This window comes from Shewanella sp. SP2S2-6 (assembly GCF_031931965.1).
GTDB lineage: Bacteria > Pseudomonadota > Gammaproteobacteria > Enterobacterales > Shewanellaceae > Shewanella > Shewanella baltica.
Genome location: NZ_JAUOEQ010000034.1, coordinates 1 through 51,929, shown reverse-complemented (window position 1 = coordinate 51,929; position 51,929 = coordinate 1). Strand labels below are relative to the sequence as shown.

Sequence of the window (51,929 nt, the reverse complement as noted above, 5' to 3'; positions counted from 1 at the left end):
CCAGTTCCACCACCTGTGCCTGTTCCACCGCCTGTGCCTGTTCCGCCGCCAGAACCGGTAGTGCCACCATTATTGCTGCCTGTATTAGGCGTATAAGTATCGACAACTGACTTCCAGCTTTGTTTCTCGGCAATGACTGAGGTCGTGAATAAACCCGCGGTATGCAAGTCTGTGATTAGCTGCAGATTGACGCCTTGCACAACCGAGCGCCCATCTTGCGACAGCGTAACAGCCTGATAGGTTTCATCGGCATAGGAGGCTTCTAAGGTATCGCTTTGATTATGATAGCCAAAGCCACGTAGGGTGAAAGTGTCATCAAATTGATGCGCTAACCCCAGTTGGAAAGTATGCGCGTCATAATCATCGGTACGTTCGAATTTCAACTTGCCGCTGCCAGTACCGTCACGGGCAGGTTTTCCCCATTCGCCACTGCGCAGCGCCATATTGGCAATCAATTGGGTCTTGTCGGATAACCAGTAACTGCCTTGGGCATAAACGTTAGTGACTTCTTTATCCGAGTTAACGCGCAGCTCACCATCTTGGTATTGCGTTGGCTCAAAGTCATTCGACATAGGGAAACCGTCGGTTTGCTGCCGACTGACACTGACCAAACCTTGCCAATCGTCACCCGAACCTGCGGCGCTGATATCGCCATTAAATGTATTGTCTTTGCCCGCTTCTAGGCGCCCCGCCAGTGCTGGCGCCGTGCTGCCCTGCTTGGTAATAATGTTGATCACGCCGCCTGCACCACTTGGACCGTAAAGCACAGATGTCGGGCCGACAGACACTTCTACCGAAGCGATTTGGCTTGTAGGAATGATACTCGGGTCGAACTGACCATCGTCGGCACTGCTCATAGGCACACCATTGACCAACAAGGTCACATGGCGAGTTTTAAAACCACGAATATCGACCCTTGGTGTTCCGTCACCACCAACACGAATGTACACACCCGGCACATTCTTTAAGACTTGATCTAGACTTTGCGCTCCGGTTGCGCGGATCTCTTCTTCACTAATGCTCCAATGGGTCGTCGCCATTTCACTGGCTTCTCCGCCGTCACCATGCACGACGATCACTTCATTGATATTGAGTCGCGGATCACGGGCGATTTCATCGGCTTGAACAGTAAAACTAAGACCAATAGCTAAGGCTAAAGATGACACTCTAAAAAGGGTATTCGTGGTAATCATATTATTGTTGTCACGTCGAAAATTTAAGATGTGCCCGCTATTGTGGACCGCGATTATTCTGTCTCAACCGAAAAACGTTTAAAAACCAACCTAGATCGACTAATTACGACAAAGGGAAAGTACATTTAACGACTAAGAGACAAAATGTCCACCGAGGGTGACTTGCCCGACAAAAAGACCCACTCAAGTCACATTTTTTATCAGCGCAAAATGAGACTATGGCGAAAGTCACACGCTGGGGGCTTACATCTTGACACTCTCGACCTTGGCCTTTAATTTGAGCGAAAGATTCTTATTTACAGACTGAATCAACTAAAGGTAAATGACTTGAAAAAGAGTACATTAACCTGAGTCGAATTTATTAACGCTGACAGAGTGACCTTCAGCTTTCGCCTTTATCCCTTATCTTTACTTTGGAGTTCTATTTGCCCGCTCATGCCCTGTCTGAAGACCTTAAGTCTCTCATCGACAAACTCATTCAATTAAAGCAAGTTCCGCCGACGGAACCGATAGCGCAGTTGTCGCTTACAACTGTCGCTATGCCTTTAATTTCATGGTTGGCATCGCAGACACAATTTCCACGTATTTACTGGCATGGGCGTGACAGAATCGAAGAAGTCGCGGCGATTGGGGTATGTAAAGACTTCAAATTTGAAACCGGAATCAATGATCAGCAACTGGCCATGGCCTACCAAGAGCAGCGAGCCTTATCGACGAATCAGAATATTCGCTACTATGGCGGTGTTGCCTTCGATCGCACTATAGAGTCTTGGCCTGAGTTCGGTAATAGCCGCTTTATCCTGCCGCGCATTGAATTTAGACGCAGCGGTAGCAAGTTTAGTCTGTTAGTAAATCTTAATTTTGCCGAGAATGATCACCATAGCGAAATCGACAAGGCCATCGCCGCCATCGAAGCTGTGATGCCCGCTAAACCACTCTCACCACCGAAGAAAATCGTTCCTCTTGGCCGCAGTGACAAGCCCAATTTTGAACGCTGGAAAACCTTAGTCGAGCAAGTGGTGGATCCTAAGTTCAATCAAGATACCCCAAAAGTCGTGTTATCCCGCTTAACGCAACTTGAAGTCAACGAACCTATCGATCCTTGGATGGTGCTGGCTTGCTGGCAGGGACGTAATCCCAACAGCTTCCAATTTGGCTTCCAATTCAGTCCAGAACGCACCTTTATCTCTTGCTCACCAGAGCGTTTATTCCGCCGCCGTCAGCAGGAATTATTCACTGAGGCACTCGCAGGTACGACAGTTCGCGGCCTCAATCAAGAAGAAGATATTGCGCTGGCGAATGCCTTGCTAGAAGACAACAAAAATAGCGTTGAGAACCAACTCGTTCGCAGTCACATAGTGAATATGCTCACACCGCTGAGTAATTATGTTGGCGCCGATGAATTAGCGACCATCTTTAAACTGAATCATATTCAACATTTACATCGCGCAATTCGAGCCGAATTAAAACCGGGCGTGAATGATTTCCAACTGTTGCAAGCGCTGCATCCAACCCCTGCAGTGGGTGGCTTACCGCGGCATTCGGCATTGAACTTTATTCGTCAGCGTGAAGGTTATATTCGTGGCTGGTACGCTGGTGCCTGCGGTTATTTCAATAAATACGAGAGTGAGTTTTCAGTGGCAATCCGCAGTGCGTTGATTGAACCCGGTCGGATTAACCTATTTGCGGGGGCGGGAATTATTGCGGGTTCAGAGCCCGAAGCTGAGTGGCAAGAGCTTGAAAATAAACTCGCGACTATCATGTCGATTCTGTTCGAAATGTAATAAACCGAATAAATTTAAGGCCTATTCATCATCAGCCTTTCTTTTTTCAAGTATTTCAAGGTAAAGCCTGTCCTGCTCTCCCGAATCGATTAAACGCTTATGTGCAAGGTCAAAATGTTGTTTCAGCATCTGGCCTTTTTCAGTGTTTGCAAAGGCGAAATAGGTTTCAGCCTTGAGTACACCTTGAATAATCACAAAATTTTGTGGCGCCTTCAGCTTAGGCACATACATAAGCAAATTAGGCTTGTAATCCAACACGGCATCTATGCGTCCTGCGTTTAAGCTATTGAGCATAGTCAACATATCGCTGCTTTCTTCGTAGTACATAGGTACAGGTGTCAACATGTTGTATCGATAGGCCAAAATGGCCTGAACCCTCTTATGGGATAGACTCTCAAGTCCTGTCCAAGTCGCCGCTAACTCGGGGGTGACCGCTACATCGATAGAATCTACTTCAACCGTATTCTCAGTTAGCAGCGCCTTTTTAGTATCTCCCTTATAAACACTGAGGGTGATATCGGTACGATTGTGCTCAACAAGATATAAACTGCGGGCAAAGGGCATAAACTGCACCTTGAGTTGCCATTCTGGCTCGGGGAAAATCCGTTGGAGTAACTCGAAGTAGTAACCCGTTTCATCACGATTGGCAAAATCCTCCCACGAAGCCGTCGCCACATTGACAACTATCGGCTGGGCGGCATAGATGGATACAGGTAACATGGCTAAAAGTAAGCAAAAAATAGCAAAGAATCGTCTCATGGCTATCCTCCTTCGACGTACACAAAGTGTAGAAGAGTTTTCATTCTATGCGTACATTTAAACAGCAGGCTTGCATCTTAAAACTCGGCCACTATAATGGCGACCCGATTTCGCCTCGCTGCGATCGGTAATGTTCGGTGATATTGTCGTAAACATAATAAATTGAAAATTAGCGGGTTCCCTCACCCCGCCCTACACAACTAAAAAGGCCACATATGTTAATGTTAACCACAGCGCAGCTTCGCCGCGCCTTATTCCTATTAGTAGGATTCCACATACTGATTATTTGCGTCAGCAACTACTTAGTACAATTGCCATTTCAGCTATTTGGTTACCACACAACCTGGGGCGCATTTAGCTTTCCATTCGTGTACTTAGCCACTGATCTCACTGTACGTATTTTTGGCCAACAAGCCGCACGTAGCATCATACTCAAAGCTATGATTCCCGCTTTGATGATTTCCTACGTGATGGGAGTTGTGTTCCATCAAGGTAGCTTCCAAGGCGCTGACTCACTTGCAGAGTGGAATACCTTTGTGTTCCGAATCGCTTTCGCCAGCTTTGCCGCTTATTTGATTGGCCAGTTAATGGATATTAAGGTTTTTGCCCGTCTGCGAATGAGCCGCTCTTGGTGGGTCGCGCCTGCGGCATCGACCTTAGTGGGTAATCTGGTCGATACCTTAGTGTTTTTCAGCATCGCCTTTTACGCCTCTTCCGATAGCTTTATGGCGGCCAATTGGCCCGAAATCGCTACTGTCGATTACGGTTTTAAGCTGATCGTGAGCTTAGGTCTTTTCCTGCCTGCCTACGGGGTTTTGCTAAAAGTCTTACAAGACAAGATTTTGCGCACCAATCCGCAAGAGTCAATTTCCTGATTAACTCAACTGGCCAGACCTGTTATAATTTGACCAGTTAATAGCTCAGCCCTGCTCCTGTTAACGCGCGAGTGGGGCTGATTTTTTATGAGAGCAAGCAATGTATTCTATCGAAATAAAAGCAGAGTCAGGTTTGACTCCCGAGTTAACCACTCAGCTTATCCAACTTAGTCAACAAATCCCTGAACTCGATCGCCCCCTCACCAACGAAGTGCTAAATCAGCGCTTACAGGGCAAAAAGTGTTTGATCTTAGTTGCGTATGTGGAAGGTGAATTGGCAGGGTTTAAACTGGGTTACGAGCAAGAAGAGGCCATATTTTATAGTTGGTTAGGTGGCGTTGCCTCTGACTTTAGACGTTTAGGCTTAGCGCAGAGTCTACTCGAATATCAAGAAACCTGGGCATGCCGTCAAGGCTATAACCATATTCAGGTGAAAACGATGAACCGTTTCCCTGCGATGCTTAATTTGTTGATCAGTAATCAATATTTAATCACCGAGCTCAACGCCGATCCTAAAAGCTTAGTCAACTATAAACTGCATCTACGTAAATCGATCTAACCCGTTAATGGATGAGAGCGAAACGATTTTTGTAAAGATGTGCACTTTTTTTAATAAATAGCTTGCAAACACAATTGAGAATGATTATCGTTAACGTGCGTTCCAAAACTCATCTTTAACAACGATGACTGGTAATCGACGTTGTTATGGAGCTCCTGAGTTTGCAAGCACGACATTGCTCACACACACTCTTTGTGGCCGGATTCATCATCCGGCTTTTTTTTTACCTAAAATTCGGTAATGCAAAGCCACATAAAGTAGAACCAACAACTGCAGCCATATTTTAATGACAGGTAATCAATCGAACACAGCAAGCTGCCATATCTCACTATCTAACTATCTCACTTGGCAAAATTCATCGATAAGCTAATCGGCAGCCGTGTCGCTGCAATTGCCCGCAAAATGTAAGCCCTCGTAGGGATTATTCTGCTGATCTTCCTTCGCCTCATGGTACAAGCCTATGGTAAATAACGTACCTTTACCTAAGGTTGAGCTGACTTCTATCGTGCCACCAATCCGCTTAATAATGCCGTAACTGAGCGAAAGCCCTAAACCAGTGCCATCCTTACGCGTGGTGTAAAAGGGGTCGAAAATCCGCCCTAGCTGCTCTGGTGCAATTCCAGAACCTTCATCTTCCACTTCGATTTTAACGCCAATCGGCATATCTTGCTGCACCCAATCATAGGTTCGCACCCAGATACGTCCTTTACCGTCCATCGCATGCGCCGCGTTTACCACCAGATTAATCAAGACTTGCAGCAGCTGCGGTCGATTAACCTGCACTGGACAGCTGGCGTTTAACTCAGTGATCAAAACCACTTCTTGTTTCTGAATCGAATGCCGCACTAACACCAACATTTCTTCAATAATGGGGGTAATCGGATGCATTTCTAGCGGGGCGTTAAATTCGCCCGGACGACTGTACTGCAACAGGCTGCGGATAATGGTGCTGATCCGTCCCACCTGTTGAATCACGAGATCAATTTCTTCTTTTACCACTTCGGCGTTATCGCCAAGCTCGTAGCGCAGTAACTCCATGTTGCCGAGGATAACGGCGGTCGGATTATTGATTTCATGGGCAATACCTGCGGTCAATTCACCGAGTGCGGTGAGCTTCTCGTTGGTGACGAGCTGTTGACGTGTTTCATTCAGTAACGCCACGTTACGTTGCAGCTCTAAGGTTTTGTCCTGCAAGCTGCGGGTACGCTCTTCGACCTTCATTTCAAGCTGCTCTGCTGCCGCTTGGATCTGGGCATTTCGGCGCTGCAGCAGATCGAGCATACTGTCGAACTGCTCGGCCAAGTTCGATAACTCGTTATCCCTATCTAACCCTAAGGCGCCAATACGAATATTGCGCCCCGACTGTACTGCTTGCACCACGTGATGGATACGCTCAATCGGCTGCAACAAGCTATAGGCGCCGCGATAAACCAGCAAGCCCGACACCAACAGCACCAACATTAGAATCGTGCCCAGCTCTATGATATTTAATAAATAATTATGGATAAAAGGTGACTCAGAAAACCCCGTATAGATCATGCCAACACGCTGGCCACGAATATCTTCCAAGGGAGCATAAGCGGATATAAACCAATCGTTAAACACAAAAGCGCGGTCGACCCATTGCTCGCCTTGGGTTAACACTTTTTCTTTCACTTCCTCCGACACTAAACTGCCCAGCGCGCGACCTTGCGTCTCGTTGCCCGTGGGATAAAAGTGCAGTGGCACGTTAGTGGAAATACGGATGTTATCTAAGAAGATGGTCACTGTGCCAATGGAGCGCTCGGGCAAAGTGCCCTTGTCGTACACCAGATCACGAATGTGGTCGACAATCCGAATGTCACGATTGAACAGAATGCCGCCATCCAGATACCACGCCACTTTACCTTGCATATCAGGCACGGGCAGTAGACTACGGCTCAATAAACCGCGTTCTTCAACGGTTTTCGTCGGGCTCTGCGCTCGCAAAGTCGCGACTATCGGGATGCTCGCTGTGACCGCTAATTCGGGGTCGATGCGAGATAAACGTTCGGGCGGCAACACCATCAGGCCGGAATAAGGTAATAAACCGTTTATCTTTGGGAGGATCTGCCGTAAATCAGGGTCAGCGGCCGCTTCGGCGACAGTGACGAGACGCAGATAATCGAGGTTAAGTTGTTTTTTCTGTTCCAGGAGAAATGCGTCGAGACTGGCTCTGTGGATGACTTCACCAGTTAATTCTTTACCACTGAAAAGTGGCCTAAAATCATTTTGAAAGGTCCAAGACGTTACCACACGTTCGAGTTGTTTTTCTTGGCGAACTTGCACTTGCTGCAAGGTATTTTCGGCAACAGACAAGTCAGCTTTAACCTTCATAAACAGCTGCTTACCTGTGTAACTGATATTCCAGTAAATAGTGATAAACACTAAACTCACCAGTGTCAGCAGAATAGGCAGTAATGTCAGGATTAATATGCGATAGCGCACCTTGGCCTGCATTTGCTGCCAACTGACACCAAAAAAGTGAGTGAAGAATGACACCCTATGACTCCTGATTGCCGCTAAAATCAAACCACTCTTTATACTTACGATCTAAGGTCTTACGCGAAACGCCTAAATCCCTCGCCGCGGCAGACTTATTGCCAGAATGTAAGTCCACAACGCTAGTCACATGGTGTTTTTCGACTTCTTTTAACGGCCAATCCAATGGATAACCCGATGTCGATAAAGACTCACTCTTTAGCTGTTGTTTCCAATATTCCGCCGGCGGTTTGCCCAGCAAAATACAGCGCTCAATCATATTGCGCAGCTCACGAATATTGCCCGGCCACTCGTGTTGTTGCAACTTCACCATGTCCTCATGGCTCCACACGACTTCTCTAACCCCTAATTCGGCGGCGAGTTGACGGGTGAAGTGATGGGTTAACTCGACCACATCTTCGGGTCTGTCACGTAATGGCGGGATTAAAATATCGAGCACATTCAGTCGATAAAATAAGTCACGGCGGAAATTCCCCGCATCCACTTCATCAATCAGAGTGCGGTTGGTGGCCGCGATCACTCGCACATCGATGTTCACTTCTTTCTCGCTGCCCACTGGGCGAATCGCTTTTTGCTCTAATACTCTGAGCAATGCCGTTTGCATTTTCAGTGGCATTTCGCCAATTTCATCGAGGAAAATCGTCCCGCCCGAGGCAAAACTGAATAAACCTTCACGATTGCCTTTCGCACCCGTAAATGCACCTGCGGTATGACCAAACAGTTCACTTTCGAGCAATTCAGGAGCGATAGAGCCACAGTTGACTGGGACAAAAGGTCCCTGACGTCCACTGAGCAAATGTAATTGCCGTGCAACTAATTCCTTACCCGTGCCCGACTCACCTTGGATCAACACCACGGCATTGGTCGGCGCCACACGTTCGATAATATGTTTCACCGACTTCATGGCCTCACTGCTGCCAATAATGGTCGATGAGTAACCGATTGAAACCTCACGGCGCAGCATCAAGTTTTCACGTTTAAGCAGGCGGCGTTCGATACAACGATCGACCGCTGTCATCATCTGCTCAAGGTGGAAAGGTTTCATGATGAAGTCAGATGCACCCGCGCGCAGCGCAGTAATCGCCACTTCCATGTCGGCATAGCCGGTCATAAAAATGATGTCCGAACGACGACCCTGCTCATCTAACGCTTCATGCCATTCGATACCTGAGCGGCCTGGCAGGCGAATGTCGACGATCAGCAAATCGAAATGGCAGCGGCTACGTAGCTGCTCCGCATCTTCGATACTGCCTGCTGTTTCGACTAAGGCGAATTTCTTCGAGAGTGCCTTATTTAAAAAACTGCGCATTCCGGGTTCATCATCAACAATCAGTACCGATACTGCCGATGGAAGAGGCTTGAGGTTATTATCTATCTGGCTCATATTGTCTGCTTCTGGACATTTTGACTCATTTGCGACCAATTCTAGCACTGAAAATAGATGAATAGGTCACTATGAACCACAGGAAGTAGGTGCTGAGACAATTTGTCTGTAGAGTATTTGTTAAGCTTGGGATCAAGCTCACAAATTAGGTTAAGCTGTGAAGAAAATGACCGCATTCTCAGCTTGGCATCTAATTTGCTTTCAACCGAACGTATTACAATTTACGAGACCTTCCACTCAGTAGGCATTTGAGTTGGAATCCTATTTTTCGCCAAGGAGTACCCATGCTAAACATGAAATCTCATATTAAGTCACTACTGGGCCTGGTTGTTGCAGCCAGTATGTTCACCGTTTTACCCGCTCACTCGACTGAAGTTATCAAATTAGCTACTACCACCAGCACTGAAAACTCAGGCCTATTAAAAGAACTGTTACCTAAGTTTGAAAGTGAATCTGGCTACAAGGTTCAAGTTATCGCCACTGGTACAGGTAAAGCCCTGAAACTGGGTGAGCAAGGTGACGTGGATTTAGTTATGACTCATGCGCCAAGTGCCGAAGCTAAATTCGTCGCCGACGGTTTTGGTGTTGAGCCCCGTGGCATCATGGAAAATGATTTCGTGGTACTGGGCCCTAAAAATGACCCAGCAAAAATCCGTGACAGCAAAAATGCCGAAGAAGCTTTCGCTAAAATTGCAAAATCAGGCGTACCTTTTATCTCTCGTGGTGACAATTCAGGCACTCACATCAAAGAGTTAGAAGTATGGAAAGCGGCAAGTGTGACACCCGATTTCAAAGGTTACACTTCAGTAGGCCAAGGCATGGGCAAAACCTTGCTAATGGCAAACGAAATGCAAGGTTACACTCTGTCTGACCGTGGTACTTTTGTAGCTTACAAAACTAAGCTAGATCTTGGTGTTGATTTCGATGGCGGCAAAACCTTAGCCAACCCATACCAAGTTATCCTGATCAACTCTGCTAAGTACCCAGATCTAAACCACAAAGGCGCTAAAGCGTTCAGTGACTGGTTGATCAGCAAAGAAGGTCAAAGCATGATCAATAACTTCAAAGTTGATGGCGAGCAATTGTTCAAGGCAACTTATAGCGAATGAGCGACGGCTGGCTAGCACTATTACAGCAGGCGTTAAGCCTGCTGTTTTCTTTAGACCCCGACGTTTGGTCCATCATTTCGATCTCGTTTTCGGTATCTTTCGCGGCGCTGCTCATCACGCTGGTGCCTTCTATGGTACTCGGCTTTGTGCTGGCGTTTGCGCCATTTCGCGGTAAATGGATAGTCACTAACTTAGTTCAAACTCTGCAATCAATCCCCACTGTGGTTATCGGTCTGCTGGTCTATTTACTGCTCACCCGTAATGGTCCTCTTGGCGATCTAAAATGGTTATTCACCCAAGAAGGTATGATCCTAGGGCAAATGTTGATCTGCGCGCCCGTACTGATTGCGATGAGCCAAGCCGCCTTTACTAGCGTTGACCGTAGAGCATGGGAAACCTCACGCACTTTAGGTGCCTCTTGGTGCCGCGCCGTATGGACAGTCTGCCGCGAGCTACGTATGCCCTTACTGCTGGCAATTGTCGCGGCGTTTAGTCGTATTCTGACCGAAGTGGGTTGTTCTATGATGGTCGGCGGTAATATTTTAAACGTAACCCGTAACATACCCACAGCTATCGCACTCGAAACCAGCAAAGGCGACTTCGCCCAAGCTATCGCCCTCGGGCTAGTGCTGCTAATCTTGGCCTTGATCCTCAACTTTGCCCTCGGTGGTTTACGCGGCAAAGCCATGCCAAGGAGCCATTAAGCAATGACTAAGGTCAAACTGATCGCCCGTGACTTAGAAATGTCCTTCGGCGCGCGCCTGTTATTCAAGGCCGACGCATTATCGCTCTGCCAAGGGGATGTGATTTATCTGCAAGGCGACAACGGCACAGGTAAATCGACCTTGATGAAAATTCTTGCGGGCTTGATGGCGCCAACTAAAGGTAAAATTGAGACTGTGGGTTTTGCCCAAAATGCTTGGTGGCGACGCAATCCCTTATTAGGCAAAGCCGTTTATCTGCACCAACATCCTTATTTGTTCGACGGCACAGTGGAATATAATCTCACCTATGGGCTGAATTTCAGTTCAGAAACAAAAGCCAAGGCGAAACAACGTATTACTCAAGCGATTGAGATGGCGCAGCTAGGGTCGCTGCTACACGCCAGAGCCAGTAATCTCTCTGGCGGCGAAAGACAGCGACTCGCCATTGCGCGCGCTTGGATCCTACAACCTAAACTGTTAATGCTCGACGAACCGACCTCCAATATGGACAAGGATTCCCAAGAGCTCGTATTAAAAATGATCCAACAACTCAAACACGAAGGCACAGGTATGTTGTTGAGTAGTCATCAGAATTGCGCGTTAACCTCCATCTGCGAACAGCAATGGCACATAGAAGGCGAACGAGTGACGACCTCTTATCAACACCCAGAATCTTTGCCAGCACAGGAGTCTTTATATGTCATCGCAAATTGATGCCGTTATTCTCGCCGGTGGCATGGCGCGTCGCATGGGCGGCGACGATAAAGGTCTCGTCGAATTAAACGGCGAAGCCATGATTAAGCACACAATAGACAGAATAAAACCTCAGGTTAAGGAGATCCTGATCAACGCAAATCGCAACCAAACACGTTATGCTGAGTTCGGTTTTAAGGTGATAAGCGATGAACATACTGGTTTCCTCGGACCTTTAGCGGGTATGATCACCGCTATGGGCCAAACGGATGCAGATTACTTATTGGTGGTGCCCTGCGACTGCCCACTGCTGCCAACCGACCTTGTGCCGCGTATGCTGGCAGCGATTAAGGCTGAAGATGCGGAGATCGCCGTCGCCAGTGACGGTGAATATGAGCAACCCGTCGTCTTACTGTTAAAACCCAGCTTACGTGACTCGATGAAGGCATTTCTTGAGGCGGGTGAGCGTAAAGTGGACTTTTGGTATGCCAAGCATCACTTCGTTGTGGAGTCTTTCGCCGACCAGCCCAATGCCTTTGTAAATGTGAATACGCCAGAACAAAAACAACGACTGGCCATGGAAATCACCAAATAGCTAAGGCTCCAATAACCCAAATTAGAGGTGCAAATGAGTAACCCCTTCGTCAATCCGCTCGCTATTCCCGTTCTCGGATTTTGTGCCTACAGTGGCACGGGGAAAACCACCTTACTCAAGCAATTGATCCCCGAATTAAATCAACGTGGCCTGCGCTTAGCCGTGATCAAACATGCGCACCATAATTTCGACGTGGATATTCCCGGCAAAGACAGTTACGAAATGCGTAAAGCCGGTGCGCGGCAAATGCTGGTCGCCTCCCACGTGCGCTGGGCGCTGATGACAGAAGATGCACGCGATGGCGATCCTGAGTTAGTCCATTTGCTCAAGCAAATCGAAGCCGACAAAATCGATATCGTCCTTGTCGAAGGCTTTAAAAAACTCGCTTTACCTAAAATTGAATTGCACCGCGCCGCCCACGGTAAACCTTTTATCTACACCCAAGATGAAAATATCCTCGCCATCGCCTGTTGCGATGACACTCAGCTGCCAAGCGACGCACTTCCAAGTGAGCTGCGCCGGCTCGATCTCAACAATGTCAGCCAGATTGCCGACTTTGTCATTGAGTACGCCCAAAACTGGGAAGCGCCACTCCAATACCCGATTTCAGCCGTGGATGCCTGCGCCATAGGCGACAACAAAAACCTCACCGTCAGCCAAGGTTTAGCGCAGATTTTATCCCATGTTTCACCCGTGGCAGAAGTCGAAGAGATTGACTTAGACGCCTTAGATAACCGCGTACTGGCCAGCGACAGTATTTCTCCCGTCAACGTGCCGCAACAAACCAATTCGGCGATGGATGGCTACGCCTTTGTCTATCAAGACCCCATGCCTGCGACCTTAAAACGGGTGGGTGAGGTCCTTGCCGGTCATCAATATTCGGGCACGCTTAACGCCAGCGAAACCGTGCGTATCATGACGGGCGCGACTGTGCCCGTGGGTGCCGATACTGTGCAGCCCCGAGAGCTTGCCAAGGAAGTCGACGGCAATGTTAGCTTCGACGGCCGTATTCTGGCCGGTCAACACGTTCGCCTCGCGGGGGAAGATATCGCCCAAGGCCAAGTTGCCCTCGCCAAAGCCACTCGCCTTAGCGCCGCCGAACAAGGTTTACTGGCCTCACTAGGGCTCAATCGTTTGAGTGTCTATCGCCGCCCAACCGTTGCCGTTTTCTCCACCGGCGATGAAGTAAGCCAACCTGGCGAAGCACTCAAAGCCAACTGCATCTATGACTCAAACCGCTTTACCATCAAAGCGATGGCGAAACGTCTTGGCTGTGATGTTATCGATTTAGGCATTATCGAAGATTCTGAAACCGCGCTCGAAGCGACGCTGGCTAAAGCCGCCAACCTTGCCGATGTTGTCATTAGCTCTGGCGGCGTGTCAGTCGGTGATGCGGATTACATTAAAACCGTACTGGCCCGCTTAGGCAAAATCGATTTTTGGCGGATTAGCATGCGTCCGGGTCGGCCCCTCGCCTTCGGCAAAATCGGTGATAGCTTATTCTTCGGATTACCGGGCAACCCTGTAGCGGTAATGGTCACGTTTCTGCAGTTTGTGCAGCCCGCTTTGCGAAAATTGGCAGGTGAAGTGAACTGGCAAGCACAGCTATTCCCCGCAATAAGCGATGAAACCCTGCGAAGTCGCCAAGGCCGCACCGAATTTATTCGCGGGATTTATCAGCTTGGCAAAGATGGACGCCTGCACGTAAGTAGTACGGGCAACCAAGGTTCCGGGATGTTAAGTTCAATGGTCAAAGGGAATTGTCTCATCATCATAGGCGATGATGCAGAAGCCGTGAATGCAGGTGAAACTGTGTTTATTCAACCCTTTGCGGATCTGCTTTAAGATCCAGTGAGTTTTTATGAGTCTAATGGTGGATTCCTTTGGCCGTAAGGTCGAATATTTACGGCTCTCAGTCACCGACCGCTGCGACTTTCGCTGTGTCTATTGCATGACGGAAGATCCCTGTTTTCTGCCAAAGGACCACGTACTCCACCTCGAAGAATTAGCTTGGATTGCCCAAGCTTTTACCGAGCTTGGTGTGACTAAAATTCGCCTGACTGGCGGCGAGCCCTTAGTTCGCACCGATTGCGATCAGCTAGTGAGTCTGCTTGGCAAACTGCCTGGGCTGACAGATTTGTCCATGACCACCAATGGTTCAAGGCTGACAAAATTCGCTAAGCCCATGTTTGCTGCAGGATTAAAGCGCCTCAATATCAGCCTAGATACCTTAAACCCCATATTGTTTACCCAGTTAACACGTAACGGTAAGTTAGACAGAGTCATCGACGGTATCGATGCAGCCATTGCGGCGGGCTTTGAACGTATCAAGATTAATGCAGTGATTTTAAAACAACAGAACGATAATGAAGTCATTGATTTAGTTGATTTCTGCCGTGGCCGCCGTTTAGATATCGCCTTTATCGAAGAAATGCCACTTGGCGAAATAGATGAGCGTAAACGCGCCCGTCATTGCAGCAGTGATGAAGTCAAAGCCATCATAGAAAGCCGCTATCCGCTGCAGCTATCTAACAAACGTACTGGCGGCCCAGCGCGGTATTACACTATGGCCGACAGCCCAATCCATATCGGCTTTATCTCACCCCACAGCCACAACTTCTGCCACGAATGCAATCGAGTACGCGTCACAGTCGAAGGCCAATTATTGCTGTGTTTGGGCAATGAGCATGCTGTTGATCTCAAAAGCATAGTCAGGGAATTTCCCGCAGATATTGAGAGACTTAAAGCCGCTATTCTCGCGGGCATTAACCTCAAGCCTAAGCAACACGACTTTGGCAATAATCAGGTACAAATTCTACGTTTTATGAACGCCACTGGCGGTTAAGCATCCCCCCTCAATCGCTTAAGGGCTAGCATCTCAATTTGGCCGTGATAAACTCGAAGCATCACCCCATACTTAGCGTCACACATTTCTATGGCCTTAACTCGTAAGCAATGGAATAACGTCATTATTGTCGCCTGCGTCTTTATGGTCGCCGTGCTGACTTTTATGGATAACAAGACCAATAATGTTCCGAGTGATGCTCAGCTGCTATTTGACGATAATGCGCCGCTTTCACAGCTGCAACTCAATGGGATATGGCTGCACAAGCAAGCATCACAATGGGAGTGCGACACTACAGTCCTCAACTGTGATGAATGGGCAAAGGCGTGGCAAACCATACGGGTGTCTCCCTTAACGGCGGCACCAGAAACCACAGATAATCCACAAGAATTAGTCATCCAGATTGCAGATATCCGCGATGCTCTGCTGTGGATCTATTTCCCCAATGAAGGCGCTTTAAAGTCACCCGCTGGCAATTGGTATTTAGTGCCTCCGAGTTTACGAGCTAAACTACAACCGATCCTCGATGCGAAACCCGCAGCTTAATGCCGCCCCATTTTACTTAAGATAAGAAAGAATCCATGCCGGAATTACCAGAAGTTGAAGTCACCCGTCAGGGTATTGCACCCTTCCTTGTCGAGCAAACCGTGGTTGATCTTGTGATCCGCAATGGTTCGCTGCGCTGGCCAGTACCTGACATCGCCAAACAAATTATCGGCCAAGTCATACGCCAAGTGCGTCGCCGTGCTAAGTACCTGTTAATCGACACTGATGCGGGCACTAGCATAGTGCATTTAGGCATGTCGGGGAGTTTACGGATTTTGCCCCACGATACCCCAGTGGAAAAACATGACCATATAGACTTAGTGCTCGCCAACGGCCGCATTTTACGTTTTAACGATCCAAGACGATTCGGTGCTTGGCTATGGTGTGAACTCCCAGAAGAAGCTCATCCATTACTCGCCAAACTGGGGCCAGAGCCACTGACCCATGCTTTTAATGTCGCACAATTAGCGGCAGCACTAGCAGGCAAGAGAAAGGCAATTAAACTCTGCCTGATGGATAATCATATCGTGGTGGGAGTGGGTAATATTTACGCCAATGAAGCCCTGTTTGCGGCGGGCATTCACCCAGAAGCCGAAGCAGGTAAAATCGATATCGAGCGCTTGACCGTTTTAGTTGCCGAAGTGAAGCAAATCTTAGCCCACGCCATTAAGCAAGGCGGCACTACGTTGAAAGACTTCACCAATGCCGATGGCAAGCCGGGCTACTTCGCCCAAAAGCTGCATGTCTATGGTCGCGGCGGTGAAACCTGCACCAGCTGCGGTAACTTATTGAGTGAAATCCGTTTAGGCCAGCGCACCACAGTATTCTGTGGCATTTGCCAGAGACGCTAAGCATTGCGTTATATTAGAAGCAAAAATGCCAAGCATTGGCTTGGCATTTTTGTCGTTATCAGATGTGAGCTACGATTAGAAGCGATACTCAAAACTGCTAAAGAGCGTGGCATTAGTATCATTTTCTTGAACATCAAATTCCGATCTCGATACCGTTCCACCTAAGCTCCACATGCCTTTCCATACAGGCATACGGTAAGAAAGCTCAAGCATCAACAAATCTTCCTTCGGTGGTTGTGGCGCCCAAGTGCTCGCCACATTAGTGCCATCTTTATTCAACTTCGCATAACGCAATAAAGAGGTAAAACCTCGGCTGTTACTAAACTGGCCGACTAATCCCACCACAAACGTTTGAGCATCGCTATCATAGGTTGAGCCTAAAGCACGGCCATAATAACGAGAACCACTTAGATAGACAGGATCTTCATAGAAGCAATTGGCACTATCACCATCGCATTTTACATAGGTGTCCGAATATTCCATAAACAGCTTAAACTGCTTTCCCGATGTGCCAAAATGGGTATCAATCCCCCAAAGTGAGCCGCAGTCGCTGCCATTCTCACAACTATGTTCGAGATATAATCCCACAGGAATATCCTGCAAAGAACTGCTATAACGCATATCGATACTTTGGGTTCTATGGCCTGCATCGCGGCGATCTTCTGGCGCGCAATCACTTGTACCATCGAGGCAAACTGAGTTGCTGGCAACCGAATCCCACCAAGAGTTGAAGTTACAATCTTGGCCCTCTCCGCAAAAAAATGTCGACCACGACAGACCCACTTCTAGTTGCTTAATCGGTCTTGCACTTAAGCGCATATCCCACTCAGCCGTTTTAGGCACAGCACGCTCGACTTCCGTTAAGCTAAATCCAGTTTTAAATGTCCAAGGACCAATCCACGATAACCATGGCGTTTCAAAGGCTGCAGCATTATTGCGGCTCAGTGTTAGCGACTGCATAGGACGAGCGTTATTAGATCGGTGCAATGCAGAGTCAAATCCAGGCCCCCACCACTGTTCAACCGAACCTAAGGTCGCAATCCAATTACCGAAAATGATGGCAAAATATGACTCATCGAGGCGAAAATTTTTATTATCTTGTGGATCATAGGTTTCTGCCACAGTCGCCTTATAGGCAACACGCGATCCTAAATACTCGTAGGAACCCAACACTTCACCTTTCTCGCGATAATTGGAGCCATAGTGTTGAAAACGAGCAGGATCGGTCGCGCCCGAGACTTTAACCCTCGCATTGCCGCGATTATCGACAGCATTTTGATAGTAAAAGTTAACCCGAGCAAAGGCTTGCACTAGACTAGGAGAAAGCAATTCAGGCTCTACTTTTGCTAAATCGCCGCCAATTCCTGACCACATCAAGGGATAAGTATTCACAGGAACAGTGATCACACCCGCATCGGCCAACGCTTGAATATCGGCTCGAAGATAAATGTCCGAGGCATCAACCCAAGGGGCAGCAGCAAGCATTGAAGAAAAAAATAGGCCAGAGGCAATGCTAGTAGCAAGGATCGTGGGGGTTAAAAAAGCCTTCATAACATCCTTTTAAGTATCATCGCGAGGCCACAATGCCTCAAAGTTAACACAAAACGCCTACGTAAAAAACGGCTAAAATCTAAGGTTTAGCCAGCTTAAGCTTTGCTGCTAATGCTTTCGCCACTTCTGAGTGAACAAATTGGCTCACATCGCCACCATGCAAAGCGACTTCCTTTACTAAGGTTGAGGAGATAAAGGAATTTTCCTCGGCAGGCGTTAAAAACACGCTTTCCAGATCTGGGCTCAATCGACGATTCATATTTGCTAGCTGGAATTCATATTCAAAGTCAGATACCGCACGTAAGCCACGCACTAGCACACTGGCCTTTTGCTCCTTGGCAAAATCCACCAGTAAACCCGAAAATCCAACCACTTCAACATTATCCAAATGAGCGGTGACACGATTTACCAGTTCAACCCGCTCTTCTAAGGTGAATCTTGGTTGCTTAGAAGGATTGGCTGCAATACCAATAATCACATGCTTAAACAGCTTAGCCGCTCGCTCAATCAAATCGGCATGACCATTGGTAATGGGATCAAACGTCCCAGGATAAATCGCTCTTGTGTGCATAGTAAAAGTACATCCCACCGCTATCATATATTCATTAAAGGCACCCAAGAAGATACCCTAAAACACGCTGCTAACTTAATTTACGCTTAAATGCCATCCACTTCCGCCGAAAACGATTTAACGATCGCATCCACTTCTGCGGATGAAATGAAACTAACTTACCGCCACGCTGAACACAAGTTATAGACAATAGTATCTCATTGAGAATGGCGATCACCTTAAGCTTTATCAGCTCTGGATTTTTACAACTCGCGTTATACCAGCCTTTACCTTGTTTGGTAGGAAACATATAAGTCGACAAATGGTTTTGTATTTCAGCACAGCTACGGGCAAACTCAATCTTGCCATGATTGACTAGAATCGACGCTTTAAAATCATCATCGCAACCAATCTTATCGAACGGTAGTAATAGCCCGATATCCTTCATATGTACTGCCAATAAATAAGACGCAATCCACGCATCACCCGTCACCTGGTTTAACTGAATGGTCTGTTTAAAATGCTTTATATCGCCCACTACCTCACCAAAGCTAGCGCAATTAATAGCCTGACTAATAAATTTCACATTAAGGGATGAAAACGGCCAATGGTGGCAAAAAGTATCATTAGCAAAAATCAGTACATCATCATCTGCTATATTAATCTGCTGTCGAACATGGGCAAGCCCTTCGTCCCAAGCAGAAAACTCCCAACCTTTATTACTGCCTTCAAGCTCAAAATCAATAAAGTGATCATATTGAGTGGTTTGCGTACGCGCCTCAACCGTATTGTATACAACGCAGATTTTAACTTTGTCGGAAATTTTTGACAGAATATCGGCACTGTACTTAAGTGCGCTTTCCTTGTAATGCGAATAATAACTCACAAGAATTACTATCGCTTGGCGTTTTCGATCATACATTTACAGTAAACCTCGACGAACTAAAATGTAAAAGCATCGGCAAATGCCGTCCCCATCTTATCTTTAGCAGACAATATGGGAGGGACAGTTATCGGCCAAGCTATTGCTAACTCGGGATCATCCCAAGCAATACTCTGTTCAGAGGCTGGATGGTAGTAATCGGTACATTTATACACAAATTCAGCTTCATCACTCGTGACATAAAAACCATGGGCAAAGCCTGCAGGAATCCACAACTGTCTTTTATTTTCTGCGGATAAGTAAACACCAACCCAGTGGCCAAAAGTCGGGGAATTATTACGCAAATCAACTGCCACATCGAAGACTTCACCCGAGGTAACTCGTACAAGTTTGCCTTGAGTTTGCTCAGTCTGATAATGCAAACCGCGCAGTATCCCTTTACAAGACTTCGAATGATTATCCTGCACAAATAGGCAGTCGGCGACCTTTTGTTGGAAATCTCTCTGACTCCAAGTCTCCATAAAAAAGCCACGTTCATCACCGAAAACTTGAGGCTCGATAATTTTCACATCTACAATGTTAGTTTCTATAATATTCATGGTCTTACTACTATAAATAGGCCTTAATGTCTTTAAACGCCAATCGCCAATCACTCGCATAAACACCTAGGTTTGTTGCAATTTTTGTACAATTCAACCGTGAATTTAAGGGTCTTTTAGCGGCAGTGGGGTACTCAGATGTAGTAATAGGCTTAACCTTAATGTGCGTATTTAGACACCGTTGGGCATAGGCCTCGTCAAAAATATACTGTGCAAATTCATGCCAAGAAACGTAGGGTGAGCCACTAAAATGATAGATACCCCAAGGACATTCATGCTCCATTGAGCGTTTTGCCATAGCGATCAGCGTGTCGGCAATATCACCCGCATAAGTGGGACTCCCAAATTGATCACAGACAACACGAATATCCGACCGTTCACGACCAATACGCAACATCGTTTTGACAAAATTAGCCCCAGTCTCGCCAAAAACCCATGAAGTTCTCAAAACAAAATGCTGAGGATTAGTATTTATAACAGCTTGTTCACCCGCCAGCTTGGTTTCACCGTAAACACTTTGAGGATCGACTGTATCTGACTCAATATAAGGAACTTTTGCATCACCAGAAAACACATAATCGGTAGAAACGTGGATCATAGTGGCTTTAATCTTATTGGCCGCAACAGCTAAATAAAGGGGCCCCAAGTGATTTACACGCTTTGCATTAAGTTCATCTTGCTCCGCCCGATCCACCGCAGTATAAGCGGCGGCATTGATCACAACATCAGGGCGAAAACGTTCAATGCAAGCATTTACGGCCAACTCATCGGTGATATCCAGCAAGTGTCGATCCACTGCTAATAATTCCACGTAGGTATTAATGCCGCTGCTCAGTTTCTCAACCAATTGACTACCGACTTGTCCTTTGGCACCGGTGACGAGTATCTTCATCAGCTTATTTACCCACAATGAATTGAACTATATAAAAAAGCATCGGACTATCGCTTATCCATAAGTGAGACTAAATAGCGGCCATAGTCATTTTTTAACATAGGTTGAGCAAGCGCAATCAATTCAGCATCACTCAACCAGCCATTTCGCCATGCTATTTCTTCTAAGCATGCCACTTTTAGGCCTTGAACATTTTCAATTGTCTGCACAAAAGAAGAAGCCTGATGTAGACTTTCATGCGTACCAGTATCGAGCCAAGCAAAACCACGCCCAAGAATTTCAACGTTTAAACTGCCAGCATTAAGATATGTTTGATTCACATCAGTAATTTCAAGCTCACCACGGGCTGATGGCTTGATACTTTTAGCGATATCGATGACCGAATTATCATAAAAATATAGTCCCGTCACAGCCCAATTTGATTTAGGTGTAGTTGGTTTTTCTTCAATACTAATGGCGCGATAATCTTGGTCAAACTCCACAACGCCGAAACGCTCGGGATCTCTTACGTAATAGCCGAATACCGTAGCTCCAGTAGGTCGACTCGCTACCTGTCTGAGGGTTTTACTAAAAGATTGGCCATAAAAGATATTGTCGCCAAGTACCAAACAAACACTATCATTACCAATAAAATCTTCAGCAATAATAAATGCTTGCGCTAAGCCATCGGGACTCTCTTGAATTGCATAGGAAATATGGATACCAAAGTCGCGGCCATCACCCAATAATCGCTGGAAACTCGCATTATCTTCCGGCGTAGTGATCACTAATACATCACGGATTCCTGCTAGCATAAGTGTCGACAATGGATAATAGATCATGGGCTTATCATAAACAGGCAATAGCTGTTTAGAGACACCTCGAGTGATAGGATATAAACGACTACCAGAACCACCCGCAAGAATAATACCTTTCATTAAATATCCTAGATGTTAGAGCTTAGCTTTCAAGCCACGGCAAAATGACTGAAACCTAAAATCATATTAACTTTATTGAGTGAAATGGTTACACACCTAAACGTTCACGCTGATATGAACCATCAAGCACATGTTGGCACCAAGATTGATTGGCGAGGTACCATTCAACCGTTTTACGAATACCTGAATGGAAAGTCTCTTCAGGATGCCAGTCTAATTCTGACGCAATCTTAGACGCATCAATAGCATAACGCAGATCATGCCCAGGCCTATCATCAACATAGGTAATGAGATCACTATAACGATTTACGCCGTTAGGTTTTGTCGGCGCCAACTCTTCCAATAACTCACAAATAGCCATCACAACATCGATATTTTTCTGCTCGTTATGCCCACCGATATTATAAGTCTCACCAATAACGCCCTGAGTCACGACTCGATAAAGTGCGCGGGCATGATCTTCCACATATAACCAGTCACGGATCTGTTGGCCGTTACCATAGACAGGTAAAGCCTTGCCTTCCAAAGCATTCAAGATCATCAAGGGAATAAGCTTCTCGGGGAAATGGAAGGGCCCATAGTTATTCGAACAATTTGTGACAATAACTGGCAAGCCGTAAGTGCGATGCCAGGCACGCACTAAATGATCGCTCGACGCCTTAGAGGCAGAATACGGACTACTGGGCGCATAAGATGTCGTCTCAGTGAAAAGATCCGTCATATTAGGCAAATCACCAAACACTTCGTCGGTAGAAATATGGTGAAATCTAAACCGTGACTGTCGCTCAGCATCGAGTCCACGCCAATAATGACGAGCCGTTTCCAGCAACTGATATGTGCCTATAATATTGGTTTCAATAAAAGCGGCAGGACCATCGATCGAACGATCGACATGACTTTCAGCAGCAAGATGCATAACAACATCAGGTTGATGAGCAGAAAATACACGGTCTAACTCTGCTCTGTCACAAATATCAACTTTTTCAAATTGATAGCTTGGATTCGATTCAACGCCAGCCAGAGATTCTAAGTTACCCGCATAGGTCAATTTATCGAGATTCACGATCGAGTCTTCGGTGTTACTTAAGATATACCGGATCAATGCTGAACCAATAAACCCTGCACCACCCGTTACTAAGATCTTCATTCCAACCTCAAAAAATTATCACAAAAATTATGAGGTTTATGATATCAAACCACTCATTAAAAGATATATGCAGCGACCACAGAAGGCAGAGTATGAGCAAATTTCACACTCCAAAATGGACACAAAGTAAACTCAAATCAAATTGAGCTTATTCACACATCAGATAATCAGATGTATTTTTACTCGCTCATATTCTCGCCTTGTTGCACTATCTATCTGTATTTATCTTCTATCTTTTTAGTATGCTATGCATTTTTGACTTAAATCGTCTAAAGGCAACATTAAAATCTTTACGCCACTTAGCTATATTAGTTTTATATCGAATGCCTCGATGATAACCTATATGCCTAACACTACCTTCAGGGAAGATTGCAGCTTTAAATCCTAGCTCATAGTATTTATTACCAGTACCACTTTCACTGGCATATTGGGCGATTGGTGCAATAATCTGATAATCAGCTAAACGTCTTAAACCTGGATTTAAAGTAAAACCATGCCAATAGACACCATGAAGTAAGTCATTTGTATGCATTATTTGATACTTTAACGACTCATCGGTAGGACAAGTATATAACTCAGGCAACACTGAATGCCCATTAGTATCACTTGTTTCACGCAGCCAAACGGTTACAACTTTCTCATCTGAAAGTAACACTTTAAGCGAGTTTTCAACAAACCCTGAACGATAAAACTCCCAATCATCTTCACAATGAAAAATATATTCAGAAGTGACTAATGAATAGGCTTTGTCGATACTTTTCATTTGTCCTAATTGAGGTTCATTATGAACCAGAGTAAATTCAACCCCTTTGAACTTACTGAGTGTTTTTTCAAGTTTTTCACGATTGTGGCTATCTTCTATAACAATATATTGTGATATAGGATAAGTATTATACTTTAAAAAACTTTCAATTGTTTTTTCAAGTAAGTCAAAACGATTACAACTCGTGATAACTAGTGAAACTGTGCTATTACTCATAACTATTCCTCACAACAGGTCCATCATAAATTAAAACCTCTCCAACCGCTTCATAACGCATTCATCTAAATCAATACCATTTAAATCCTGAAAAAGCTGGTGTAAGCGGGTAATTCTTAATGGTGGATTTCTTTTAAATAATACATAAATGATAGTATTGAATGTTTTTCGTGTTCGTAACCAATACTCAATAACGTTATGATATTTTCGTAGATTCTTTATAGAATCTTCGCTAATAAAGTCATCTAAACTAACAACGTCTGAATTTGAAGCATATTGCTGCATAACCTCATCACGCTTTTTTGGCTCCAAATTTAAAAATCCATAACCATTTTTCAAATGCTTTAGGTGAAAATACATTATCCCCATATATTTTTTTTCAATTTTCCTACCAACAAATCTAAATGCCTCAACATTTTTTTCTTGTGAGAAGTAGATATCTGAAGAAACAGGAAAGTACATATGATCCCCAGTACCAACTAGAGGTTCTCTTTTATAAACCCCTAATTTAGCATTCGTATCTAAAGCTAAATTCACACCGGAGAATGTATATATTTTATTAACACCCAATAACATATCACGTCTAATTTCCGTTATTACTGGAGTCAGATTTTTGTCGATAGCAACATGATCATCGTCTAATTTTGTTGCTATTTTATAGCTAGCTTTTGAAAGAGCATAATTATAAAAATTTGCCAAACTATGAACATTATCTGTTACGCAGCTATTATGTTCATCTGAAAAAATAGGATGTACTTTAGGTAAATATTCAAAAATCTTTATTTTTTCAGGGTATTTCTCTTTTAATTCATTTAATATTTCAGCAGTGTTATCTGCACAATCATTATAACAGGCAACAATCTCATCATAATAAAGTAAATGAGACTCAATACTAAGTCTTAAAAATTCTGCACCATTTTTTATACGAAGAATGGCACTTATACCTGGTAATCTTGGTTTATCCAAACTAGTCAAATCGACGATAAAGTCACAATAATCACACACATTTTCATTAACACTCATAACTTGAGAGCCTCTAAATTCTTTAAAAAGAATAAATTTAAGATTTTCCCTTAAAACTTAATCCACTGTTCTAACTGCTTTATCACAAGCTCAAGTCCATCCAATTTAGAATCTTTATTTAAACTTGTTGCCAATCGCATAATACCATCGGAAGATAATAACTGCTTAATATTACCATTAAGCGTATCAAGCTCAATCTCACAGCCAAAAGCAACATTTGCAGATATACATTTTTCAATTCGTGGCGGCTGATCCTTCGATACAGGAACCGCTAATGTCGGTTTGTGCAGCGCTATCGCTTGTAATAAAGTATCTCCACCGCTCAATACGGCAGCCTTAGCCGCGGCCAAAATATTAATAAATTGCTGATTATTCAATTGAGGAATAACAACTACCCCCTCAAGCTCAGGCAGAGGATTTGGATAATTAGGGCCAAAAACCATGACACTTGTTATGCCAGATGCTTTATAGCTTTCATGAGCGGCCTGAGCAAAAATATCTGCGGCTAATTCGCCATTTACCTTGTGCCCACCAGAACCCGCATTAAATAATACAAACTCATTTTGCGTTAGCTGATATTGCGCTAATAATGCCGCTTGAGTGCTTGCATCGGGCTGAGTAAAGACAGGACCTATATTCAAAGGCGCGGGTTTATTAATGAGTTTCAGCTTCAGGCGATCTAACCAACTGATAGGACCGATCACAAATTCTGGTTGCACGACCCAATGACAATCCGTCACTAAAGCGCGGCCAATTTTCATTCCACGGCTACGCTTACGCTTGTGCTGGCTGAGAAATATGACCTTAGCGCCGAGTTTATGGGCATGGACTAACTGTGATTTACGCCCAGAAGCATCGAACAATACTATATCGGGCAGGTAATCAGACATGATTTGATTCACCGCTTTGACTTGTTTAGTCGGCGTATCTTCAAGTAGCACTGCCGGATAAGGGCATTGAGCCGCATAGGGTGCTTGTTCACTTAAAATAAACTTTATCTCGGCATTCGGCCAAGTTCTTTTCACCTCATCGGCAATGATCATTGAGCGCATATACTCACCTATGCCCTCAGCCGATGAGACTGGGATAAACAAGAACTTAGGGGCTTTTTGAGGAGCCATAATTAACCTTTAATCCAAATAAATTTATTCTGAAGTTTTAGTGTCATACGCCACCAGATCAAACTTCTCAATCACAGCTTCAACACTAATCAATGACATTAGATGCTCGCCTTTAGCGCGAGTTCCCCACTTAATTTGTCCACTATGCTGCAACCTGATGGCCTCATCATAGGCGCTCGCCACATATTGCTGCGATAAATACGGACCCGTGCGCCCGGGATTGGAATGGGCATATAAACCAATGACTGGCGTGCCTTGGGTCACCGCCATATGCGCAGGACCGGTATCTGGCGCTAACACTAAACTGGCGCGTTTTAGCAGCGCTAAGAGTTGAGTCAGACTGGTTTTGCCCACTAAATTATCGATTTTAGAAGGGCAAGCCTGCAAGATTTGCTCGGCTAAATCCTTCTCAAGCTGAGTTGGGCCACCGCACAGCATGACTCTAAACCCTTTAGCAATCGCATGACTCGCGACGGCAGCATAACGCTCGGGCAACCAGTTACGTTCAGCCTTACTCGCGGCAGCGCAAATGATAAAGACTTTTTCATTATCTTTAATCTGCGTCTGGGCAAATTCAGTATCCGCAATGGGTACAGGAATATGCCATTGGGGAGTGAGATCCTTGACGCCAATCGCCTTAGCGAAGCCCATAAATCCTTCGAGCACATGGGGCTTGGCCAAGGGCTCAACCCTACGATTCGTCACTAGCCACTGGCCTTCTTTAGCGCGGGCACGATCAAAACCTATGCGCACCTTTGCCGAAATGGCTAATGAAGCCAAGGTTGCACGTAGCGCAACCTGCATATGCAGCAGCACGTCAAAACGTCGGCCTTTTAAGGCCTTACGCAAATTAAAATAGCTGCGCCATCCTTGAGATTTATCGAAAATAACAAACTCAATACCAGGTAAATGCTTCAACAATTGATATTCGAGTTTACCGATCACCCATGTGATTTTGAGCTCGGGGTATTGCCGCTGAATCGCCTGCACCATAGCCACGGCATGACAGACGTCACCGATAGCGGATAAGCGCAGCAAACAAAGGGAATTCATGGTATTGGGATTTAAACTCATTGGGATTGAAGCTAAAAGCTCTTAAGGTTATTTGGCGCAAGCTAAGGATCTTAATGTAGAATGGTCCTAGGTGCCACGCTTAAGTCAACAAATCTCCCATGAATGCTCAGATACAGCTCATAAAAACCGCCCAAGGTCACATGGCGCTTTGCCAAGATACACCAACAGATATCGATCCCGCGTGGTTCTCGGTGGATTTTTGGCGAGCTAAAAATGCTGTCGTCGGTTCATCAAAAGGCCGCTACACCACTTGGTTTGTGGCATTTGAGCACAGTCATTGGGTATTGCGGCATTATTGGCGTGGCGGCTTAATGGAGAAATTCAGCAAAGACGCTTACGTTTATACTGGCCTCGAAAATACCCGCGCCATGGGTGAGTTACGCTTATTAAACATTTTGTATCACGAAAATTTTGCCGTACCTAAGCCGATTGCCGCCAACATAGTACGCGATGGATTATTTTACCGCGCCGATATCATTATCGAACGGGTCGAAGGCGCCGAAGATTTAGTCGCTAAACTCAGCAAAGGGATAATAAGCACTGAGCAATGGCAGGCGTTGGGAGCAACTATCGCCCAATTCCACCTGCGCGGTGTATACCACGCCGATCTCAATGCCAAAAATATTCTGTTCCAGCCTGCGCAAACTGCACCCATAACGCCAGAGCGCTTTTATCTTATCGATTTCGACCGCGGTGAGTTAAAAACACCGAGCCCGCAATGGCAGCAATCGAATCTAGACAGACTGTTACGCTCCTTTAATAAAGAACAAGGCAAACTGCCAAACCTTGCCTTCACTGCCGATAACTGGTCATCACTGCTGCTGGGCTACCAAGCGGCGATGCAAAGCGCCTGAACCACTAAATAAATTATCTTGTTGAATTAATTGATTAATGATTGCGCGAGAAGAAATTGTCGTTGCAAGGCACCGCGATTTGCCTCAACCACTGCCAATCCCGCGTTTGCTGCCAGCTGGCGCAACTCAGGTTTCGCAAAATAGGCAATCAAGTTAGCCGCCAGTTCATCCGACGAAGTGACAACCCTTAACCCACCAGCATCCGCCAACATCTGCGTAATTTGGGCAAAGTCCCAATGGTTCGGCCCCACCATAACAGGCACGCCCATAGCGACTGGCTCCAAGGGATTATGGCCACCATTATTGATCAGCGTGCCACCGACAAAGGCTTGGTCCGCCGCGCCGTAAAAAGTCAGAAGTTCACCCATGGTATCGCCCACCAGCACTTGAGTCGTTGCCGTCACAGGAAGATTACTGCTGCGACGAATTAATTCAAAACCTTGGCTGGCAACAACCTCAGCAACGGCAGAAAACTGCTCAGGATGACGCGGCGCAATAATCATCAAGGCATCGGGCCACAGAGCCAATAATTTCCTATGGGCGGCGAGCATGGCGTCAAATTCTCCAGGATGCACACTGCCAGCAACCCAAATCGGCGAGGTTTCACGCCCCCAAGCCTGACGCAACTGCTTGGCATTAGCTAAACGCTCAGGCGTAATACTGAGATCAAATTTCAAGCTACCGCATACTGTCACTCTGTCCGGCGATACTCCTAACTCGATAAAACGTTGCGCTTCTACTTGAGTCTGCACCGCAATAACATCGAGTCGTTGCAACATAGGTCGACTGAGTTTAGGGCGCTTAGTATATTGCGCCGCCGACTTGGCCGATAAGCGAGCATTCGCTAACATCAAGCGCACACCGCGTTTGGCAGCAACAGCAACCAAGTTAGGCCACAGTTCGGTTTCCATAATGATGCAAGATTTAGGTGAGACTTGGCGCAAGAAACGCCGCACGCACCAAGGTAAGTCAAAGGGCAAATAACAATGTTGCACTGAGTCACCAAAGGCTTTGCGCACCTGCGCAGATCCTGTTGGACTGGTTGTGGTAACCGTAATACTTAGCTCAGGGTGTGATTGCATAATCAAACGGATCAAGGGGATTGCCGCGAGCGTTTCCCCCATAGACACAGAATGGATCAGTAAATCCGTCGATTTTAGTCGGGTTAATCCAAAACGCTCCCCCCAACGACCGCGGTAATCAGGGCTTTTAATAGCACGAAATGCTAAATAGACGATTAGCAAAGGGGATAATAAATATAATATCGTGGAATAGAGAAAACGATTCATTAAAAACGTGCTTATGAGTTTTGCCTGATGAATGGCGGCAATGTTAGCATATGCACCAAATTAGGGATAATTTACCAGCAGTATGGCGGTCGTTGGTTAACTCTATCTATGATGTGGCGTTCACTAGCAATTTGGATAACTTATGAAAACCCGCGACAAAATAATCTATGCCAGTCTTGAACTGTTCAACGAGCATGGCGAAAGAAACATCACCACCAATCACATTGCCGCTCACTTAAATATGAGTCCCGGGAATCTTTATTACCATTTTCGCAATAAAGAAGACATTATCTGCTGTATTTTCAGCTTATATGAGAATCATCTCGAATCGGGTTTCCAACCCTATGAAGATAAGCAAGTGGATGTGGAACTGTTAATCGGCTACTTCGATGCGATGTTCTATACCCTGTGGCAATTCCGCTTCATGTACGCCAACCTTGCGGATATTCTCGCCCGCGATGAAGAGCTAAAAAAACGTTATTTGCATGCACAGCAACAAGTCTTAACGCGTTCGAGCCACGTGCTGCATAAACTTAAGCAAGATGGCTTTTTGAACTTAGAGAGCGACAAAATCACGCCACTGGCGGATACCATCAAGATGATCGTCAGCTTTTGGATTGGTTACCAACTCACGCAATCCAGCACATCGACCATCACTAAAGCGACACTTTATGAAGGCGTATTAAGGGTGCTGATGATTTTCAAAGCCTATGCAACCCCGACATCCGTCGCAACGTTTACTCGCCTAGAGCAACATTACCACGCGCTAGCGAATCAAGAATCCCTCTAGCATCATCCCAAACACCTTTGTTGGGAACTCGCATTCGGTACTAAACTCAAAGCTATCATAGTGCTGAGTGCGAGCCCGTTTTTCGCTCTACATTCCTTAAAAGAAGACTCAGCCAAACAGTGGCAAACTTATGTTGCACATTAGTTTTTATAATGTAAAAACCACTTTGACCCTAAACTAGTTTATCTTGCGAACCTGCATGAAAAAAAGGCTGTAGGCCGATTAGGTTTAGAGTTAGAATGCCGCCACTCCCAAAATCAGAATAAAGTTAACTAAGGAGATATCAGGTGGCCTCTACCTCATTCTACGCACAGATTAATCAACAGCTTGCAGACATCAAAGCCGAAGGCTTATATAAAAGCGAGCGTGTTATTGCCTCACCGCAACAGACAGCCATTCAAGTTAATCAGCAAGAAGTTATTAACTTTTGCGCGAATAATTACTTAGGCTTAGCGAATCACCCAGAGCTAATCAAAGCCGCCCAACAGGGCTTAGACAGCCACGGCTTTGGTATGGCGTCGGTGCGCTTTATTTGCGGCACGCAAGATATCCATAAAAAGCTAGAAGCTAGCCTAAGCGAATTCCTCGGCACTGAAGACACCATTCTTTACTCTTCATGTTTTGATGCAAACGCCGGTTTATTCGAAACCTTGTTAGATGCAGAAGACGCGATTATTTCCGACGCGTTAAACCATGCTTCTATCATCGACGGTGTACGTTTATGTAAAGCAAAGCGTTTCCGTTATGCCAACAACGACATGGCCGATTTAGAAACTCAGCTGATCGCCGCTAAAGAAGCTGGCGCCCGTAACATCTTGATTGCCACCGATGGCGTATTTTCGATGGACGGCGTGATTGCTAATCTGCAAGGCGTATGTGATTTAGCCGATAAATACGGCGCACTGGTGATGGTCGATGACTCTCACGCGGTAGGCTTTATCGGCGCAAACGGCCGTGGCACCCACGAATATTGCAATGTGATGGACAGAGTCGACATCATCACAGGCACCTTAGGCAAAGCACTAGGCGGCGCATCGGGCGGTTTCACTTCGGGTAAAAAAGAAGTCATCGACTGGTTACGCCAGCGTTCACGTCCTTACCTGTTCTCTAACTCATTAGCGCCGTCAATCGTGACTGCGTCTATCCATGTGTTAGAAATGCTGAAATCAGGCCAAGCCCTGCGCGAAGCCGTATGGGAAAACAGCCGTTATTTCCGTGAGCAAATGTCAGCAGCTGGCTTTACCTTAGGCGGCGCCGACCACGCGATTATCCCTGTGATGATTGGCGATGCGAAACTGGCGGGCGACTTTGCTAACCGCTTATTAGCAGAACATATTTATGTTATTGGCTTCTCATTCCCTGTGGTTCCTAAGGGACAAGCCCGTATCCGTACGCAAATGTCAGCGGCACATACCCGTGAGCAACTCGACAAAGCGATTACCGCCTTTACCCTTATTGCCAAAGAAATGGGCATTATTTAACCCCTATTTAGGACTTGAGACAATGAAAGCACTAAGCAAGTTAAAAGCCGAAAAAGGTATTTGGTTAGTCGATGCGCCTAAGCCAGTAATGGGCCACAACGATCTGCTGATCAAAATTAAAAAAACGGCGATTTGTGGCACCGACATGCACATCTACAACTGGGACGAATGGTCGCAAAAAACCATTCCAGTGCCTATGATTGTCGGCCACGAATATGTGGGTGAAGTGGTTGATATCGGACAAGAAGTGCGTGGTTTTAACATTGGCGATCGCGTATCTGGCGAAGGTCATATCACCTGTGGTCACTGCCGTAACTGCCGCGCTGGCCGCACCCATTTATGCCGCAACACCTCTGGTGTCGGTGTAAACCGTGAAGGTTCATTCGCGGAATACTTAGTGATCCCTGCCTTTAACGCCTTTAAAATCCCTGATGACATCAGCGATGATTTAGCATCAATTTTCGACCCATTCGGTAACGCCGTTCACACAGCGTTGTCCTTCGATTTAGTCGGCGAAGACGTGTTGATCACAGGCGCAGGCCCAATCGGCATTATGGCTGCGGCCGTATGTCGTCACGTAGGTGCGCGCCATGTGGTGATCACCGACGTCAACGAATACCGCTTAGAGCTGGCCCGTAAAATGGGTGCCACTCGCGCAGTCAACGTGTCTAAAGAAAGCCTGAAAGACGTGATGAAGGAACTGGGCATGACCGAAGGTTTCGACGTCGGTTTAGAAATGTCTGGCGTACCATCAGCCTTCCACGCCATGTTAGATACCATGAACCACGGCGGCAAAGTCGCTATGCTGGGTATTCCTGGTGGCGAAATGGCGATTGATTGGAGCAAAGTGATCTTCAAAGGTTTGGTCATTAAAGGCATCTACGGCCGCGAAATGTTCGAAACTTGGTACAAGATGGCGAGCCTTATCCAATCAGGCTTAGATATTTCGCCTATCATCACTCACCACTTCAAGATTGATGATTTCCAACAAGGTTTCGACGCTATGGGCTCGGGCCAATCGGGTAAAGTGATCCTCAGCTGGGATTAATCCTGCAGAGCATTACTTATACCCAAACGACCTGAAGATGCAGGATTCGTATCTTCAGATAGCTTGGGTATCGATGGGGCTGTACACTCGCAGCCCCTTGTTGCACACTTATCCCATCTTGATTTCCATCTCTTAGCTCTGTCAGGTTTTATTATGTCTTCCTTTAAACACTTAAGCGTTAATCAATTGCTGCAAATGACCGAAGCACAGCCAGTGCAAATCGTCGATATCCGCGATGGCAATAGCTTCACCAACGGCCATATTGCAGGTGCAACTAACCTGAATAACGAAAACCTAGCGCAATTTATTAGCCAAGCCGATATGGACAGCCCGCTAGTGGTGGTTTGTTACCACGGTATGAGCAGCCAAAATGCGGCACAGTATTTATGCGAGCAAGGGTTTGATGACGTTTACAGTCTAGACGGCGGCTATAGCGCCTGGCATGAGGCAAATGCATGATAGAAATTGGCCGACTCCCCAACAGTAGAGCCGCGCAGGCATTTGTCGATTACCTCAAAGGTGAACACATTGACTGCCAAATTGAGCCGCTGGAGCAAGGTGTCGCCATTCTCGTCATCCATGACAAAGATCTGGAGCAAGCGCGCACAGAGTTTGCCCATTTCATGGCTCATCCCTACGACAGTAAATATCTGCAAGCCTCGTGGGAACACGGCGATACCCAAACTAAGATAGATTACGGTGCCCCTTCGCTACAGTTGTTTACCCAATTCATTACCGGCGCAGGCCCAGTCACGTTGATCGTTTTTGCGGTTTGCGTACTCATTTTTGCGGCGATGAACTTAGGGTTCGTCAACCAAACCTACGCAGCACTGTCCTATTTTGGCGCGGTACCAAATTCAGAGTTCAGTCAATTCTGGCGCGTTTTCACTCCGAGCCTGCTGCATTTTTCAGCCATGCACGTCATCTTTAACTTGCTCTGGTGGTGGTATTTAGGCGGTAAAATCGAAACCCGAATCGGCACAGCACCATTGCTAATCTTGCTGTTTGTGGCGGGCACACTGCCAAACGTCATCCAATATTATGTCGGTGGACCTAACTTTGGCGGGCTATCCGGCGTTGTGTATGCCGTGGTGGGCTACACTTGGATCATGGGGATACGTAAACCTGTGGCAGGTATAGGCTTACCGCCATCATATATGGCCTTTATGATGATTTGGTTGGCATTGGGATTCACGGATATTCTAGGGGTTGCCGTTGCGAACGGTGCCCACATTGGTGGCTTACTCATAGGGTTAGCCCAAGGTTTATTCGATAGCCGCAAGTCCTCAAGCTCAATCTAATCCCGTTATACCAAGATAAATCCAGAAGAACGCATGGGATTTATCTTGGTTCAATGACGCGCTCTTACACTTCTACAAACCTAACGCGCGTCAGTCATCTCCAGTACCTTAGCAACCAGCTTCTCGATGCCTGAATGCGCTTCAGCAATACTTCCAGCCAACATATAAGCGGGAGTGCTGACAATCCGATTGGCTTCATCCACGACGATCTCATGCACAGTGGCGACTTGATGCTCTCCACCCATCAAATTAAACGCCGCGGCAGTATCGCTATCATTACCGATAGTGCCTTTTACACCATGGGGATATAAACGCGGGATCATCATAGGGGCGATACAGATAAAGCCAACGGGCTTTTTCGCCAAGATGAACTCATTAATAAAATCAGTGACCAGCGGGTTCACTTCACACTCGCTGCCGTTCGTCGCAAAATTACACAGATTTTTTGCCGCACCAAAACCACCGGGAATGATCAAGGCATCAAATTCGGCGATAGCTAATTCTGTGGTCGCTTTAACTTCGCCACGGGCGATACGCGCCGACTCCACCAGCACATTACGACTTGCAGCAGCATCGACCTCGCCAGTGAAATGATCTACCACATGCATCTGTTTGATATCAGGTGCAAAACATTGGTAGTGAGCCCCCGCTTTGGATAAGCATAAAAGCGTTAAAACCGATTCATGGATCTCTGTTCCATCGAAAACACCGCATCCACTCAGTAACACTGCGACTTTTTTCATTAAAAATATCCTTCTTATGTCATTAAGTTTTAACAAACTACAAACAAACTAGTTGATCTGATTAAAAATCGTGCTAACTTAATTCGTCGAATCTGACGGGTGCCGAAAATTAAGCCAATCCTTAGATGTATTTTACAGAGTCAATAAAAAATCCACAAATTGGGAAGATTTTTTAAGAAACAGTATTGAACTCACACAAATCTTTTATAAATATAAAAAACAACAACTTAAAAATATCGCACTAAGCCGTAATCATCGCCATTATTCTCAGTTGACTTTTTCACTCACAGACTTATCCACAGGCTGGGAGTCATTTTGCCATGGCTGAAATAGTGCTTCTGTGGCATGCTTAGCGCCATCTAAGTCATCGATAAACGAAAAATACTTATGCCAACCGTCGCTAAAAACCCACTTGTGCTTGTGGATGGATCTTCTTATTTATATCGCGCTTATTATGCGCCTCCTCACCTGACAAACTCAAAGGGCGAAGCAACCGGTGCCGTTTATGGCGTAGTGAATATGTTACGCAGCTTGCTGACTCGCTATCAGCCAAGCCATATCGCAGTCGTGTTCGATGCCAAGGGCAAAACCTTCCGCAATGACATGTACAGCGAGTACAAAGCACAGCGCCCACCAATGCCTGATGATCTACGTTCGCAAATCGAACCTTTACACCGCATTATTCGCGCACTGGGTTTACCACTGATTTCGATTTCCGGCGTCGAAGCCGATGACGTGATCGGCACTATTGCTCGCCAAGCCAGTTTAGAAAACCGTGCAGTGCTTATCAGCACTGGCGATAAAGACATGGCGCAGTTAGTCGATGAGAACGTCACGCTCATCAACACTATGACTGACACCATAATGGGCCCAGAAGAAGTCACCAGTAAATTCGGTGTTGGTCCAGACCGTATCATAGATTTGCTCGCGCTGATGGGCGACAAGGCCGATAACATTCCCGGCTTACCCGGCGTTGGTGAGAAAACAGCGCTCGCTATGCTCACAGGTGCCGGCAGCGTGAGTAACTTATTAGCTGAACCCGAAAAAGTCGCCGAGCTCGGCTTTAGGGGTTCTAAAACCATGGCGGCGAAGATCATTGAAAATGCCGACATGCTCAAGCTTTCTTACGAACTCGCCACCATCAAAACCGATGTCGAACTTGAGCAAGACTGGCACGAACTCACCATCAAGCCTGCGGACAAAGATGAACTGATCAAATGCTACGGCGAGATGGAGTTTAAGCGTTGGTTAGCCGAAGTCTTAGATAATAAAATCACTGCAAATACCCCAATTGATGCGGCAGCCGAGACACAGGAAGACTCGACTCCAGTCGAAGCGATAGAAACACAGTACGACTGCATTCTCACGGAAGCCGAATTAGACGCTTGGATTACTAAGCTTAAACAAGCCGACTTGATGGCGGTAGATACCGAGACCACCAGCTTAGATTACATGGTAGCGGAATTAGTCGGGATCTCCTTCGCCGTTGAGGCAGGAAAAGCCGCTTATCTGCCTTTGACCCATGATTACGTTGGCGCGCCGACTCAAATCAATAAATCCGTCGCGCTAGAAAAACTACGCCCGTTGCTTGAAGATCCGAAACTGAAGAAAGTCGGTCAAAATCTTAAGTACGACATCAGTATCTTAGCCAATGCAGGGATCAAACTGCAGGGCGTCGCTTTCGACACTATGCTCGAATCCTATGTCTTCAACTCAGTGGCTTCGCGCCATGATATGGATGGCTTAGCGCTCAAATACTTAGGCCATAAAAATATCAGTTTTGAAGAAATTGCTGGCAAAGGTGCAAAACAGCTGACCTTCAACCAAATTCCACTGGAAACGGCTGCGCCTTATGCGGCCGAAGATGCCGACATCACCCTGCGTTTACACCAACATTTGTGGCCAAGACTCGAGAAAGAAGCCGAACTTGCCGCTATGTTTACCGAAGTCGAATTGCCGCTGATCCAAGTATTGTCAGATATTGAACGCCAAGGGGTATTAATCGACAGTATGTTACTCGGCCAGCAAAGCGACGAGCTGGCGCGTAAAATCGATACCTTAGAAGAAAAAGCCTACGACATTGCCGGTGAGAAATTTAACCTTGGTTCGCCTAAGCAACTGCAAGTATTGTTTTTTGAAAAGCTAGGTTATCCGATCACCAAAAAGACCCCTAAGGGTGCACCATCAACCGCGGAAGAAGTCTTGGTCGAATTGGCGTTAGATTTCCCTCTGCCAAAGGTGATCCTCGAACATCGCAGCCTATCTAAATTAAAGAGCACTTATACAGACAAACTGCCACTAATGGTCAACGCTAAAACGGGTCGCGTGCACACTAGCTATCATCAAGCTAATGCTGCAACGGGGCGCTTATCATCGAGCGAGCCTAACCTGCAAAATATTCCTATCCGCACCGAGGAAGGCCGTCGCATACGCCAAGCCTTCATCGCTCCCGCAGGTCGTAAAATTTTGGCCGCCGACTACTCGCAAATCGAACTGCGGATCATGGCGCATTTATCCCAAGATGCAGGCTTACTCAAAGCTTTCGCCGAGGGTAAAGACATTCATAGAGCGACGGCTGCCGAAGTATTTGGTACTGACTTTGAGGACGTGACCACAGAACAGCGTCGCCGCGCCAAAGCGGTTAACTTCGGCTTAATTTACGGCATGTCAGCCTTTGGCTTAGCGCGTCAGCTCGATATCCCACGCCACGAAGCACAAACCTATATCGACACCTACTTTGCCCGTTATCCAGGCGTATTACGTTATATGGAAGAAACGCGTGCGGGGGCTGCCGACCTAGGTTATGTATCGACTCTGTTTGGCCGTCGCCTCTATTTACCCGAAATCCGTGATCGTAATGCGATGCGCCGCCAAGGTGCTGAACGTGCTGCGATTAATGCCCCAATGCAAGGCACGGCTGCCGACATAATCAAAAAGGCCATGATCAATATCGCCCAGTGGATCAAGACAGAAACCCAAGGCGAAATCACTATGATCATGCAGGTTCACGATGAATTGGTGTTTGAAGTCGATGCGGATAAAGCAGAAGCGCTTAAAAAGACAATCTGTACTTTAATGGCACAAGCCGCCGATCTCGATGTTGAACTGCTTGCCGAAGCGGGCATTGGTAATAACTGGGATGAAGCCCACTAACCTTAGTGACATCAAAACCAACACTATCAATATAATTTAAAGTAAATAAAGCTAACCTGAATTCAATATTTTGAACTCAGGTTAGCTCTCTCCCGTCTTAATCATCTCTAAGCACATCAATACTGAGTCCCTTTCATCACTGTGCGAAAATTATCTTTTCACAATACAAATCAGACCATTAAGTTAAGAAAAACTGCATCGGCAGCACAATGTATGACTCTCAACGAAGCAATCTCGACTCCGCACGTATTAGACCATCAAGTTCGGCGCGACTTAACTGGCGACATAATGTATGACTCACAGCCAAACAATCTGCATTCCGAACACGCTAGTTCGTTAAGCGCTGCGCAACTTAACAGACGACCCAAACCATGACTCGCAACCAAACATTCCTTACCCCACAAATACTAGAGCATTAAGTACGATGCAACTTCATCGGCAGCAATATGCATAACTCACTACCACACAATCTTTACCTGATACATTTAGCAGTAGAGCTCATCGATACACTGCCGCAGCAAATGGAGACTCAAGGGTGTGATTACACGAATCGAAACGGCGTTAAAGCAAGCTATATATGCTAAAAAGTGTCATAACGGTTGTTCTCTCACGCGTACATTAAAACATTAAGTCAGATTTAGAGTAAAAACATTAAATCTCAAATATTGATCTCTTTTGTATATAAATTTCGGATTACCCAGCTAAATCAGCCGGCTAAGCATTTTTAATGAAATTTTAAGATCAATTTAAGATGCTTTTTCACTCACAACCTGAGATCAAGCGTACATAATTACCTCTTTTTTGAAAAAACTGTTTTCCATTTAAAGATAAATGGAGTAATATTCTCTGCGTAGGGTACAGAGGTTAAGATGTTCTATCTTTCAGACCTTTATTTCACTTATAGTGATGAGCCAAATTCTGGCGCCTCAGCAACTTGTTTGCTGAGGCTTTTTTTTGCTCTTTTTTCAGACTTTAGGTAAATTTTAGAGTATTTACTTTAATAAAAAGTAAATTGGCTGTATGCTAGTTTCATTGAGAACCATTGAAGCTAATTTGGTGGTGCTTGAGTCTTGTTGAATTTAGCTTCTCCCCAAAAGAGCTAATATTTTTGGCCGGTGACACTGTCATCGGCTATTTTTTTGCCTGAAATTGACGAAAAGTTAATAGGGATAAAAGCTTAACAAGAGGGAAAGATAAGGAAAAATTACAGGAAAAACAGAGGGGCGGCATACACAGTCAAACTCGACCATGTATGCAAAAACAGGCAATATTATTCGGCGTTGTTCGCCGCATCTAACTCATCAGTCAACCATTGCGGATGACACCATTCATTTAAAATAGCCAACACTTTAGGCTTACCGGTTCCTTTAAGCGATGAGAAAGGCTCAACTTGTACCCAGTCACCAAACTCACTCAACGCCAGACGCACTTCATTTACAGTTTTCATCTTAGCGCTTTGAGCTAATTTGTCTGACTTCGTCAGCAAAGCTAACACAGGGATTTCACTGGCAACCGCCCACTCGATCATCTGCATATCGAGATCTTTTAGTGGATGACGTATATCCATCAGGACAACCACGCCACTTAAACAAGCGCGTTTTTGCAAATACTCACCTAATGCCTGCTGCCATTTATTTTTCAACGCAAGCGGGACTTGTGCAAAACCATAGCCAGGTAAGTCAACTAAACGACGCTGAGCATCTAACTCAAATACGTTAATTAATTGAGTTCGGCCAGGGGTTTTACTGGTTCTTGCTAAACTTTTTTGCTCAGTTAATGCATTGAGTGCACTAGACTTTCCAGCATTAGAGCGGCCAGCAAATGCAATCTCAACTCCAACATCGCCGGGCAGATATTGATCCAAATGTGCAATGTCAGGTGCACTGATTAAAAACTTTGCCCTACGAAAATCTATACGAGATTCAGTCACTATTTACTCCGAAATTTTTCTACGCAATACCATAATTTATGAAGAATTACTTACTTTTCCACGTTTTCGTGTAAAATATTACTCCGATCACATTAATCATATTTTACCACGCTTGCGGGTCACCCTAGTAAGCTCAGGATAATAATCTTAACCAGAAGTTGGAACGCCATGAAAAAGCTAGCTCTTGCGCTGTCTGTTGTAATTGCCGCCATATCTTCACCTGCGATTGCTGAAGGTAATGCTGAAGCGGGAAAAACGAAAATCATTGTCTGTTCAGCCTGCCATGGTATGGACGGTAACAGTATGATCGATATGTACCCTAAACTTGCGGGCCAACACGCCACTTACCTCCAAAAGCAACTACATGATTTCCGTAGTGCTGCGCAAACTGGCGGTAAAGACGGTCGTATGGATCCTATCATGAGTGGCATGGCAATGCCTCTAAGCGATCAGGATATTCTCGACATTACTGCATATTTTTCTAGCCAAGCAATCCAAGTGGCTGAAGCGAAAGATGTCCCTGAGTTAGGCGCCAAACTTTACAAAGGTGGCGATGTTTCACGTGGTATTACCGCTTGTATGGCATGTCATGGTCCAGATGGTAAAGGCGCTGAACTTGCAGGCTTCCCAACATTAGCAGGCCAACACGCCAACTACATCAAGATCCAACTGACAAAATTCCGTGAAGCGGGTCGTCATAATGACCTGAACGGCATGATGCAAGATGTGGCTAAAAAGCTAAGCGATAGCGATATCGACGCACTATCTAAGTATCTTTCTAGCCTGAAGTAATCTTAGTCAGTTAAGAAAGGGGTGTATTATCACCCTTTTTTCACACCACCAAGTTGACGTGAACGTAAACTGCATAAGATTCATGCTTGACATAGATCACAGATTTCGGTTTAATAAGCCCCGTACCGAGATAAACCCATCTGTTTGTACAAAAAGATTAATAATAACTTACAGGTTTCGGTATAATTAACATTCAAGATATAAGAATAAAGACACTCAATAACAATAATATACTTAAGACCACTCTCTAATAATAACAAGAGTCGTGATTTCCACTTGAAATCCAGGTCAGCACAATTTTGTAAGGGATGGCCGATAACGCCAATTTGCTTCTAGCAAAACGCCTTACACTCAGGGTAACTTGCCCCATCAGGACACAGTTTACATGATGTAAACTGTCGCAAAGGAAGCGATAAGCTTAGGATGCACTGGCTGGATGCTTGTTATCACTGGAAGGTACTTAAGTAACACGGATGGTTAACTAAACGTCAATGATGACGATGCTATACAATGATGTGTCGCGAGACCATCTACGGAAACTGTGGTCAGGATGGCGACAGAAAAAATAAAGTGTCTGGAAGACCGTTAACAAAAATAATGCAGGGAAAGCAGTAAAAAAAAGAAGGATACCGACCGGGAAAGTCGCATAGCAAGTATGGATACTTGGAATCAGGATAAGGTGCTAAAGCACCCTTTGTAAGGCGGCAGTTTAACTGCCGCCTTTTTTCTTTTGTAACACACCCTAGTGTCTAAAATGTGCACTCGACCAATATAATTGGTACAATCAAAGCCTTAATAACCAGTTCAGCAGACTCAATGCCCAGATGCCCTCTTTGTCATAACAGTCAGACACAACTCCTTCATCAAGATAAAAAGCGGAGTTTTTATGTTTGCAAGACATGTGAGTTAACCTTTGCGGATGCCAATAGCCATTTACCACCCGCGGCAGAGAAACAAAGATACGGTCGTTCACGCATAGCGTTGAAGCAAAAGCAGCTATCGCAATTTATTTTGCCGCTGTTAGCGCAATTAGAGCAGCAGCAAGCTGGTCGTTTATTAGGATTGAATTTTGGACGCATACTCGATAATGAGAGTCTGGCGACCATAGAAAATGCGGGCCACAAGTTAAACCAATACGATCCCTTTTTTGCCCCGAATCATGATGTGTTAAAGCAAGAATATGATTTTATCTGCTGTTATCGCGTTTTTGAACATTTTCAGTACCCAATAAAAGAGTGGGCCTTACTCTCTCGACTACTGCATCCTGGTGGTTGGTTAGCGATAAGCACACCGTTACTGACTGAATTAGATGGTTTTGCTAAGTGGCATTACAAGAACAACCTCACCCATGTGAGCTTTTACCAGCGACAAACCTTCGAGTACCTAGCAAACAATAGCGATTTTGAACTATTATTTGCCGCAAAGGACCTCGTTTTGATGCAAAAAACATCATAATCTGGTATAACACTCGGCCTAATTTCGCACCTTGTAGACAAGCTCAACCTTAGTCTGCGGGGCCATACGTTGTAAACAATTGAGAAGACCATGTCTCGTAGCAAGAAAACACGCAAGGGCGGCGAGAACAGCCCTAAGTTACAGCCAAGAGTGAAGAAGCAAGATCGCGCTGTAGCGACTGGCAAACGTAAAGATTCTGGCAATAAATCAGGCAGTCGTCATAACGAAAGCTTAATTTTAGCGCAAGCGCCGCAACAGCAGGCCGCGAAGAAAAAAGACCCGCGTCATGGCAGCAAAAAGCCTATTGCTTTAGCGATTCCAGCGGCAGTGGTTACAGATAAAGCCGCCCAGCCAAAAGTGAAACAAGCTAAGCTGACTGACGAGCAAAAACTGCTGAAATTGGAAGAAGATCCAAGACTAAATCAGCTGTTAGATATGCTGGAAGAAGGCCGTGATCTCAACGATGTAGATCAAAAATGGTTAGATCAACAGCTGAATAAGATTGAAGCTCTGATGGTTAAACTGGGCATTAGCGACGATATGGATGATGACGCACCTTCATCACCAGTTAAGTCTTTGTCTGACGATGAGTTGTTCGATAAGTTCGAATCAGGCGCTGACTTACTGAAAGATTATCAAGACAAGTTCTAAACCTCTCAGTGCTAAGGCATAGGGAACTCAGTTTTTTAGCTGTGCTCCTTATGCCATTCATATAAGGAGTCTCTGTGTCTACGGCTATCATTATTCTCGGTTTTATCATCATAGTAGCGCTTAGTAGCTACGCCACCTTCTTAATCCTAAAACTCAAGCAGCAAAAAAAGCGTCAGCAGGCCGAACAAGCCGAGCGTGAAGTCACGGCGAATGCAAAACGCGCCCAAGTTTTAGATGATATCCGCTATATCGCCACTGCCATGATTGAAGACCGCTGTGAGATCTCTGAAGGCGTGGTCAGAATTGGACGATTATTTGAAATCCTGTCATTGAGTGAGCGCGTGGCTCCTGATTACCCTTCATTATTCAAACACTTTGAGCTAATTAAAGATCATCCCATAATGGATGCTCGCCAAGCCTTGCCTAAGCAAGAAAGGATGAAGTTAGACTTGATCAGAATGAAGTCCGAAGCGGCATTAGAGCAAGGCATCAGTGATGATGCGAAAAAACTGGCGGATTACCAAGCCAAAGCGATGCATTAAACTCGCTCATTGTTATACCTCAAGACCACTTATGTTGTGGTTTTGAGGTCATCTCGATAAAACCCACTCCAATCTTACTCTGCTTTCTCCCGTGAGCCTGCGCACAAAACCACCATATATCGACAGACAAGCGTACTTTTTTGATAGATATTGCGTAACTTCTAAAAAGACAGACGTCATTTTTACAACCTAGATCAAGGTTATTTACTTAAGAACCTTGCATACTTCGCTTGTTGCTAATTTACCCACGGAGGACACGCCTTGAAGCAGCCCACTCAGATTAGCTGGGATCAGTCGATGATCGAAAAGTATAACTACAGCGGTCCCCGTTATACCTCTTACCCAACGGCATTGGAGTTCGATGACACATTCACCGAACAAAACCTGCTGACGGCCATTGAAAATAGCAAAAGCGATAAACTGTCGCTGTATATTCATATCCCGTTCTGCGCCAAGCTTTGTTATTACTGCGGCTGTAATAAAGTCATCACCCGCCACCAACACAAAGCCGATCAGTACATTGAATATTTGAGCCAAGAAATTATCAAACGTGCGCCTCTGTTTAAACATTACAGCGTAACCCAAATGCATTGGGGCGGCGGTACACCTACGTTCTTAAATCCTGAGCAGATTCTTAAACTTACGTCATTGATTAAAGCTAACTTTAACTTTGCGGAAGAAGGCGAGTACTCGATTGAAGTCGATCCTCGCGAGATAGAACTGTCAATGCTAGACACATTGAAAGAAGCGGGTTTTAACCGGATCTCCATCGGCGTACAAGATTTCAATAAAGAAGTGCAAATTGCCGTTAATCGCGAACAAGATGAGCAATTTATCTTCGACTTGATGGCCAAAGCGAAAGCCATGGGTTTTGTGTCAACTAACATAGATTTAATCTATGGTTTGCCACACCAAACGCCAGAAACCTTTGCCGTCACTATGCAGCGCGTTTTAGATTTATCGCCTGACCGTCTATCGGTATTTAACTATGCTCACTTACCTGCGCGCTTTGCCGCTCAACGTAAGATCAAAGACGAGCATTTACCTTCGCCAAAACAAAAACTCGAAATGCTGCACCAAACTATCGAGACCTTAACTGGCGCGGGCTACCAATATATCGGTATGGACCACTTTGCTAAACCCGATGACGAGTTAGCCAAGTTACAGCGCGAAGGTAGACTGCACCGCAACTTCCAAGGTTATACCACCCAAGAAGAATGCGATTTGTTAGGTCTTGGCGTGTCATCCATCAGCCAGATTGGCGACTGCTATGCGCAAAACCAGAAAGATATCCGCCCTTACTATGAAGCCATAGATAAGGAAGGCCATGCTTTGTGGAAAGGTTGTAGCCTGAACCGTGACGATGAAATCCGCCGCGTAGTGATTAAACAGCTGATTTGCCATTTCGAACTGGATATGGCGAAAATTGATGAAAAATTGGGGATTAACTTCGAAACCTATTTCGCGGAAGATCTTAAGTTAATGCAGACATTTATCGATGACAAGTTAGTTGAAATCGTCGACAGACAGATCACTATTAGCCCAACTGGCCGTTTATTGATCCGCAATATCTGTATGTGTTTCGACCTTTACTATCGCCAAAAAGCACGTCAGCAACAATTCTCACGCGTGATTTAAAGCGCTTATCGCTGCACTCGTAAACGCTCATAAAAAAATCCGACTCTAGAGTCGGATTTTTTATTTATAGCTATTTTTATTAATGACTCAGAGCTTATACCTTAGCGGCATACAGCGCTTTACGCTCACTGTCGGATAAAAACGCCATTTCAACGCCGTTGCGTTGCACCTGCGCTAACTCGGCATCGGTTAATTTGAGTTCAGCTTTAGCAATACGATACTCATGATTAATATCGATAGCGCTCACACCGGGATCATCAGTATTTAAGTTGATCAATACGCCTGCATCCATAAAGGTTCTGAAAGGATGCTCAGCATAAGAAGCCACAGTAGAAGTATGCAAGTTACTGGTTGGGCAAGATTCGATACCAATACGGTGCTTAGCAAGATATTCCATCAGCTTAGGATCGTGAATCGCGTTCACCCCATGACCAATTCGCGTCGCGCCAAGTTCTTGAATCGCTTGCCACATACTTTGTGAACCCGCGGCTTCACCGGCGTGAGCCGTAATCGCCAGTTCAGCATCACGAACACGTTTAAAGTGATCGTTAAATAACTCGCCAGGGAAACCCATTTCATCTCCAGCTAAGTCCATAGCCACGAGATGTTGTTTATGTGCGAGTAAGCCTTCAAGTTCTTGAGTACAAGCGGCTTGACCGAATGAACGTGACAAAATACCAATCAAATTGATCTTCACGTTATAGTCTTTTAAGCCCGCTTTAACGCCGTCGACTACCGCTTCAACTACGCCTTCAATCGGTAACTTATGGTTCATCGCCATATAGTAAGGACTAAAACGTAACTCAGCGTAATCTAAGCCAGACAACGCCGCATCGGCAACGTTTTCATAGGCAATGCGTTTAACCGCATCCAAATCAGCGAGTACGCCAACCATCCAATCGAGCTTCTTTAAGAAGGCGACTAAGCTAGTTTCTTTCCCCTGAATTTGCACAAAAGGTGCGAGAGTCTCTAAAGAATCGGCAGGTAGCGCAATGCCGTGTTGGTGTCCTAGTTCCCAAATGGTATTTACCCGCACATTACCGTCTAGGTGACGATGCAGATCCACCAATGGAATGGATGTATCAATCATATTTAACCCCTATTTGAACTACCCAGCCAATGCTTTTGTTATTTGGTCGCGGGCGGACACTAAGTTTAACACGCATTTTCAAGGGCATTTATGCGCCAACCGCATTTAAATTCACATTCAGTCACAATTCTGCTTAATATCCATACAAGGAACTGCCGTATTCATCAGGCATAATGAGTTCAATAACAACGAAAATATCAGAGATCGACTATGCATAAACTTTTAACCCCCAGTTTATTGATATGCGCATTAAGCGCCTGCAGTACTACTCAAACCACAAAAAATAGTCAAATCGTAGCGCCACAGACAATATCGGCAGCACAGTCGCAAGTTGAGCTCATAGCTCCCGCGCTGCAAGCGATCATCGACCAAAGCTGGCAATTACAGCTCAGCGCGAGTCCTGAAATGGCTTACAGCATGGGCGATGCCAGTGCCGCAGGAAAGCTATCGGATCTCTCGCCAGCTGCGCTCGCTAAGCTCAATCAAGGCCAAATCGCAGTATTAGCGCAGCTCAAAGCACTCGACCGCAGCAGTTTGAGTAAAGAAGATAAGATTAACGCTCAAATACTGGAAGATCAGATCCAAAACGATGTCGACCTATATCGCTTTAAGGATTATTACTTGCCCATTACCGCGGAAAGCGGCTTCCACGCTTATATCACCTCAATCGCACAGGGAAGATTCAACACCCTTGAGGATTACCGCAACTATATTGCCAAACTCAATGCACTCCCGGCCTATTTCGCTCAGCAAACTTACTGGCTAAAACAAGGATTGGCCGAGGGAATCACGCCACCTAAAGTGACACTCACTGGCTTTGAAGACAGTATCAGTGCTTATATCGTCCCTGTGGAAAAGAGCGGTTATTTCAAACCTTTTACCCAATACCCCAGCTATTTCACTGAAGCACAAAAAACTCAGCTGACCCAAGAAGGTCGCGCCTTAGTCGAGCAAAAAGTCTTGCCGCTGTACCAAAACTTCTATGATTTTATGACCAAAGAGTACATTCCCAATGCACGGGAAAATATCGCGGCCAGTAGCTTACCTAATGGTGCTGAGTTTTATGAGAATCGGGTACGTTACTATACGACCTTGAATATGACATCGGCAGAAGTGCATGAACTGGGCTTAAAGGAAGTTAAGCGTATCCGCCAAGAGATGGAGCAAATCATCAAGTCCGTTGGCTTTAAAGGCAGCTTTGCCGACTTCTTACATTTCCTGCGGACCGATCCCCAGTTCTACACCACCAGTGCCGAACAGTTACTCAAAGAAGCGGCATTTATTGCCAAAAAAGCCGATGCCATGCTGCCTAAGTACTTTGGCAAACTTCCCCGTAAACCCTACGGCATAGCGCCAGTGCCCGCCGAAATTGCGCCGAAATACACCACAGGACGATATTCAGGATCGAACAGCGATGACGAACCCGGTTACTACTGGGTCAACACTTATGCATTGGATAAGCGCCCACTCTACGAGTTAGAAGCTTTAACTTTGCACGAAGCCGTACCCGGTCATCATCTGCAAATATCACTCAACTCTGAGCTAACGTCACTCCCTGACTTCCGTCGTTATGGCTATATCTCTGCCTTCGGTGAAGGCTGGGGTCTGTATTGCGAATACTTAGGTTTAGAGGCTGGCTTCTACCAAGATCCCTACAGTAACTTTGGCCGCTTAACCTATGAAATGTGGCGGGCGGCGCGTTTAGTCGTAGACACAGGCATGCATGCCCAAGGATGGAGTCGTCAACAAGCCATCGATTTTATGGCCAGCAATACCGCGCTATCACTGCATAATGTCACGACCGAAATTGACCGCTATATTTCGTGGCCAGGACAAGCCTTGTCCTACAAGATTGGCGAGTTAACGATCAAGCGTTTACGCGCTAAAGCAGAACAGGAACTCGGCGACAAGTTTGATATTCGCGCCTTCCACGACGCTGTGCTCGAAAATGGCTCAGTACCTATGTCGATCCTCGAACAGCAAATCAATGATTTTATTGAAGCTAAAAAGGCGACACGCTAAGTTAATCACAACCATGGGAGTCGGTATTTTCAGACTCCCATGGTTGTCTGTTACACTCTAGCAAACCATTCAAGCCAAATGATTTGCGACTGAGTATGAGCCAAGCCAAAGCGACATTTTCGACTGAACACGATTTAAATACCTCAGAGCAGCAAGCCTTCTGGCAAAGTGTTGTTCAAGACACGCTGATCACAGCTGATGGCATCACGCTGGCCTATATGATGGTCAAACATCCCCAAGCACATACCGCAATCGTTCTCAGTAGTGGCCGAGTTGAATCCTATTTAAAGTACCAAGAATTGGTCTTCGACTTGTACCAACAGGGTTACTCAGTTTATGCCATCGATCACCGTGGCCAAGGATTGTCGGATCGTATGACAATCAATCCGCACATGGGGCACGTGCGAAGATTCAATGATTATATCGATGATTTTACACTGTTTATGCAAAAGAAAGTGTTACCACAAAACGACAAACAGCTCATGCTACTTGGCCATTCAATGGGTGGCGCGATTGGCACTTTGTATCTCAAACAGCATCCCGATATTTTTACCGCCGCGGCATTTTCAGCGCCCATGTATGGCATCAAATTACCTATGCCAAAAGCATTCGTGCGCTGGTTAGCTAGTAAGCTCGATACCACTCTCAATGGCGGCGAACCTAACTATGTGCTTGGAGGACAGAACTATAAACCAGTTCCCTTCAAAGGAAATGAGCTAACCCATTGCCAAAGTAGATACCAAGCCTATCGAGACTTGTATGACGCGGCCCCTAAGTTACAACTCGGTTCCCCAACTAACCGTTGGTTGACAGAATCTTTAGATGCAGCAGACACTTGCGTACTGGCAACGACGCAAATTCGCACGCCTATCCTGATACTGCAAGCGAGTGAAGATAAGATTGTTGATAATGCGGCCCAGAATCTTGCGGTGAGCACTCATTGTCAATTGAAGGTGATAGCAGGGGCTGCCCATGAGATTTTTATGGAAAAAGACGCCTATCGAAACCAAGCCTTAAATTATGCCCTCGACTTCTTTAAACGCTTCGCAATAAAGGACGAGGACAAACAAGCTGGATAAAGTCCGCTTGGTTTAGCGCTCGGCTGAATAAATAGCCCTGATAACCATCACAGCCAAATTCAACAAAGGCTTGATAGTGTTGGAGTGATTCAACGCCTTTAGCCACCACGTGCAAATTAAACTGCTGCGCAGAGACAATTAACGCCTTCACTCTTTGTGGCATTACGGCTAATGAATCAATACAACTCATATCCAATTTTACCGCAACTAATGGCTGGTTGGCTAAACAACTCAAAGCACTCGAGCCAGAACCGAAATGATCGAGGACGATGCCTATCCCAGCATCAACTAACTTAGACACGCGCTCAGCCACAAACTGTGGTTGCATTAACAATGCAGCCTCATTGAGCTCAATACCCAATTGATGAGCCGTAATGCCATGCTCTTTGACTAACGCAATCAATGCATCAACAAAATCTGCCTGACCAAATGAGAATGCACTGATATTAAGAGTTAAAGTCGGCAAACTCCGGCCTTGGGTATGGGATGTCTCAATAAACTGACACACACGTTTAGCGACCCAGAAATCGAGTTCAGCAATCATTCCTCCCTGTTCGGCTAACGCTACAAACTCTGCAGGCGGGATAAACTCGCCATCGGCACGATACCAACGCGTGAGCACTTCAGCCGAGACCAATTCACTGTGCACATTCATCACAGGTTGGAACATTAACGTCATGCTATCTTGCTGTAATGCCGTCTGTAATTCCTGTTGTAACTGTTCATCACGGCTCTGACGTAAATCCATCTCAGCATGATAGAAAGCGCATCCCGCTTGCCCAGGTTGCTTAGCACTCAAGGCTGCTAACTCGGCGCGGCGCATGACTAAAGCTGGATCTAAGGTCTCTATGCTGTCGAGCAAACAAATCCCCACATTCGCGCTGAGCTCAAAGTGATGATGACCGTAATGGAATGGTCGAGCAATCACTTGCCTTAACTCACTCGCAAGCGCTAAAGCACGACGCGCAGCCACTGAAGCATCAATCGCTAAGTCTTTCGCCAGCAAAACAAAATCACCGGACTCCAATCGACCAACGGTAATATTCTCAGTGAAATAACTCGATAGACGTGCAGCCACTTGCGTGAGTAAGCGCTCTAATTCGTGGGAGTTTAGAGTCGCGACCAAGCCTAATCTATCTACCTCAACAAGCAGCAATGCTCCCCATTGACCCGAGCTATTACCTTGGGTTAAAAATTGCGACAGTCGCGCCATAAAGACATCGGGCAACATTTTACGACCCGTAACAGATTGATCCACAAGTTCATTAATCGCAGCATGGTTCTTGGCACTTTCTGACACATCCATATGAATGCCGATCATCCGAGTAGGACGTCCTTGAGGGTCCCAATCAACCAGCATGCCGCGATCCAGCACCCACACATAATGCCCCTCTCTATGTCGCAGGCGATGGACACTTTCAAATTCCTTACTTTTACCGCTAACGTACTCCTGCAAAGCATCAAGTACGATATCCCTATCATCGGGATGTAACCGCGTTTCCCAAGTCTGGAATACGCCCGCTAATTCATCCGGCGCATAACCGATCATCTCTTTCCAGCGATCAGAAAGAAAAACCTCACCCGTGCTGATATCCCAATCCCAAATACCGTTCCGCGAACCTTCCACCGCAAACAGCCAGCGCAGTTCGCTGTCATTCAACTGTTTCACGGCACGACTCAAACGTTCATGTACCTGCTGCAAACTGGCTTGCAATGATAAGACTTCTGATGAGCTCCATGGGATCGATGTCGAAAAGGAAGAAGTCCCTACCTGTTTAGCGGCCTCACTTAATATTTGGAATGGACGGATCAACAGGAAATAGAGAATGAAGGTAAAACCAATCAGTAATAATCCACCCAGTCCCCAAACCCGCATAAAACGTTGTTGTAACTTAGCGGAAGCTTCGGCAACTAAAGGCGCTAAATCGGCTTCAAGATAAATCAAATCAACCGCACCACCATACTGAGGCAAGACGGGATAATATGCTTGAATGGTTAAACGTTCGAGATTAACGAGAATTTGTGGCAGGAAAGCCTGAACCACAGCACGATGACGAGTAGCATCATAACCATCAATGACTTGCATGGCATTGCTATCACGCCAAACAGTATGGTTTGCAAAACGAATACGGCTATCAGCATCAACTAAGATATAAACCATAGTGCCCATATCCAGCGCAGCTAAGGAAACCTCCTGCTCGATCCGCTCCACATCCTGTAAAGCCTGCGCCGATTGAACCACATTCTGCATCCGGAACAACTGCTGCTTTATCAGTGTTGATTGTCGCTGCGCCAATTCAGCACGCACTTGATCGCTTTCAAACAGGTACTCGCCTATGACCAACACTAAATATAGTGTCAGCATACACAGAGGGAGCAGTACCGCGAGCGAAAGCTTACGAAGCATAGGCAACAGACAGCCTTTAACAAAAATGTGAATAGTTTTGTATGCTAACGGGAAACTAACCACTAAGCAAAAGGACTTATCAAACTAAGCGAGATCTTGATGTAAATAATCAACTTAGAGTATAAAAGTCTGAAATAAAGGAAGGAAAAAACGTAAAGAACTAGCGAAATGACCAGAGCTAAAACGAATAGAACAATGTTCTGTATTAACGCTGATTTAACCAAACTACAGACGCAAAAAAGCCAGCTTATTCAGCTGGCTTCGTTACATCTCTACGAGATAATGAGGCGCTTAGCGATGACCTACTTTCTTTTATCCCCGAAGGGGATACATGGGGGCGAGTCATCATTGCCTAAAATGCGCAGCATTTTGATGATGTGTCGCGCGGAGCAATGTATTGCGCAGCTGGGGAGCCCGCTTTGCGGCGGGGCGACATCGAGATAGGTTTTCGCGAAGCGTATAAACACAAAAGCCCTAGCGGTTTATGCTAGGGCTTTTGTGTTTATTTGGA

General features: G+C 45.7%; 45 protein-coding genes. 25 read left to right on the top strand and 20 right to left on the bottom strand.

The annotated features are described in order from the left end of the window. Positions 1–1,193: TonB-dependent receptor plug domain-containing protein (locus tag Q4Q57_RS18140; protein ID WP_311891625.1), on the bottom strand; the 1,193-nt coding region annotated here is incomplete at its 3' end. Positions 1,194–1,618: 425 nt separating this feature from the next. On the opposite strand from Q4Q57_RS18140, the gene Q4Q57_RS18135 reads away from it, so the two are divergent. Continuing rightward, complete coding sequence (locus tag Q4Q57_RS18135; protein WP_012197876.1) at positions 1,619–2,977, top strand: isochorismate synthase MenF; 1,359 nt, start codon at positions 1,619–1,621, stop codon at positions 2,975–2,977. 21 nt (positions 2,978–2,998) lie between these two features. Here the strand turns inward: Q4Q57_RS18135 and Q4Q57_RS18130 are convergent, their stop codons facing one another. After that, on the bottom strand, positions 2,999–3,736 hold the full coding sequence (locus Q4Q57_RS18130; protein ID WP_311891624.1) for a transporter substrate-binding domain-containing protein: 738 nt from the start codon (positions 3,734–3,736) through the stop codon (positions 2,999–3,001). Positions 3,737–3,951: 215 nt separating this feature from the next. On the opposite strand from Q4Q57_RS18130, the gene Q4Q57_RS18125 reads away from it, so the two are divergent. Both Q4Q57_RS18125 and Q4Q57_RS18120 read left to right on the top strand, forming a co-directional pair. Next, entirely contained in the window at positions 3,952–4,611 is a 660-nt protein-coding gene (locus Q4Q57_RS18125) for a 7-cyano-7-deazaguanine/7-aminomethyl-7-deazaguanine transporter (RefSeq protein WP_106648874.1), read from the top strand. A gap of 100 nt (positions 4,612–4,711) precedes the next feature. Beyond that, positions 4,712–5,170 (top strand): GNAT family N-acetyltransferase, encoded by a 459-nt coding sequence (locus Q4Q57_RS18120; RefSeq protein WP_311891623.1) that lies wholly within the window; start codon positions 4,712–4,714, stop codon positions 5,168–5,170. Positions 5,171–5,536: 366 nt separating this feature from the next. Here the strand turns inward: Q4Q57_RS18120 and Q4Q57_RS18115 are convergent, their stop codons facing one another. Then, on the bottom strand, positions 5,537–7,690 hold the full coding sequence (locus Q4Q57_RS18115) for a cache domain-containing protein (protein WP_311891622.1): 2,154 nt from the start codon (positions 7,688–7,690) through the stop codon (positions 5,537–5,539). A 1-nt stretch (position 7,691) separates the two neighbouring features. Next, a complete protein-coding gene (locus Q4Q57_RS18110) occupies positions 7,692–9,074 on the bottom strand; it encodes a sigma-54 dependent transcriptional regulator (protein WP_311891621.1) in 1,383 nt (460 codons plus the stop codon). Positions 9,075–9,358: 284 nt separating this feature from the next. Between Q4Q57_RS18110 and Q4Q57_RS18105 the strand changes: the two genes are divergently transcribed. The 8 genes from Q4Q57_RS18105 to mutM all read left to right on the top strand — a co-directional run bounded on the left by Q4Q57_RS18105 (position 9,359) and on the right by mutM (position 16,417). Continuing rightward, positions 9,359–10,183: a substrate-binding domain-containing protein gene (locus Q4Q57_RS18105; protein WP_006079399.1), complete on the top strand. Its 825-nt coding sequence runs from the start codon at positions 9,359–9,361 to the stop codon at positions 10,181–10,183. Beyond that, positions 10,180–10,887 carry an ABC transporter permease gene (locus tag Q4Q57_RS18100; RefSeq protein WP_006079398.1) on the top strand — a complete coding sequence of 236 codons (708 nt, stop codon included), beginning with the start codon at positions 10,180–10,182 and terminating at the stop codon, positions 10,885–10,887. Before Q4Q57_RS18105 ends, Q4Q57_RS18100 begins: the two co-directional genes overlap by 4 nt. Positions 10,888–10,890: 3 nt before the next feature. Continuing rightward, entirely contained in the window at positions 10,891–11,601 is a 711-nt protein-coding gene (locus tag Q4Q57_RS18095) for an energy-coupling factor ABC transporter ATP-binding protein (RefSeq protein ID WP_311891620.1), read from the top strand. Then, complete coding sequence (gene mobA / locus Q4Q57_RS18090) at positions 11,585–12,175, top strand: molybdenum cofactor guanylyltransferase MobA (RefSeq protein ID WP_071940244.1); 591 nt, start codon at positions 11,585–11,587, stop codon at positions 12,173–12,175. The genes Q4Q57_RS18095 and mobA overlap by 17 nt, the downstream gene beginning before the upstream one ends. 33 nt (positions 12,176–12,208) lie before the next feature. After that, entirely contained in the window at positions 12,209–14,020 is a 1,812-nt protein-coding gene (locus Q4Q57_RS18085; protein ID WP_311891619.1) for a bifunctional molybdopterin-guanine dinucleotide biosynthesis adaptor protein MobB/molybdopterin molybdotransferase MoeA, read from the top strand. Positions 14,021–14,036: 16 nt separating this feature from the next. Beyond that, a complete protein-coding gene (moaA, locus tag Q4Q57_RS18080) occupies positions 14,037–15,020 on the top strand; it encodes a GTP 3',8-cyclase MoaA (protein WP_012090646.1) in 984 nt (327 codons plus the stop codon). Positions 15,021–15,110: 90 nt separating this feature from the next. After that, on the top strand, positions 15,111–15,566 hold the full coding sequence (locus tag Q4Q57_RS18075; protein ID WP_311891618.1) for a hypothetical protein: 456 nt from the start codon (positions 15,111–15,113) through the stop codon (positions 15,564–15,566). Positions 15,567–15,601: 35 nt separating this feature from the next. Then, positions 15,602–16,417, top strand: a complete 816-nt coding sequence (gene mutM / locus Q4Q57_RS18070; protein WP_311891617.1) for a bifunctional DNA-formamidopyrimidine glycosylase/DNA-(apurinic or apyrimidinic site) lyase — start codon at positions 15,602–15,604, stop codon at positions 16,415–16,417. 75 nt (positions 16,418–16,492) lie between these two features. Here the strand turns inward: mutM and Q4Q57_RS18065 are convergent, their stop codons facing one another. From Q4Q57_RS18065 to Q4Q57_RS18015, 11 genes are all read right to left on the bottom strand, one after another. Then, positions 16,493–17,968, bottom strand: coding sequence for a capsule assembly Wzi family protein (locus tag Q4Q57_RS18065; protein ID WP_311891616.1), 1,476 nt, complete (start codon positions 17,966–17,968; stop codon positions 16,493–16,495). A gap of 79 nt (positions 17,969–18,047) precedes the next feature. Then, on the bottom strand, positions 18,048–18,539 hold the full coding sequence (gene coaD / locus Q4Q57_RS18060; RefSeq protein ID WP_311891615.1) for a pantetheine-phosphate adenylyltransferase: 492 nt from the start codon (positions 18,537–18,539) through the stop codon (positions 18,048–18,050). A gap of 70 nt (positions 18,540–18,609) precedes the next feature. Next, positions 18,610–19,440: a hypothetical protein gene (locus Q4Q57_RS18055; protein WP_107950026.1), complete on the bottom strand. Its 831-nt coding sequence runs from the start codon at positions 19,438–19,440 to the stop codon at positions 18,610–18,612. A gap of 20 nt (positions 19,441–19,460) precedes the next feature. Continuing rightward, positions 19,461–20,000, bottom strand: coding sequence for a dTDP-4-dehydrorhamnose 3,5-epimerase (gene rfbC / locus Q4Q57_RS18050; RefSeq protein ID WP_311891614.1), 540 nt, complete (start codon positions 19,998–20,000; stop codon positions 19,461–19,463). Positions 20,001–20,010: 10 nt separating this feature from the next. Continuing rightward, positions 20,011–20,892 (bottom strand): dTDP-4-dehydrorhamnose reductase, encoded by an 882-nt coding sequence (rfbD, locus tag Q4Q57_RS18045; protein ID WP_311891613.1) that lies wholly within the window; start codon positions 20,890–20,892, stop codon positions 20,011–20,013. 47 nt (positions 20,893–20,939) lie between these two features. Then, entirely contained in the window at positions 20,940–21,809 is an 870-nt protein-coding gene (rfbA, locus tag Q4Q57_RS18040; protein WP_311891612.1) for a glucose-1-phosphate thymidylyltransferase RfbA, read from the bottom strand. Between the two features lie 88 nt (positions 21,810–21,897). Beyond that, positions 21,898–22,956, bottom strand: coding sequence for a dTDP-glucose 4,6-dehydratase (gene rfbB / locus Q4Q57_RS18035; RefSeq protein ID WP_107950034.1), 1,059 nt, complete (start codon positions 22,954–22,956; stop codon positions 21,898–21,900). A gap of 229 nt (positions 22,957–23,185) precedes the next feature. Further along, a complete protein-coding gene (locus Q4Q57_RS18030) occupies positions 23,186–23,935 on the bottom strand; it encodes a glycosyltransferase family A protein (protein WP_311891611.1) in 750 nt (249 codons plus the stop codon). A gap of 30 nt (positions 23,936–23,965) precedes the next feature. Further along, positions 23,966–24,958: a hypothetical protein gene (locus Q4Q57_RS18025; protein WP_311891610.1), complete on the bottom strand. Its 993-nt coding sequence runs from the start codon at positions 24,956–24,958 to the stop codon at positions 23,966–23,968. Positions 24,959–25,008: 50 nt separating this feature from the next. Beyond that, positions 25,009–26,079, bottom strand: a complete 1,071-nt coding sequence (locus Q4Q57_RS18020) for a hypothetical protein (protein WP_311891609.1) — start codon at positions 26,077–26,079, stop codon at positions 25,009–25,011. Between the two features lie 24 nt (positions 26,080–26,103). Beyond that, positions 26,104–27,153, bottom strand: a complete 1,050-nt coding sequence (locus tag Q4Q57_RS18015; RefSeq protein WP_311891608.1) for a glycosyltransferase family 9 protein — start codon at positions 27,151–27,153, stop codon at positions 26,104–26,106. Positions 27,154–27,251: 98 nt separating this feature from the next. Here Q4Q57_RS18015 and Q4Q57_RS18010 point away from each other — a divergent pair, with 98 nt between their 5' ends. Beyond that, the gene (locus Q4Q57_RS18010) at positions 27,252–28,007 is read left to right on the top strand and encodes a 3-deoxy-D-manno-octulosonic acid kinase (RefSeq protein ID WP_311891607.1); all 756 of its coding nucleotides are present in this window, start codon (positions 27,252–27,254) and stop codon (positions 28,005–28,007) included. A gap of 26 nt (positions 28,008–28,033) precedes the next feature. On the opposite strand, the gene waaA is transcribed toward Q4Q57_RS18010, so the two are convergent. After that, on the bottom strand, positions 28,034–29,296 hold the full coding sequence (gene waaA / locus Q4Q57_RS18005; protein ID WP_311891606.1) for a lipid IV(A) 3-deoxy-D-manno-octulosonic acid transferase: 1,263 nt from the start codon (positions 29,294–29,296) through the stop codon (positions 28,034–28,036). A gap of 142 nt (positions 29,297–29,438) precedes the next feature. On the opposite strand from waaA, the gene Q4Q57_RS18000 reads away from it, so the two are divergent. From Q4Q57_RS18000 to glpG, 5 genes are all read left to right on the top strand, one after another. Beyond that, a complete protein-coding gene (locus tag Q4Q57_RS18000) occupies positions 29,439–30,086 on the top strand; it encodes a TetR/AcrR family transcriptional regulator (protein ID WP_311891605.1) in 648 nt (215 codons plus the stop codon). A 287-nt stretch (positions 30,087–30,373) separates the two neighbouring features. Next, complete coding sequence (locus tag Q4Q57_RS17995) at positions 30,374–31,567, top strand: glycine C-acetyltransferase (protein ID WP_311891604.1); 1,194 nt, start codon at positions 30,374–30,376, stop codon at positions 31,565–31,567. Between the two features lie 22 nt (positions 31,568–31,589). After that, positions 31,590–32,615, top strand: a complete 1,026-nt coding sequence (gene tdh / locus Q4Q57_RS17990) for an L-threonine 3-dehydrogenase (RefSeq protein ID WP_311891603.1) — start codon at positions 31,590–31,592, stop codon at positions 32,613–32,615. Positions 32,616–32,768: 153 nt separating this feature from the next. Next, positions 32,769–33,074, top strand: coding sequence for a thiosulfate sulfurtransferase GlpE (glpE, locus tag Q4Q57_RS17985; protein WP_006084745.1), 306 nt, complete (start codon positions 32,769–32,771; stop codon positions 33,072–33,074). After that, positions 33,071–33,916: a rhomboid family intramembrane serine protease GlpG gene (gene glpG, locus Q4Q57_RS17980; protein ID WP_311891602.1), complete on the top strand. Its 846-nt coding sequence runs from the start codon at positions 33,071–33,073 to the stop codon at positions 33,914–33,916. Before glpE ends, glpG begins: the two co-directional genes overlap by 4 nt. An 80-nt stretch (positions 33,917–33,996) precedes the next feature. Here glpG and elbB read toward each other — a convergent pair whose 3' ends face one another. Beyond that, entirely contained in the window at positions 33,997–34,659 is a 663-nt protein-coding gene (gene elbB / locus Q4Q57_RS17975) for an isoprenoid biosynthesis glyoxalase ElbB (protein WP_311891601.1), read from the bottom strand. A gap of 387 nt (positions 34,660–35,046) precedes the next feature. Here elbB and polA point away from each other — a divergent pair, with 387 nt between their 5' ends. Next, on the top strand, positions 35,047–37,812 hold the full coding sequence (polA, locus tag Q4Q57_RS17970; protein ID WP_311891600.1) for a DNA polymerase I: 2,766 nt from the start codon (positions 35,047–35,049) through the stop codon (positions 37,810–37,812). Between the two features lie 1,270 nt (positions 37,813–39,082). Here polA and yihA read toward each other — a convergent pair. Next, complete coding sequence (yihA, locus tag Q4Q57_RS17965; protein ID WP_006079362.1) at positions 39,083–39,742, bottom strand: ribosome biogenesis GTP-binding protein YihA/YsxC; 660 nt, start codon at positions 39,740–39,742, stop codon at positions 39,083–39,085. 168 nt (positions 39,743–39,910) lie between these two features. On the opposite strand from yihA, the gene Q4Q57_RS17960 reads away from it, so the two are divergent. The 5 genes from Q4Q57_RS17960 to hemN all read left to right on the top strand — a co-directional run bounded on the left by Q4Q57_RS17960 (position 39,911) and on the right by hemN (position 44,820). Next, positions 39,911–40,534 (top strand): c-type cytochrome, encoded by a 624-nt coding sequence (locus Q4Q57_RS17960; RefSeq protein ID WP_006084749.1) that lies wholly within the window; start codon positions 39,911–39,913, stop codon positions 40,532–40,534. 816 nt (positions 40,535–41,350) lie between these two features. After that, positions 41,351–41,989 (top strand): class I SAM-dependent methyltransferase, encoded by a 639-nt coding sequence (locus Q4Q57_RS17955; protein ID WP_107950056.1) that lies wholly within the window; start codon positions 41,351–41,353, stop codon positions 41,987–41,989. A 90-nt stretch (positions 41,990–42,079) separates the two neighbouring features. Beyond that, positions 42,080–42,640, top strand: coding sequence for a Der GTPase-activating protein YihI (yihI, locus tag Q4Q57_RS17950; RefSeq protein ID WP_259577689.1), 561 nt, complete (start codon positions 42,080–42,082; stop codon positions 42,638–42,640). Between the two features lie 74 nt (positions 42,641–42,714). Next, the gene (locus tag Q4Q57_RS17945; protein ID WP_006079358.1) at positions 42,715–43,182 is read left to right on the top strand and encodes a DUF2489 domain-containing protein; all 468 of its coding nucleotides are present in this window, start codon (positions 42,715–42,717) and stop codon (positions 43,180–43,182) included. A gap of 261 nt (positions 43,183–43,443) precedes the next feature. Next, on the top strand, positions 43,444–44,820 hold the full coding sequence (gene hemN, locus Q4Q57_RS17940; RefSeq protein WP_006084752.1) for an oxygen-independent coproporphyrinogen III oxidase: 1,377 nt from the start codon (positions 43,444–43,446) through the stop codon (positions 44,818–44,820). A gap of 94 nt (positions 44,821–44,914) precedes the next feature. Here hemN and add read toward each other — a convergent pair whose 3' ends face one another. Beyond that, positions 44,915–45,910 carry an adenosine deaminase gene (gene add, locus Q4Q57_RS17935; RefSeq protein WP_311891599.1) on the bottom strand — a complete coding sequence of 332 codons (996 nt, stop codon included), beginning with the start codon at positions 45,908–45,910 and terminating at the stop codon, positions 44,915–44,917. Positions 45,911–46,120: 210 nt separating this feature from the next. Between add and Q4Q57_RS17930 the strand changes: the two genes are divergently transcribed. Beyond that, positions 46,121–47,932: a DUF885 domain-containing protein gene (locus Q4Q57_RS17930; RefSeq protein WP_311891598.1), complete on the top strand. Its 1,812-nt coding sequence runs from the start codon at positions 46,121–46,123 to the stop codon at positions 47,930–47,932. Positions 47,933–48,027: 95 nt separating this feature from the next. Further along, a complete protein-coding gene (locus Q4Q57_RS17925; RefSeq protein WP_311891597.1) occupies positions 48,028–49,011 on the top strand; it encodes an alpha/beta fold hydrolase in 984 nt (327 codons plus the stop codon). Here Q4Q57_RS17925 and Q4Q57_RS17920 read toward each other — a convergent pair. Further along, positions 48,968–51,418 carry an EAL domain-containing protein gene (locus Q4Q57_RS17920; RefSeq protein ID WP_311891596.1) on the bottom strand — a complete coding sequence of 817 codons (2,451 nt, stop codon included), beginning with the start codon at positions 51,416–51,418 and terminating at the stop codon, positions 48,968–48,970. The genes Q4Q57_RS17925 and Q4Q57_RS17920 overlap by 44 nt on opposite strands. Positions 51,419–51,929 lie beyond the last annotated feature (511 nt).

Excerpts from the sequence above, each read along its gene's own strand:
- Q4Q57_RS18130 (WP_311891624.1), bottom strand. The coding sequence starts at position 3,736 with ATGAGACGATTCTTTGCTATTTTTTGCTTACTTTTAGCCATGTTACCT.
- Q4Q57_RS18125 (WP_106648874.1), top strand. The coding sequence starts at position 3,952 with ATGTTAATGTTAACCACAGCGCAGCTTCGCCGCGCCTTATTCCTATTA.
- Q4Q57_RS18120 (WP_311891623.1), top strand. The coding sequence starts at position 4,712 with ATGTATTCTATCGAAATAAAAGCAGAGTCAGGTTTGACTCCCGAGTTA.
- Q4Q57_RS18110 (WP_311891621.1), bottom strand. The coding sequence starts at position 9,074 with ATGAGCCAGATAGATAATAACCTCAAGCCTCTTCCATCGGCAGTATCG.
- Q4Q57_RS18105 (WP_006079399.1), top strand. The coding sequence starts at position 9,359 with ATGCTAAACATGAAATCTCATATTAAGTCACTACTGGGCCTGGTTGTT.
- Q4Q57_RS18100 (WP_006079398.1), top strand. The coding sequence starts at position 10,180 with ATGAGCGACGGCTGGCTAGCACTATTACAGCAGGCGTTAAGCCTGCTG.
- Q4Q57_RS18095 (WP_311891620.1), top strand. The coding sequence starts at position 10,891 with ATGACTAAGGTCAAACTGATCGCCCGTGACTTAGAAATGTCCTTCGGC.
- mobA (WP_071940244.1), top strand. The coding sequence starts at position 11,585 with ATGTCATCGCAAATTGATGCCGTTATTCTCGCCGGTGGCATGGCGCGT.
- Q4Q57_RS18085 (WP_311891619.1), top strand. The coding sequence starts at position 12,209 with ATGAGTAACCCCTTCGTCAATCCGCTCGCTATTCCCGTTCTCGGATTT.
- moaA (WP_012090646.1), top strand. The coding sequence starts at position 14,037 with ATGAGTCTAATGGTGGATTCCTTTGGCCGTAAGGTCGAATATTTACGG.
- Q4Q57_RS18075 (WP_311891618.1), top strand. The coding sequence starts at position 15,111 with ATGGCCTTAACTCGTAAGCAATGGAATAACGTCATTATTGTCGCCTGC.
- mutM (WP_311891617.1), top strand. The coding sequence starts at position 15,602 with ATGCCGGAATTACCAGAAGTTGAAGTCACCCGTCAGGGTATTGCACCC.
- Q4Q57_RS18065 (WP_311891616.1), bottom strand. The coding sequence starts at position 17,968 with ATGAAGGCTTTTTTAACCCCCACGATCCTTGCTACTAGCATTGCCTCT.
- coaD (WP_311891615.1), bottom strand. The coding sequence starts at position 18,539 with ATGCACACAAGAGCGATTTATCCTGGGACGTTTGATCCCATTACCAAT.
- Q4Q57_RS18055 (WP_107950026.1), bottom strand. The coding sequence starts at position 19,440 with ATGTATGATCGAAAACGCCAAGCGATAGTAATTCTTGTGAGTTATTAT.
- rfbC (WP_311891614.1), bottom strand. The coding sequence starts at position 20,000 with ATGAATATTATAGAAACTAACATTGTAGATGTGAAAATTATCGAGCCT.
- rfbD (WP_311891613.1), bottom strand. The coding sequence starts at position 20,892 with ATGAAGATACTCGTCACCGGTGCCAAAGGACAAGTCGGTAGTCAATTG.
- rfbA (WP_311891612.1), bottom strand. The coding sequence starts at position 21,809 with ATGAAAGGTATTATTCTTGCGGGTGGTTCTGGTAGTCGTTTATATCCT.
- rfbB (WP_107950034.1), bottom strand. The coding sequence starts at position 22,956 with ATGAAGATCTTAGTAACGGGTGGTGCAGGGTTTATTGGTTCAGCATTG.
- Q4Q57_RS18030 (WP_311891611.1), bottom strand. The coding sequence starts at position 23,935 with ATGAGTAATAGCACAGTTTCACTAGTTATCACGAGTTGTAATCGTTTT.
- Q4Q57_RS18025 (WP_311891610.1), bottom strand. The coding sequence starts at position 24,958 with ATGAGTGTTAATGAAAATGTGTGTGATTATTGTGACTTTATCGTCGAT.
- Q4Q57_RS18020 (WP_311891609.1), bottom strand. The coding sequence starts at position 26,079 with ATGGCTCCTCAAAAAGCCCCTAAGTTCTTGTTTATCCCAGTCTCATCG.
- Q4Q57_RS18015 (WP_311891608.1), bottom strand. The coding sequence starts at position 27,153 with ATGAGTTTAAATCCCAATACCATGAATTCCCTTTGTTTGCTGCGCTTA.
- Q4Q57_RS18010 (WP_311891607.1), top strand. The coding sequence starts at position 27,252 with ATGAATGCTCAGATACAGCTCATAAAAACCGCCCAAGGTCACATGGCG.
- waaA (WP_311891606.1), bottom strand. The coding sequence starts at position 29,296 with ATGAATCGTTTTCTCTATTCCACGATATTATATTTATTATCCCCTTTG.
- Q4Q57_RS18000 (WP_311891605.1), top strand. The coding sequence starts at position 29,439 with ATGAAAACCCGCGACAAAATAATCTATGCCAGTCTTGAACTGTTCAAC.
- tdh (WP_311891603.1), top strand. The coding sequence starts at position 31,590 with ATGAAAGCACTAAGCAAGTTAAAAGCCGAAAAAGGTATTTGGTTAGTC.
- glpE (WP_006084745.1), top strand. The coding sequence starts at position 32,769 with ATGTCTTCCTTTAAACACTTAAGCGTTAATCAATTGCTGCAAATGACC.
- glpG (WP_311891602.1), top strand. The coding sequence starts at position 33,071 with ATGATAGAAATTGGCCGACTCCCCAACAGTAGAGCCGCGCAGGCATTT.
- elbB (WP_311891601.1), bottom strand. The coding sequence starts at position 34,659 with ATGAAAAAAGTCGCAGTGTTACTGAGTGGATGCGGTGTTTTCGATGGA.
- polA (WP_311891600.1), top strand. The coding sequence starts at position 35,047 with ATGCCAACCGTCGCTAAAAACCCACTTGTGCTTGTGGATGGATCTTCT.
- Q4Q57_RS17960 (WP_006084749.1), top strand. The coding sequence starts at position 39,911 with ATGAAAAAGCTAGCTCTTGCGCTGTCTGTTGTAATTGCCGCCATATCT.
- Q4Q57_RS17955 (WP_107950056.1), top strand. The coding sequence starts at position 41,351 with ATGCCCAGATGCCCTCTTTGTCATAACAGTCAGACACAACTCCTTCAT.
- yihI (WP_259577689.1), top strand. The coding sequence starts at position 42,080 with ATGTCTCGTAGCAAGAAAACACGCAAGGGCGGCGAGAACAGCCCTAAG.
- add (WP_311891599.1), bottom strand. The coding sequence starts at position 45,910 with ATGATTGATACATCCATTCCATTGGTGGATCTGCATCGTCACCTAGAC.
- Q4Q57_RS17930 (WP_311891598.1), top strand. The coding sequence starts at position 46,121 with ATGCATAAACTTTTAACCCCCAGTTTATTGATATGCGCATTAAGCGCC.
- Q4Q57_RS17925 (WP_311891597.1), top strand. The coding sequence starts at position 48,028 with ATGAGCCAAGCCAAAGCGACATTTTCGACTGAACACGATTTAAATACC.
- Q4Q57_RS17920 (WP_311891596.1), bottom strand. The coding sequence starts at position 51,418 with ATGCTTCGTAAGCTTTCGCTCGCGGTACTGCTCCCTCTGTGTATGCTG.